At 62.3% G+C, this 57,671-nt stretch carries 50 protein-coding genes, 1 tRNA gene and 1 pseudogene (1 of these 52 running past the window's edge); 16 read left to right on the top strand and 36 right to left on the bottom strand.

What is annotated here, in order from left to right:
* The 3 genes from AWB82_RS00255 to AWB82_RS00245 form a co-directional block, all read right to left on the bottom strand.
* On the bottom strand, positions 1-1,724 hold the 5' portion of the coding sequence (locus tag AWB82_RS00255) for an acetate--CoA ligase family protein (RefSeq protein WP_235023112.1). The gene continues 484 nt to the left of window position 1, outside the view; 1,724 of the gene's 2,208 nt are visible here — the first part of the coding sequence; it begins with the start codon at positions 1,722-1,724; its stop codon lies off the left edge, out of view.
* 81 nt (positions 1,725-1,805) lie between these two features.
* Positions 1,806-3,068 carry a formyl-CoA transferase gene (frc, locus tag AWB82_RS00250; protein WP_086964658.1) on the bottom strand — a complete coding sequence of 421 codons (1,263 nt, stop codon included), beginning with the start codon at positions 3,066-3,068 and terminating at the stop codon, positions 1,806-1,808.
* A 41-nt stretch (positions 3,069-3,109) separates the two neighbouring features.
* Positions 3,110-4,876: a thiamine pyrophosphate-binding protein gene (locus AWB82_RS00245; RefSeq protein WP_086964656.1), complete on the bottom strand. Its 1,767-nt coding sequence runs from the start codon at positions 4,874-4,876 to the stop codon at positions 3,110-3,112.
* A 365-nt stretch (positions 4,877-5,241) separates the two neighbouring features.
* Here AWB82_RS00245 and sucC point away from each other — a divergent pair, with 365 nt between their 5' ends.
* Together sucC and sucD are read left to right on the top strand one after the other, a co-directional pair.
* Positions 5,242-6,444, top strand: coding sequence for an ADP-forming succinate--CoA ligase subunit beta (gene sucC / locus AWB82_RS00240; RefSeq protein WP_086964654.1), 1,203 nt, complete (start codon positions 5,242-5,244; stop codon positions 6,442-6,444).
* Positions 6,441-7,313, top strand: coding sequence for a succinate--CoA ligase subunit alpha (gene sucD / locus AWB82_RS00235; RefSeq protein WP_086964653.1), 873 nt, complete (start codon positions 6,441-6,443; stop codon positions 7,311-7,313). The genes sucC and sucD overlap by 4 nt, the downstream gene beginning before the upstream one ends.
* 85 nt (positions 7,314-7,398) lie before the next feature.
* Here the strand turns inward: sucD and AWB82_RS37525 are convergent, their stop codons facing one another.
* The 6 genes from AWB82_RS37525 to oxlT all read right to left on the bottom strand — a co-directional run bounded on the left by AWB82_RS37525 (position 7,399) and on the right by oxlT (position 12,100).
* A complete protein-coding gene (locus AWB82_RS37525) occupies positions 7,399-7,560 on the bottom strand; it encodes a hypothetical protein (protein ID WP_159462543.1) in 162 nt (53 codons plus the stop codon).
* Positions 7,561-7,578: 18 nt separating this feature from the next.
* Positions 7,579-8,322 (bottom strand): GntR family transcriptional regulator, encoded by a 744-nt coding sequence (locus AWB82_RS00230; RefSeq protein WP_086964652.1) that lies wholly within the window; start codon positions 8,320-8,322, stop codon positions 7,579-7,581.
* On the bottom strand, positions 8,312-8,533 hold the full coding sequence (locus AWB82_RS00225) for a hypothetical protein (protein WP_086964650.1): 222 nt from the start codon (positions 8,531-8,533) through the stop codon (positions 8,312-8,314). Before AWB82_RS00225 ends, AWB82_RS00230 begins: the two co-directional genes overlap by 11 nt.
* Positions 8,534-8,647: 114 nt before the next feature.
* The gene (locus tag AWB82_RS00220) at positions 8,648-9,661 is read right to left on the bottom strand and encodes a 2-dehydropantoate 2-reductase (RefSeq protein ID WP_086964648.1); all 1,014 of its coding nucleotides are present in this window, start codon (positions 9,659-9,661) and stop codon (positions 8,648-8,650) included.
* A 157-nt stretch (positions 9,662-9,818) separates the two neighbouring features.
* The gene (locus AWB82_RS00215) at positions 9,819-10,733 is read right to left on the bottom strand and encodes a LysR family transcriptional regulator (protein WP_235023111.1); all 915 of its coding nucleotides are present in this window, start codon (positions 10,731-10,733) and stop codon (positions 9,819-9,821) included.
* Positions 10,734-10,753: 20 nt separating this feature from the next.
* Positions 10,754-12,100 carry an oxalate/formate MFS antiporter gene (gene oxlT / locus AWB82_RS00210; RefSeq protein ID WP_086964644.1) on the bottom strand — a complete coding sequence of 449 codons (1,347 nt, stop codon included), beginning with the start codon at positions 12,098-12,100 and terminating at the stop codon, positions 10,754-10,756.
* 479 nt (positions 12,101-12,579) lie between these two features.
* On the opposite strand from oxlT, the gene AWB82_RS00205 reads away from it, so the two are divergent.
* Complete coding sequence (locus AWB82_RS00205; RefSeq protein WP_086965137.1) at positions 12,580-13,524, top strand: LysR family transcriptional regulator; 945 nt, start codon at positions 12,580-12,582, stop codon at positions 13,522-13,524.
* A 97-nt stretch (positions 13,525-13,621) separates the two neighbouring features.
* A complete protein-coding gene (locus AWB82_RS00200; protein ID WP_086964642.1) occupies positions 13,622-13,960 on the top strand; it encodes a hypothetical protein in 339 nt (112 codons plus the stop codon).
* A gap of 101 nt (positions 13,961-14,061) precedes the next feature.
* On the opposite strand, the gene AWB82_RS00195 is transcribed toward AWB82_RS00200, so the two are convergent.
* Complete coding sequence (locus AWB82_RS00195; RefSeq protein WP_086964640.1) at positions 14,062-15,513, bottom strand: aldehyde dehydrogenase family protein; 1,452 nt, start codon at positions 15,511-15,513, stop codon at positions 14,062-14,064.
* Positions 15,514-16,020: 507 nt separating this feature from the next.
* Here AWB82_RS00195 and AWB82_RS00190 point away from each other — a divergent pair.
* Complete coding sequence (locus AWB82_RS00190) at positions 16,021-16,362, top strand: zinc ribbon domain-containing protein YjdM (RefSeq protein ID WP_086964639.1); 342 nt, start codon at positions 16,021-16,023, stop codon at positions 16,360-16,362.
* A 71-nt stretch (positions 16,363-16,433) separates the two neighbouring features.
* Here the strand turns inward: AWB82_RS00190 and AWB82_RS00185 are convergent, their stop codons facing one another.
* The 9 genes and pseudogenes from AWB82_RS00185 to AWB82_RS00145 form a co-directional block, all read right to left on the bottom strand.
* Positions 16,434-17,312: a metal-dependent hydrolase gene (locus AWB82_RS00185; protein WP_086964637.1), complete on the bottom strand. Its 879-nt coding sequence runs from the start codon at positions 17,310-17,312 to the stop codon at positions 16,434-16,436.
* Entirely contained in the window at positions 17,309-18,406 is a 1,098-nt protein-coding gene (locus tag AWB82_RS00180; RefSeq protein WP_235023128.1) for a sterol desaturase family protein, read from the bottom strand. The genes AWB82_RS00185 and AWB82_RS00180 overlap by 4 nt, the downstream gene beginning before the upstream one ends.
* Positions 18,407-18,411: 5 nt before the next feature.
* The gene (locus AWB82_RS00175; RefSeq protein WP_235023127.1) at positions 18,412-19,083 is read right to left on the bottom strand and encodes a phosphatase PAP2 family protein; all 672 of its coding nucleotides are present in this window, start codon (positions 19,081-19,083) and stop codon (positions 18,412-18,414) included.
* Between the two features lie 2 nt (positions 19,084-19,085).
* Positions 19,086-20,375: a F390 synthetase-related protein gene (locus tag AWB82_RS00170; protein WP_086965134.1), complete on the bottom strand. Its 1,290-nt coding sequence runs from the start codon at positions 20,373-20,375 to the stop codon at positions 19,086-19,088.
* Positions 20,375-21,130, bottom strand: coding sequence for an MBL fold metallo-hydrolase (locus tag AWB82_RS00165; RefSeq protein ID WP_235023126.1), 756 nt, complete (start codon positions 21,128-21,130; stop codon positions 20,375-20,377). Before AWB82_RS00165 ends, AWB82_RS00170 begins: the two co-directional genes overlap by 1 nt.
* Positions 21,131-21,158: 28 nt before the next feature.
* Entirely contained in the window at positions 21,159-22,172 is a 1,014-nt protein-coding gene (locus AWB82_RS00160) for an NAD-dependent epimerase/dehydratase family protein (protein WP_086964631.1), read from the bottom strand.
* Positions 22,169-23,113, bottom strand: coding sequence for a 3-oxoacyl-[acyl-carrier-protein] synthase III C-terminal domain-containing protein (locus AWB82_RS00155; protein WP_327343724.1), 945 nt, complete (start codon positions 23,111-23,113; stop codon positions 22,169-22,171). Before AWB82_RS00155 ends, AWB82_RS00160 begins: the two co-directional genes overlap by 4 nt.
* A gap of 39 nt (positions 23,114-23,152) precedes the next feature.
* Entirely contained in the window at positions 23,153-24,304 is a 1,152-nt protein-coding gene (locus AWB82_RS00150; protein WP_235023110.1) for a fatty acid desaturase family protein, read from the bottom strand.
* A 595-nt stretch (positions 24,305-24,899) separates the two neighbouring features.
* Positions 24,900-25,257 (bottom strand): annotated as a pseudogene (locus tag AWB82_RS00145) (transposase); the annotation flags it as partial.
* A 1,361-nt stretch (positions 25,258-26,618) separates the two neighbouring features.
* Here AWB82_RS00145 and AWB82_RS00140 point away from each other — a divergent pair.
* Positions 26,619-27,575, top strand: coding sequence for a M23 family metallopeptidase (locus AWB82_RS00140; RefSeq protein ID WP_235023109.1), 957 nt, complete (start codon positions 26,619-26,621; stop codon positions 27,573-27,575).
* A gap of 222 nt (positions 27,576-27,797) precedes the next feature.
* On the opposite strand, the gene AWB82_RS00135 is transcribed toward AWB82_RS00140, so the two are convergent.
* The 5 genes from AWB82_RS00135 to AWB82_RS00115 all read right to left on the bottom strand — a co-directional run bounded on the left by AWB82_RS00135 (position 27,798) and on the right by AWB82_RS00115 (position 34,319).
* A tRNA-Ile gene (locus AWB82_RS00135) sits at positions 27,798-27,874 on the bottom strand.
* Between the two features lie 124 nt (positions 27,875-27,998).
* Positions 27,999-30,056 carry an RNA polymerase sigma factor RpoD gene (gene rpoD / locus AWB82_RS00130; protein WP_086964625.1) on the bottom strand — a complete coding sequence of 686 codons (2,058 nt, stop codon included), beginning with the start codon at positions 30,054-30,056 and terminating at the stop codon, positions 27,999-28,001.
* 427 nt (positions 30,057-30,483) lie between these two features.
* Positions 30,484-32,367 (bottom strand): DNA primase, encoded by a 1,884-nt coding sequence (gene dnaG / locus AWB82_RS00125; protein ID WP_086964623.1) that lies wholly within the window; start codon positions 32,365-32,367, stop codon positions 30,484-30,486.
* 19 nt (positions 32,368-32,386) lie between these two features.
* A complete protein-coding gene (locus tag AWB82_RS00120; RefSeq protein ID WP_086964620.1) occupies positions 32,387-32,833 on the bottom strand; it encodes a GatB/YqeY domain-containing protein in 447 nt (148 codons plus the stop codon).
* 259 nt (positions 32,834-33,092) lie between these two features.
* Positions 33,093-34,319, bottom strand: coding sequence for a BaiN/RdsA family NAD(P)/FAD-dependent oxidoreductase (locus AWB82_RS00115; protein WP_086964618.1), 1,227 nt, complete (start codon positions 34,317-34,319; stop codon positions 33,093-33,095).
* A 100-nt stretch (positions 34,320-34,419) separates the two neighbouring features.
* Here AWB82_RS00115 and tsaD point away from each other — a divergent pair, with 100 nt between their 5' ends.
* Complete coding sequence (gene tsaD, locus AWB82_RS00110; RefSeq protein WP_086964617.1) at positions 34,420-35,448, top strand: tRNA (adenosine(37)-N6)-threonylcarbamoyltransferase complex transferase subunit TsaD; 1,029 nt, start codon at positions 34,420-34,422, stop codon at positions 35,446-35,448.
* 6 nt (positions 35,449-35,454) lie between these two features.
* Here the strand turns inward: tsaD and AWB82_RS00105 are convergent, their stop codons facing one another.
* The gene (locus tag AWB82_RS00105) at positions 35,455-36,081 is read right to left on the bottom strand and encodes a glutathione S-transferase family protein (protein WP_086964615.1); all 627 of its coding nucleotides are present in this window, start codon (positions 36,079-36,081) and stop codon (positions 35,455-35,457) included.
* A gap of 39 nt (positions 36,082-36,120) precedes the next feature.
* Positions 36,121-37,350 carry an MFS transporter gene (locus AWB82_RS00100; RefSeq protein WP_086965130.1) on the bottom strand — a complete coding sequence of 410 codons (1,230 nt, stop codon included), beginning with the start codon at positions 37,348-37,350 and terminating at the stop codon, positions 36,121-36,123.
* Positions 37,351-37,455: 105 nt separating this feature from the next.
* Between AWB82_RS00100 and AWB82_RS00095 the strand changes: the two genes are divergently transcribed.
* Positions 37,456-38,373 (top strand): LysR substrate-binding domain-containing protein, encoded by a 918-nt coding sequence (locus AWB82_RS00095; protein ID WP_086965128.1) that lies wholly within the window; start codon positions 37,456-37,458, stop codon positions 38,371-38,373.
* A gap of 40 nt (positions 38,374-38,413) precedes the next feature.
* Here AWB82_RS00095 and folE2 read toward each other — a convergent pair whose 3' ends face one another.
* From folE2 to AWB82_RS00075, 4 genes are all read right to left on the bottom strand, one after another.
* Complete coding sequence (folE2, locus tag AWB82_RS00090; RefSeq protein ID WP_086964613.1) at positions 38,414-39,220, bottom strand: GTP cyclohydrolase FolE2; 807 nt, start codon at positions 39,218-39,220, stop codon at positions 38,414-38,416.
* A gap of 146 nt (positions 39,221-39,366) precedes the next feature.
* On the bottom strand, positions 39,367-41,283 hold the full coding sequence (dxs, locus tag AWB82_RS00085; RefSeq protein WP_086964611.1) for a 1-deoxy-D-xylulose-5-phosphate synthase: 1,917 nt from the start codon (positions 41,281-41,283) through the stop codon (positions 39,367-39,369).
* Between the two features lie 95 nt (positions 41,284-41,378).
* On the bottom strand, positions 41,379-42,266 hold the full coding sequence (locus AWB82_RS00080) for a polyprenyl synthetase family protein (RefSeq protein WP_086964609.1): 888 nt from the start codon (positions 42,264-42,266) through the stop codon (positions 41,379-41,381).
* Complete coding sequence (locus AWB82_RS00075; protein WP_086964607.1) at positions 42,263-42,598, bottom strand: exodeoxyribonuclease VII small subunit; 336 nt, start codon at positions 42,596-42,598, stop codon at positions 42,263-42,265. The genes AWB82_RS00080 and AWB82_RS00075 overlap by 4 nt, the downstream gene beginning before the upstream one ends.
* Positions 42,599-42,909: 311 nt before the next feature.
* Between AWB82_RS00075 and AWB82_RS00070 the strand changes: the two genes are divergently transcribed.
* Positions 42,910-44,016 (top strand): aromatic ring-hydroxylating oxygenase subunit alpha, encoded by a 1,107-nt coding sequence (locus tag AWB82_RS00070; protein WP_086964605.1) that lies wholly within the window; start codon positions 42,910-42,912, stop codon positions 44,014-44,016.
* 112 nt (positions 44,017-44,128) lie between these two features.
* Positions 44,129-44,998: a sulfurtransferase gene (locus AWB82_RS00065; protein ID WP_086964603.1), complete on the top strand. Its 870-nt coding sequence runs from the start codon at positions 44,129-44,131 to the stop codon at positions 44,996-44,998.
* 6 nt (positions 44,999-45,004) lie between these two features.
* Here AWB82_RS00065 and AWB82_RS00060 read toward each other — a convergent pair whose 3' ends face one another.
* The 3 genes from AWB82_RS00060 to polA form a co-directional block, all read right to left on the bottom strand.
* Positions 45,005-45,880, bottom strand: coding sequence for a dienelactone hydrolase family protein (locus tag AWB82_RS00060; RefSeq protein ID WP_086965126.1), 876 nt, complete (start codon positions 45,878-45,880; stop codon positions 45,005-45,007).
* Between the two features lie 205 nt (positions 45,881-46,085).
* The gene (locus AWB82_RS00055) at positions 46,086-47,450 is read right to left on the bottom strand and encodes an NAD(P)/FAD-dependent oxidoreductase (RefSeq protein WP_086964601.1); all 1,365 of its coding nucleotides are present in this window, start codon (positions 47,448-47,450) and stop codon (positions 46,086-46,088) included.
* A 161-nt stretch (positions 47,451-47,611) separates the two neighbouring features.
* Complete coding sequence (gene polA / locus AWB82_RS00050; protein WP_086964599.1) at positions 47,612-50,350, bottom strand: DNA polymerase I; 2,739 nt, start codon at positions 50,348-50,350, stop codon at positions 47,612-47,614.
* A gap of 1 nt (position 50,351) precedes the next feature.
* Between polA and AWB82_RS00045 the strand changes: the two genes are divergently transcribed.
* Complete coding sequence (locus AWB82_RS00045) at positions 50,352-51,101, top strand: LOG family protein (protein WP_086964597.1); 750 nt, start codon at positions 50,352-50,354, stop codon at positions 51,099-51,101.
* A 57-nt stretch (positions 51,102-51,158) separates the two neighbouring features.
* Here AWB82_RS00045 and AWB82_RS00040 read toward each other — a convergent pair whose 3' ends face one another.
* Positions 51,159-52,685, bottom strand: coding sequence for an AMP nucleosidase (locus tag AWB82_RS00040; RefSeq protein WP_086965124.1), 1,527 nt, complete (start codon positions 52,683-52,685; stop codon positions 51,159-51,161).
* Between the two features lie 231 nt (positions 52,686-52,916).
* Here AWB82_RS00040 and AWB82_RS00035 point away from each other — a divergent pair, with 231 nt between their 5' ends.
* From AWB82_RS00035 to AWB82_RS00015, 5 genes are all read left to right on the top strand, one after another.
* Positions 52,917-53,327, top strand: coding sequence for a hypothetical protein (locus tag AWB82_RS00035; RefSeq protein ID WP_086964595.1), 411 nt, complete (start codon positions 52,917-52,919; stop codon positions 53,325-53,327).
* A gap of 120 nt (positions 53,328-53,447) precedes the next feature.
* Positions 53,448-54,416, top strand: a complete 969-nt coding sequence (locus AWB82_RS00030; protein WP_086964593.1) for a homoserine kinase — start codon at positions 53,448-53,450, stop codon at positions 54,414-54,416.
* 8 nt (positions 54,417-54,424) lie between these two features.
* Positions 54,425-55,246 (top strand): BPSS1780 family membrane protein, encoded by an 822-nt coding sequence (locus AWB82_RS00025; RefSeq protein WP_086964590.1) that lies wholly within the window; start codon positions 54,425-54,427, stop codon positions 55,244-55,246.
* A 105-nt stretch (positions 55,247-55,351) separates the two neighbouring features.
* Positions 55,352-55,813: a MarR family winged helix-turn-helix transcriptional regulator gene (locus tag AWB82_RS00020; RefSeq protein WP_086964588.1), complete on the top strand. Its 462-nt coding sequence runs from the start codon at positions 55,352-55,354 to the stop codon at positions 55,811-55,813.
* Between the two features lie 132 nt (positions 55,814-55,945).
* Entirely contained in the window at positions 55,946-56,365 is a 420-nt protein-coding gene (locus AWB82_RS00015) for an organic hydroperoxide resistance protein (RefSeq protein ID WP_086965123.1), read from the top strand.
* A 102-nt stretch (positions 56,366-56,467) separates the two neighbouring features.
* On the opposite strand, the gene AWB82_RS00010 is transcribed toward AWB82_RS00015, so the two are convergent.
* On the bottom strand, positions 56,468-56,641 hold the full coding sequence (locus AWB82_RS00010; RefSeq protein WP_086964586.1) for a DUF3563 family protein: 174 nt from the start codon (positions 56,639-56,641) through the stop codon (positions 56,468-56,470).
* Positions 56,642-56,780: 139 nt separating this feature from the next.
* The coding region (locus tag AWB82_RS00005) for an extracellular catalytic domain type 1 short-chain-length polyhydroxyalkanoate depolymerase (RefSeq protein WP_086964582.1) at positions 56,781-57,671 on the bottom strand (891 nt) is incomplete at its 5' end.

Here is a 57,671-nt window from a genome sequence, read left to right as displayed (position 1 = left end):
GTGTTCTCGCCCTTGGGCGTCGGCAGCTTCGGAATGCCGCGCGCGAATTCGAGCAGATCGCGCAGCGAGCGCGCGCGGATCACGCCGCATTGCTGGAAGACGTCCTCGTAGATCTTGTCGTTGCCCGCGAGCGCGCCCGTGTGCGAACTCGCCGCGCGCGCGCCGAGGCTCGTGCGTCCCGCCTTCAGCACGACGACAGGCTTCTTCTTCGATACGCGCTTCGCAGCTTCGGCGAACGCGCGGCCGTCCTTCAGATCCTCGCAGTGCTGGGCGATGATCTCGGTGTTGTCGTCCTGCTCGAAGAACGTGAGCAGATCGTCTTCATCGATATCGCTCTTGTTGCCGAGGCCCACGATCGCGGAAACGCCCATCTTCGCCGAACGCGAAAACCCGATGATCGCCATGCCGATGCCGCCCGACTGCGACGACAGCGCCGCCTTGCCTTTCACGTCGTAGGGCGTGCAGAACGTCGCGCAGAGGTTCTTCGGCGTGTAGTAGAAGCCGTAGATGTTCGGGCCCATCATGCGGATGTCGTACTGTCGCGCGATCTTGACGATCTCTTCCTGGCCTTCGTGATTGCCCGTTTCCGCGAAGCCTGACGGAATCAGCACCGCGCCCGGAATCTTCTTTTCCCCGACTTCGACGAGCGCCTGAGCCACGAACTTCGCCGGAATCGCGAACACGGCGACGTCGATCACGCCGGGCACGTCCTTCACGCTGCGGTACGCCTTGCGGCCCATGATCTCGTCGGCTTTCGGGTGGATCGGATAGATCGCGCCCTGATAGCCGCCGTTGATGAGGTTCTTCATCACCGAATTGCCGATCTTGCCGTCCTCGTTCGACGCGCCGATCACCGCGACCGCATCCGGCTTCATGATGCGGTTCATCTGCGCGACGATCTGCTCTTGCGTCGGGCGATAACGCGGCGCGGCCGGCTCGAAGTCCATCACGATGCGCACGTCCGCCGCGACCGCGCCGTTCGGGCTCGCGAACACCGGATTCAGGTCCATTTCCGAGATTTGCGGGAAATCGTCGACGAGACGCGACACGCGCTCGATCAGCGTGATCAGCGCTTCGCGATTCACCGGCTGCGCTCCGCGCACGCCGCGCAGCACTTCGGCGGCCTGGATGCCGTCGAGCATCGATGCGGCTTCCTCGCGCGTCACGGGCGCCAGGCGGAACGTCACGTCCTTTAGCACTTCGACGAGCACGCCGCCGAGACCGAACGCGATCAGCTTGCCGAACGACGGATCGGTAACGGCGCCGATGATCACTTCCTGTCCCGCGCCGACCATCTGCTGGACCTGCACGCCAATGAGCGTCGCGTTCGGGTCGTAGTTCTTCGCGTTCGAGATGATCGTGTCGAAGCCCGCGCGGACCTCGGCTTCGTTCTTCACGCCGACGAGCACGCCGCCCGCCTCGGTCTTATGCAGGATTTCGGGCGAAACGATCTTCAGCACCACCGGAAAGCCGATGAACGACGCGAGCTTCGCGGCATCGTCCGCCGACTTCGCTACGCCTTCCTGCGGCACCGCGATACCGTATGCATCGCAGACGAGCTTGCCTTCGGGCGCGGTGAGCGACGCGCGGCCTTCCGCCTTCACGCGGTCGAACACTTCCGCGACGCGGCGTTTCGCGTCGGGCGCATGCAGCGGCACGACCGGCGCCGCTTGCGTGGATGAATTGGCTGCTTCGCTGCGTTCCTGGACAACCGTGCTGTTCATTTGGTGCGTCTCCGATTATTGGGCGTGCAGGGGCCTGCGCCGCCTTCTCTCGAAGGCGGACGTCAGTGCATGGCAAAGTTCTTAGATCGCGCCGAGGCTGCGCAACGTGGCGATCTGGTCGGGCGAGTAGCCGAGTTCGGCCATGACTTCGTCGGTGTGTTCGCCGAGCAGCGGCGAGCGCACGACTTCGGTCGGACTGTCGGACAATTTGATCGGATTGCCGACCGTGAGGTACTTGCCGCGCACCGGATGATCCACTTCGACGACCGTACCGGTTTTGCGCAGCGACGGCTCTTCGGCAATCTCCTTCATCGAGAGAATCGGGCCGCACGGAATGTCGTGCTTGTTGAGGATTTCCATCGCCTGGAACTTGGTCTTCGACATCGTCCAGCGCTCGATCTCCGCGAAGATGTCTTTCAGATGCGGCAGGCGCGCGTTCGGCGTCTTGTAGTCCGGATGGTCGATCCATTCCTCCTTGCCGATCACCTTGCAGATCTCGCCCCACACCGGCGCCTGCGTGATGAAGTAGATGTACGCGTTCGGGTCGGTTTCCCAGCCCTTGCACTTGAGAATCCAGCCCGGCTGGCCGCCGCCCGATGCGTTGCCGGCGCGCGGCACCGCTTCGCCGAACGTGCCGTTCGGGTATTGCGGATACTCCTTCATCACGCCGGTGCGTTCGAGCCGCTGCTGATCGCGCAGCTTCACGCGGCAGAGGTTGAGCACGCCATCCTGCATCGCGGCGAGCACCTTCTGGCCACGTCCGCTCGTGTTGCGCTGATACAGCGCCGCGACGATGCCGAGCGCGAGATGCAAGCCGGTGCCGGAATCACCAATCTGCGCGCCGGTCACTGTCGGCGGACCGTCGTCGAAACCAGTCGTGGACGCCGCGCCGCCCGCGCACTGCGCGACGTTTTCGTAGACCTTGCAGTCTTCATACGGTCCCGGCCCGAAGCCTTTCACCGACGCGACGATCATCCGCGGATTCAGCTCCTGGATGCGCTCCCACGTGAAGCCCATGCGATCGAGCGCGCCCGGCGCGAAGTTCTCGACGAGCACGTCGCACTTCTTCACGAGCGTTTCGAGCACCTTCTTGCCTTCGGGATTCTTGGTGTCGATCGTGATCGAGCGCTTGTTATGGTTGAGCATCGTGAAGTAGAGGCTGTCGGCGTCGGGAATATCGCGCAACTGCTCACGCGTGATGTCGCCCGCGCCCGCGCGCTCAACCTTGATGACGTCGGCGCCGAACCACGCGAGCAACTGCGTGCAGGTCGGCCCCGACTGGACGTGCGTGAAGTCCAGGATACGCACGCCGTCCAGCGCCTTGCCAGAAGTGTTCACCGTCATGGCTTGTCTCCCAATCTCTTACGACGTTTATAGGTTCACGTTTATTTGTACATCGTCTGCGCCATCGTGCCCGGCGCGTAGACCGTCGGATCGACCCAGATGTTGATGACCGCGCTCTTGCCCGTCTTCGCGACCGATTCGCGCGCGCGTTGCAGCGCACCCGCGATCTTCGACGCCTCGCGCACTTCCTCGCCGTAGCCGCCGAGCATTTCGGCGAAGCGGCCATAAGGCACATCCGACAGAAGATTGCCGACGTTGCCGCGCTCTTCGCCATATTTCGCGAGCTGGCCGTAGCGGATCTGGTTCATCGCGGAGTTGTTGCCGATCACCGCGATGTACGGCACGCCGAAGCGATTCGCGGTTTCCATGTCGAAGGAGGTCATGGAGAATGCGCCGTCGCCGTAGTAACAGAGTACTTCCTTCTCGGGATTGGCGAGGCCCGCCGCGATCGCGAAGCCCGTGCCGACGCCGAGCGATCCGAGCGCGCCCGGGTCCATCCACTGGCCGGGGCGGCGCGGGCGCACGGCCTGCGCGGAAATCGTCACGACGTCGCCGCCGTCGCCGATGTAGATCGTGTCATCCGAAAGGAACTGGTTGATCTCGTGCGCGACGCGATACGGATGAATCGGGCTCGCATCGGACGTGAAGAGCGGCATCAGCTTGGCGGTCGCGGTTTCTTCGAGCGCCGCGAGTTCGCGCATCCACGCCTGACGCGCCTGGCGCTTGTCGTTCTTGAGGCGTCCGGTCGAAGCTTGCAGCACCGCGCCGAGAATCGCGCCCGGATCGCCGACGAGACCGAGATCGATATCGCGATTCTTGCCGACCGTACGGTAATCCATGTCGATCTGCACCAGCTTGAGATCGCGGCTGATGCGCTTGCCGTAACCCATGCGGAAATCGAACGGCGTGCCGACGATCACGATCAGATCCGCCTTCGCGAAAGCCTGCGAGCGCGTGCGGTCGAAGTGATGCGGATCGCCCGGCGGCAGCAGGCCGCGACTCGCGCCGTTGAAATAGCCGGGCACATCGAGGCCGCGCAGCAGCGCGATCGCTTCTTCGTGGCCGCGCGCCGTCCACACTTGCTGACCGAAGAGAATTGCCGGGCGCTCGGAATTGACGAGCAGATCGGCGAGTTGTTCGATCGACTGCGGATCGCCGACCGATTTCGTCGACGCGCGATAGCGGCCCGGCTGCGGAATGACCGCGCGGGTCACGTCGATTTCACGGTCGAGCACGTCGCGCGGAATTTCCAGATACGCCGGGCCGGGCGCGCCGTTGAAGGCTTCGCGCGCGGCCATCGAGATCATGTCGGCGACGCGCTCGGTGCTCGGCACGGTTGCGGCGAACTTGGTGATCGGCGCCATCATGTCGACGTGCGGCAGATCCTGCAGCGAACCCATCTTGTGCTGCGTCAACGCGCCCTGCCCGCCAATATGAATGATCGGGCTTTCCGAGCGAAACGCCGTGGCGACGCCCGTCACCGCGTTGGTGCAGCCGGGGCCGGCCGTCGTGACGACGCAGCCGAGCTTGCCTGTCTGACGCGCGTAGCCGTCGGCGGCGTGGGCGGCGACCTGCTCGTGACGCACGTCGATGATGCGAATGCCTTCATCGACGCAGCCGTCGTAAATATCGATGATGTGGCCGCCGCACAGCGTGAAGATCGTATCGACGCCTTCGTTCTTCAAAGCACGAGCGACCAGATGGCCGCCCGAAACGACGCCTGCGCCGCGGGACTTCTGCTTCAGCGTGTCATCGGCGGTGGTGGTGGCTGGAGCGACTTCGGGGCGGCTGCTGACGACTTCGGACATTGTTGTCTCCTCCTCGATGGGGGTTGTGTGTGCGATCCCGGCACGTCGCGCTGCGTGTCGGTTACTGTGATATACAATATTCCACACACAGTATTAGTCAACTGTAGTCCGATCGATGAAAACCCTGTGATGCAGTGCATGAAGCTCGGATTACCTTGTCTGCATTGATTCGGCAAATTCTGATTCCGCGCTGCATCAATCGCTGTACTCCTCGTAAGTTCAGATAAAACCCCCGCTTAACTAGTGAAACGCCTCCGCGCAAAAGTTTTTTGACCGCCGTGAAATCTGATATACAGTATTTCAGCGCGCCATTGACGATGCTTTTCTCGGCTCGCTCATTCCCATCAGAGGACACAGGAGACGCAATGAACATCCACGAATATCAGGCGAAGGCGCTGCTACGAGAGTACGGCGTCGCGGTTCCGGAGGGCCGCGTCGCCTTTTCCGCGCAGGAAGCCGCCGACGCGGCGCGCGCGCTGCCCGGACCCGTCTGGGTCGTGAAGTCGCAGATTCACGCGGGCGGCCGCGGCGCGGGGCGCTTTTCCAACGATCCGGACGGAAAAGGCGGCGTGCGGGTCGTGAAGTCGGTGGACGACGTGCGCGAAAACGCGCAGAAGATGCTCGCGTCGGTGCTCGTGACCAAGCAGACCGGGCCGGCGGGCAAGGAAGTGAAGCGTCTCTACATCGAGGAAGGCTGCGATATCGCGCGCGAGTTGTATCTGGGCATGCTCGTCGATCGCGCCACGTCGCGCATCACGATCATGGCCTCGACGGAAGGCGGCATGGAAATCGAGGAAGTCGCGCATCGCACGCCGGAGAAAATCCTCAAGGTCGCGATCGATCCGGCGACCGGGCTTCAGCCCTTTCACACGCGCCAGATCGCTTTCGGACTCGGTCTGAGCGGCAAGCAGGTCGGCGCGGCATCGAAGTTCATTACCGCGCTGTATCGGGCGTTCGTCGATCTGGATGCGTCGATCGTCGAAGTGAATCCGCTCGTCGTGACCGGCTCGGGCGACGTGATCGCGCTCGACGCCAAGCTCAATTTCGACGACAACGCGCTCTATCGCCATCCCGACATCGAAAAGCTGCGCGACGAGGAAGAGGAAGATCCCGCCGAAATCGAAGCCGCGAAGCACGGCCTGAATTACGTGAAGCTCGACGGCAACATCGGCTGCATGGTGAACGGCGCGGGCCTCGCGATGGCCACGATGGACATCATCAAGCTCTACGGCGGCGAGCCGGCGAACTTTCTCGACGTCGGCGGCGGCGCGACCCAGGAACGCGTCGCGACCGCGTTCAAGCTGATCCTGCGCGATCCAAAAGTGCGCGGCATTCTCGTCAACATCTTCGGCGGCATCATGCGCTGCGACGTGATCGCGCAAGGCGTCGTCGCGGCGGCGCGGGAGGTCGATCTGCGCGTGCCGCTCGTCGTGCGCCTCGCGGGCACGAATGTGGACGCGGGCCGCGAGATTCTGCGCACGTCCGGTCTCACCATCATCCCCGCTGAAAATCTCGCCGATGCCGCCGACAAGATCGTCAGCGCCGTCGCTCAAGGAGTGGCCAAATGAGCGTTCTCATCAATAAAGATACCAAGGTCATCTGCCAGGGCTTCACCGGCGCGCAAGGCACGTTTCATTCGGAGCAGGCTATCGCCTACGGCACGCGCATGGTCGGCGGCGTGACGCCGGGCAAAGGCGGCACGATGCATCTGGACTTGCCCGTGTTCGACACCGTCGCCGACGCGGTCGCGAAAACCGGCGCCGACGCATCCGTGATCTACGTGCCGCCGCCCTTCGCCGCCGATGCGATTCTCGAAGCCATCGATGCGCACGTGCCGTTCATCGTCTGCATCACGGAAGGCATCCCGGTGCTCGACATGCTGCGCGTCAAACGTGCGCTTTCCGGCTCGGCGAGCCGGCTCGTCGGGCCGAACTGTCCGGGCGTCATCACGCCTGGACAATGCAAGATCGGCATTATGCCGGGGCATATTCATCGGCCGGGGAAGATCGGCGTCGTGTCGCGTTCGGGCACGCTGACCTACGAGGCCGTCGCGCAGACGACCGCAGCCGGGCTCGGGCAGACGACGTGCATCGGCATTGGCGGCGATCCGGTGAACGGGACGAACTTCATCGATTGCCTTTCGCTCTTCCTGGAGGACGATGCGACCGAGGGCATCATCATGATCGGCGAGATCGGCGGATCGGCGGAGGAGGAAGCGGCTCAATTCCTCAAGGACGCGAAAACCAGAAAGCCGGTGGTCGGTTTCATCGCCGGAACGACCGCGCCGCCGGGACGCCGCATGGGTCACGCGGGCGCGATCATTTCGGGCGGCTCGGGCACCGCGAGCGCGAAGATCGACGCGATGAAGTCGGCGGGCATCCATGTCGCGGATTCGCCGGCCGCGCTCGGCGAAACGATGATGCGCGCAATGCGCTAGGCGTCGCCGGATGCGACGCGCGCCAACGTGTCGCATCTTTTTTTACAATTCGATTACGAAGGCGGCTTATAATAATGGGTTAGTTTCAACCTCGTTCGACGGAGCCGCCATGATCCGCCTGTTTTACACTGCCGTCGCCGCGCTTATGCTTTCGATGTCGATCGAGCAGGCGCTGGCCATTATTTGAATCTTCCGTAATCGGAACGCAAAAAAGCCGCACGGCAACAACGCCGCGCGGCTTTTTCATTTCAAACTCAAACCGGCATTAGTCCAGAAAGTCGCAATTCGCCTCGACGAACGCCGCCAGATCGAGCGAATGCTGCTTCACGAGCCGCTCGACCAGCTCCGTGTCGCGCTTCTCAAGCGCCTCGATGATCCGCATATGATCGACGATCGAGCGCGACGCGCGGTCGCTCTGCGAAATCGTCATCTTACGAATGGCGCGCACGTGCACGAAAATGTTCTTGATCGTGTCGAAGATGATTTCCGACTTCGCCAGCCGCACGATCGCCGAATGGAAGGCAATATTCGCTTCCGAATACTCGTCGATATGCTCGGCGGGCGTCGAGTCGCGGAAGTTGTCGAACATGTGGCGCAGATGGGCGATTTCCGCATCCGTCGCACGCTGCGTGGCGAGGCGCGCCGCCATGCTCTCCAGCGCCGCCCACATATGGATCATCTCGACGATCTCACGCTTGGTCTTGCGCAAGATATAGACGCCGCGGCGCGGCACGGTGCGCAGAAAACCTTCCTGCTCAAGCAGCGTCATGGCTTCGCGAATGGGCGTTCGCGACACGCCGAGCGCTTCGGTCAATTCTTTCTCATCGAGACGGATTTCTTCCCGCGAGCGATAGATGTCCGCCTCGGCGATCGCCTGCCGCAGCTTCGCGTACGCCTGATCGCGCAGCGAAACCGTGGCGTTGATCGGCTCCAGCGAGAGCGTCAGCCCCGACGGACGGACATCCGGGCGAACTTCCGGCCTATCTACAGATTGAGTATCAGATGGCATTGATGGCTTGATTTCCCAAGTGCGGACGGCCAGCGTCGACACGCTTGCCCGAACCGCCGTTCTGGTCATCCGCCGCGAGACCGGCGAAGCGACCGTGATCCTGTGCGCGCTGCAGCATGCTCTGCGGCACCGCCGACGCAATCATAAACGTAACACCCACACCCACGGCAACCAGCGCGAATCCGACAACAATCAACAGGGCGATGCTCATCTCAGGCTCCGGTTAAATCACTCAAGAGCCCTCAGTATATGTTGCATTGCAACAGCACGCAACATATTTTGCATCTTGTATATCAGAAACAACGCTGGTGCCTTCGTCTGCAGTTTAGGCGGCTTTTTGGGATTTCGGGAGCGGCAATGGCTTCGCCGTGCCCTGGGTTACGCCTTCGCGCAGCTTGATCAATGCGAGAACGGCATCAAGCATGGGCGTCTCGACGTGCACCAGACGGCCGATTTCCTGCACGACGGTCATCAGCGGATCGATTTCCATCGGGCGTCCGGCTTCGCAGTCCATCAGCATCGACGTCTTGTGCGCGCCAACCGCGCCCGCGCCGTTGATGCGCCGCTCCACGTCGACGCGGAAATTCACGCCGATCTTGTCGCCGATGGCCTTGGCCTCCAGCATCATCGCCTTCGAGAGCGCGCGCGTGCCGGGATCGCTCGTGAGCACGTCGAGCGTCGCGCCGGTGAGCGCGCTGATCGGGTTGAAACACAGGTTGCCCCAAAGCTTCAGCCAGATTTCGTCTCGAATGTTGTCGCGCATCGGCGCTTCCATGTCCGCCTTCGCCATCATGTCGTGCAGCGCCTGCAGACGCGGCGTGATCTCGCCGCTCGGCTCGCCGATGGGAAATTTCTTGCCGTAGTGATGCTCGATCACGCCCGGCTCCGCGATCTCCGCTGCCGGCAGCAGCACGCAGCCGATCGCGCGTTCCGGACCGAACACGTCCCACTGGCGGCCGCCCGGATCGACGCTCTGCAACTTCGTGCCCTCAAGCTCGCCGCCGTGCTTGTAGAAGTACCAGTAAGGAAGACCGTTGACGGCCGTGACGATCGCCGTCTCGGGGCCGAGCAGCGGCGGAATCAGATCGACGACGCCGGGAATCGAATGCGCCTTGAGCGCGATGATCACGTAATCCTGCGGGCCAAGCTCGGCCGGGTCGTTCGTGCAGCGCACCTTGACGACGTGTTCCTCACCGTCGATCCGAAGCTTGACGCCGTTCGCCTGCATCGCCGCGAGATGCGGCCCACGCGCGACGAAACTGACGTCCGCACCCGCGCGCGCCAGTTGCGCACCCATATAGCCGCCGATCGCTCCGGCGCCGTACACGCAGATTTTCATGGTTCGTCTCCTGAGGGTTGTAGCTTTCTGTGTCTCTGATATACCAGATACTACATTCCGTGTGCAGCGAGAACAAGACGAATCGCACGCTCGCGGACGAGCGAAAACCCGCATGCGCGCGGCGCGCTGCGGGCTCGACGTGAAAGGAAAGTTGTAGTCAGGCCTCGACGGCCTGACCTGCAATCAGAGTATGCGACGACGATGCGACGATGTGTGACCACACGTTCGCCGCGCTCGCGCGCAGTGCGCGGCTCTTGCGCCGCACGAGCATGATCGTGCGCGAAGTGTCCGGCACGAGCGGGATGATGCGCCCCTGCACGCTGTCGCACGCGGCGCGCGCGTGCATCGGCAGGATGCCGACGCCGAGGCCGGCCTCGGCCATGCGCGCAACCGCGGCCGCTTGCGTGAGCTTCTGGCGGACCGCGCCCGTTACGCCGTGTAGCGCGAGCGCGGCCTCGATGACGCCGACGCTGCCGGTGTCGTCGTCGAGAAGAAGCATCGGCGTGCCGCGCAACTGCTGCCAGTCGATACGCGGCGCCGCGCTCAGACGATGCGACGCGCTGACCACCGCCGCGAGGCCATCGGCGGCTAGAGGCTCCGCGGCGAGTTCGTCGAGATTGTCGGGCGCGATCACGACGCCCAACTCCGCCTCGCCCGAGCGCACGAGTTGCAGCACGGCGTTTTGCGGCCGGTCCATCACGACGACGGTGATATCCGGCAGACGTTCGCGACACGATGCAAGCATCGCGGGCAACACGCTCGCGGTGAGACCGCAACTGCTCGCGAGATTGACGACGCCCGGCTCACCGCCCTCTTGCGCGCGCGGCCGCAAGACCGCTTCCAGTTCCTCGACGAGCGGCGCAATGCGCGCGAGCAGTTTGCGGCCGGTATCGGTGAGCGCGACCTGGCGCGTGGTGCGATCGAAGAGCCGCAGCGCGATTTCGTCTTCGAGTTCTCGAATGCTGCGGCTGACCGCCGATTGCGTGATGCCGAAGTCGTCGCCCGCGCGCGTGAAGCTGCGATGCCGCGCGAGGGTGACGAACAGTCTCAGTTGATGCAGCGATACGCTCAACGATGGCGCGCCGTCTTTCATCACTGCACGGTATTACGCGACGCGTCCCAGCCCGCCTGGAACGACGCGTTGATCGACGAATCGGGAGACGCTTCCGTGTGCGTGTTTTCGATCCAGCGCTTGCGCATCGGCGCCAGGACGAACTTCGCGCACAGTCCCGCCGCGATCGACGTCACGGCCGCCGTGATGAAGACCGCGTTCCACGAGCCGAACGACGCGAGCACCGAGGCGAGCGGCACCAGCATCGACGCCGTGCCTTTCGCCGTGTAGAGCGTGCCCGCGTTGGCGGCGGCGTATTTGCTGCCGAAGGTGTCGGCGCAGGTCGCAGGGAAGATCGAGAAAATCTCGCCCCAGCACAGGAACGTCAGCGCCGCGAACAGCATGAAGAGATACGGATTGTGGCCGAATTCCATCAGCCCGAGCAGCGCGATGCCTTCACCCAGGAAGATGATGAACATCGTGTTTTCGCGGCCGATCTTGTCCGAGATGAAGCCGCACAGCGGCCTCGTGAAGCCGTTGCACAGGTTGTCGATGGACAGCGTCATCGCGAGCAGCGGCAGCGTTACGCCCAAGAGGTTCACCGGCATCTTGGCGAAACCGTATTCCTTCGCGATCGGCCCAAACTGCGCGGTCGCGATCACGCCGCCCGCCGCGACGAACACGAACATCAGATAGAGCACCCAGAAGAGCGGCGAGCGCACCATCTGCCCTGTCGTGTAGTCGATCTTCGTCGATACGATGCGCTTGGCCGGCACGATGCCCTTGGGCGGATTCGGGCGCACCAGCATCAGCGCCAGCGCGAAGATGCATACGCCCTGGAAGATGCCGAAGAACATGAACGCGTGCTCGTAGCCGGAGCTCTGGATCATGTTGGAGATTGGAATCACGGTGACGGCCGCGCCCGCGCCGAAGCCCGCCGCGGTCATGCCCGCTGCAAGACCGCGCTTGTCCGGGAACCACTTGAGCGCCGTGCCGACACAGGTGCCGTACACGCAACCGGCGCCCACGCCCGCGACCACCGCGCCGATGTACAGATGGATGAGACTGGTCGCGTGCGCGTCGATGATCCAGCCGAGCGCCGCGCAGATCGAACCGCCGATGACGACCGGCCGCGGCCCGAACTTGTCCACGAGCCAGCCTTCGACGGGCACGAGCCACGTTTCAGTGACGATGAAAATGGTGAAAGCCGTCTGGATCGCCGCTTGACCCCAATGGTGCTTGGCATCCATTGGAACGACGAAGAGGGTCCATGCGTACTGCAGGTTCGCGACCAGCCCCATGCATAGGATGCCGATCACCAGCTGGAACCATCTGTTTTGGTGACGCCCGTGCGATTGCCCGGACACAACCGTGTCTGCGCTTGCCATGTCTGTCTCCGATATATGTCTTAGCGCTCGTGCGGCGCTTGGTGTGCTGCGGGAACCGGCGCGGTGCGTCGGCGGCGAGCGGTCGGTCAGGGGAAATGCTCGCTCCAGGCGGCGTGGGCGTGAGGCCGCCGGTCGCGGGTATTGCGCATGTCGCGCGTTTTGAAGTGGGCGATCGATTCGCACATCTGGCAAACATCCGCTTCAGGCGATCGAAGAATCATTTTCAAGCGATTCCCAATAAAGTCCGGATGGTTGATGCGGCCTTTGCAGGCTTCATGTGCTGCGAGAGTCGTGCTCGTGATGCTGCGCGGAACGCCGACGATGCTCGGGGTATAGCATGGCCGTTCGTGCCATCCGCGACCGTCCGCCTTACAACTTTTGGGGACGTGAAAGCATCGTGGGGGAGAAAAACGATAAAGGAAAGTTAAAAAAAATTATTGTATAAATTAGCAATCGTTAATGGATGAGGGATTGCTGTGCTGCGCAACGCCACCCTGCGTCAATTGAAGATTTTCGAAACCGTCGCCCGTCGATTGAGCTTTTCTCGCGCCGCCGAGGAGCTCTACCTTACTCAGCCGGCGGTTTCCACGCAGGTGAAGCAACTGGAAGAGCATGCCGGCTTGCCGCTTTTCGAACAGTTGGGCAAGAAAATCTACCTCACGCCAGCCGGAAACGAAATGCTTTACTACAGCCGCGCGATTCTGGAGCAGTTTCGCGAAGCCGACGACGCGATGGCGCGGCTAAAAGGCGTTGCGGGCGGAACGCTCAACGTCGCGGTGATCAGCGCGGGCGATTACTTTTTTCCCCGGCTGCTCGCCGCATTCACGCGGCGCAATACCGACGTGAGGCTCAATCTCGCGGTGCACAATCGAGAGGAACTGCTGCATCAGCTTTCCGACAATCTCACCGACCTCGCGGTGATGGTGCGTCCGCCGCGCGATATGGACACGGTGAATGTCTCTTTCGCACCCCATCCGTACGTGATCGTCGCGCCGCCGGATCATCCGCTCGTCGGACGCAGGAACATGCCGCTCGAAGCGCTGGCCGATGAGCCGTTCATCGTCCGCGAGCGCGGCTCGGACACCTGGAATTCGATGGAGGAAGGATTCGGCGGACGGCTTCCGAACCTGCACGTCGCGATGGAAATCACCAGCACGGAGACGATCAAACAGGCAGTGATCGCCGGCATGGGTTTGAGCTTTCTGTCCGCGCATACGATCAGCATGGAGTTGCAGGTCGGCAAGCTGGCGGTGCTCGATATCGAGGGTTTTCCCGTGATGCTCAACTGGTTCGTCGTGCATCGGAACAATAAACGCCTGCCGCCGGTGGCGCTCGCGTTCAAGAAATTTCTGATCGAAGAAGGCGCGGCGCAGATTGAAGCGATCACCCAGATCGTCGCAAAGACCGGAAAACCGAATTCATAACATTTACTGAATAGATAAGCGAAAAAAGTTTAACTGTCGTATATGGATCAGTTTTCCTATCCTGCATTCATGCCCCACGGCCATACAGGAGACGATCATGATCCATGCAACGTACGACGATGACCGCGAAGTTCAGGCGCAAGTCTGCGCGTTCAACACCGCTTTCGAAGAACTCGACCTGATGTTCCGCTGGGACGCGCAGACGTATCGCGCGCTCGCATCGGCGTATAGCGATTACGGGAAGATCGCGCAGTACATCGGAACCCATTCTCCGCATCTTTTGAAAGCGTATAGCGCGGAGTTTCTCTGCCAGGCGATCGTCGAGCGCAAGAATTCCACCATCGAAGCGTGCCGGCAAAACACGGTTCAGTATGAAGACAGTACGCAGCGGGCGCGGCTTTGGCGGGCGCGCAACGAGGAAACGGCGCGCGTCTGACCTATCTCCGATGCTCAAACGCAAACGGGCGGTCCGGGCAATCCGGACCGCCCGTTTGCGTTCGGGCGATGCGCCGCGGTTGCCCGCGGCGACTGCGTGACTCAGGGCGTCAAGGCGACCCAGACCGCCTTCGGCTCGGTGAAATTCTCGATGGCGACGTCACCGTGTTCGCGGCCGAAACCCGAATCGCCGCCGCCGCCCCACGGCAGACGCACGTCTGTAAAACCGTAGGTATTGATCCAGACCGTGCCCGCTTTCAGTTCCGCGGCCATGCGATGCACGCGGCCGATATCCGCGCTCCAGACGCCTGCGGCAAGACTGTAGGCGGTGCCGTTGGCGATGCGTAGCGCGTCGGCTTCGTCGTCGAAGGGAATCACGCTCGCGACCGGACCGAAGATTTCCTCCTGCGAGATGCGCATCTCGTGCTCGACGTTCGCGAACACCGTTGGCTCCACGAAATAGCCGCGCTCGCCCGAACGCTTTCCGCCTGCCACGAGCGACGCGCCCTCGCCTCTGCCGATGTCGACGTAGTCCAGCACGCTCTTCATCTGCTTGGCGGAGATGAGCGGACCCATGTTGGTTTCGCGTTTTGACGGCTCGCCGAGCTTGATGGTCTGCGCGCGCTGGGCGAGGCGCTCGACGACTTCGTCATAGACGGCGCGCTGGGCGAGGATGCGCGAGCCCGCCGAGCAGACTTGTCCGGCGTTGAAGAAGATGCCGGAGGCCGCCGCACGCACGGCGCCGTCGATGTTCGCGTCCGCGAAAATCACGTTGGCGGACTTGCCGCCCAGTTCGAGCGTGACGCGCTTGAAGTTGCCCGCCGCGCCCTGCAGGATGCCGCGCCCGACGGACGGCGAACCGGTGAACGTCACCTTGTCGACGCCCGGATGCGCGACGAGCGAATCGCCGACGACCGAGCCCTTGCCGGTCACGATGTTGAGCACGCCCGGCGGCACGCCTGCTTCCAGCGCGAGCCGTCCGACCATCAGCGCGGAGAGCGGCGTGATTTCGGCGGGCTTCACGATCAGCGTGCAGCCGCAGGCGAGCGCGGGCGCGATCTTCCACATGCCGATCATCAGCGGAAAATTCCACGGGACGATTGCGGCGACTACGCCGACCGGCTCGCGCACGGTGTAGGTCAGCGCGTCGGGGCGCGCGGGCACGACCTGGCCGTTGATCTTGTCGCACCAGCCGGCGTAGTACGCGAGGGTATCGATGGCGGCGGGCACGTCCTGGCGCTGCACGCCGGAGATCGGCTTGCCTGCATCGAGACTTTCGAGCGCCGCGAGTTCTTCCTGGTTTTCGCGCAGCAGGTCGGCGAGCTTCATCAGGATGCGGCCGCGCTCCGCGGCGCGTATCGCGTTCCACGGTTTGAGCGCGGCGCGGGCCGCCTGCACTGCGCGGTCGACATCGGCGGACGTGCCCTGCGCCACGCGGGCGATGGGGTTTTCGGTCGATGGATCGAGATTCGTCGAGTAGTCGCCTCCGCTTGGCGGGACGAACTCGCCGTTGATCAGCAATTCGTAGCGCTTCAAGTCCGCAGTGCTTTCCATGTCTCGCTCCATGTGCTTTTAAGAATCACTTCATGTTGCGGGAGAAAAACCATCTACGAAAGCAAAACATTTTTATTGTTTGTATAGGGCGGAATGTATGGACGGATATAGCGCGAGGTTGCGAGGGTCGTGGTCCAGTGCTTTGAGCATTCGCGGGATGCGTGCTCGTGCCCTACCTGTTCATCCAGACTCAATGCCTCGCCTTCCGGAATCTCGCTGCCGAGGCACGGACAGACGAACGGGCACCAATTCGCGCGAACGATTTGCTGAAATGATCTGGTCAAGGCTGTGGATCGAAGCTGCACTTATCGACGAGTCTTTCGGATCGATTCATCCAAAAACATTCTTGTGCCAGATAAGCCCTTGCCTGATTGCGAGAACTACACCGTGCCTTAAGGGTGGACTATTTCCGCGGCCCCGCATGCGATCGACTCGTTGCATCGGCCTACTCTCAGACAGCGATATACTCCCGCCATCGAAATCGCCGCAAGGCATCAAGGAATACGTATGAGCGCACTACCTCCCTGCCCCAAATGTCAATCGGCATTCACTTATGAAGACGCGGGCATGTATATCTGTCCCGAATGCGCGCACGAATGGTCCGCGCAGACGAGCATTGACTCCGAACCGGCAACGAAGGTCTATCGCGATTCCGCCGGGAACATTCTTCACGATGGCGACACAGTCACCGTCATCAAAGATCTAAAGCTCAAGGGCGGCGGTGGAGTTGTCAAGATGGGCACAAAAGTCAAAAACATCCGACTCGTCGACGCCGATCACGACATCGATTGCAAGATCGACGGTTTCGGAGCGATGAGCCTCAAGACGGAATTTGTCAAAAAGGCTTGATGCATTTCACGTCGGGGCCGGAAGTCGTCCTTCATGATGAAACAATCCGGCCAGCCGTACCCTGCTCGTAATCATTCGCCACTATCGCGATTCGACCCGGCCTTCGCCATCGCGTCGAAACGAGGCCTGTACTTTCTGATCAAGTCCCGATTATCGTGCTGCCACGGATGAAATCCTGGTGCGAACCACGCAAACCATCGCGGCGTCATACGCGTCAACGTACCCGGCGAGATCAACTGGTCACGCAAGAGTCGCATCCACCCTCTCAGGTCGCGAACCCGCCCGTCGCAACGGACCAATGAAAACGTCATGCGCCACAGCGGCGTGGAAAAAATGAGCGTCACGGCGAGCATCGCGGTGCAACGCATCACGTAGCGACGGAACGATCCAGGAACTGCCGCCGCGAATACATCGAAGGCGACCGCCTTGTGCTCGATTTCCTCTAAAGCGTGCCATCGCCAGAGGTCGGCCACTCCGTCGCAGGCATCGACAAACACGTCGGGACTGCGCAGGAGTTGATCGGCAAACATGGCCGTGAAGTGTTCGAGACACGCTGTGATGGCGAGGCGGACACTTGGCGGCAGAAAGCGGCGAGCGAAGGCCTGTTGCGCCGCCACTCGCGCTTCCAGCGCCCGAACCGGCAGGCCTTGCGCCGCGAGTTGAGCGTTATAGCGAAGATGTTCGCGGGTGTGCAGCGCTTCCTGCGCCACGAATTCCGCCGCCTCGCGCTGCAGTTCGGGATTGTCCCGAATCTTCTCGCGATGCAGTTGCACCGCTTCGATGAAAGCGCGCTCGCCCTCGGGAAACATAAGCGACATCGCATCATAAAAGCGGGTTCGATGGCAATCACTCGCCAGCCAGAAGCGTGGCATAGGCCCAAGCAGACGGAAATCGATGTCACGCCGTTCGAACGGCTCAGCGTTGTGTGCGCCGTTGTTCGTCCGTGTCATTTATTCGTATGCCCTTGGGCCAGTCCGCCGGCCGCTGTGACGATGCCATGCAACGGAAAGGCAGCTAGCGCGAACAGGCCGACAGGATCTCGCAAACCGAACGCCAATGGCAAAAGCAATGCCGCAGTAACGCCGATTCCGATCCAGCAAGGCAGTCCCCATGCGCGCCCATCAGACATGCCGCCAAGCGCGAGTGTTCCGAGGAAGATCAAGGTAAAAAGCACCCACTGCGTTTGACCCGGCCACGTACCGTCTCGATGAATGTAGTAAGCGACAAGACCGAACAACACCAGGCCGCCCATGCCGATCAAGAACGGCGAAACGACCGACTTGCCTTCTGCGAGCGCGGGAGTAGGCATGCCGACGAGACGCAGCAATGGCGCGATATTCGCCCAGAACGGATTGGTCGATTTGATCGGCTTCGCAATGCCAAGCTTCACCGGAATTGTCGGCAACTGCGCCTGAAACGAGCCGAACAGCTTGTCCCAGAGAAGGAAGGTTCCACCGAAATTGCGATCGCGATATTCCGGGTTGTGCCCATGGTGCACACGATGATGCGCCGGTGTGACGAACACGTGTTCGAGCCAGCCCGAGTTCTTCACGACGCCGTTGTGATTGTAGAACTGCACCGTGTAATGCAACGTCGAGACGGCGACAAACACTTCGACAGACACGCCCGCCAGCGCCAGCGGGATCGTGGTGAACGGGAGCGTCGTCAGCGACGAGAGCCAGCCATTGCGAATGCCAAGCGACAAATTGAAATGCTCGCCCTCGTGATGAACGACGTGAACCGCCCACAGCGCGCTAAACACATGATGAAGCCGGTGCATCCAGTAAAAACCAAGGTCCCAGGCAAGCAAGGCGAAGACCCATACGACGGCCGGATGCCAACCATCGACCCAATGTAGATTCACGTGCTGCAAGACCCAGGCGAATACCGCGATCTCGAAGCCCCGCAGCAGCCACATAAGAATGTGCCCGGAGTCGAGGTTGAATATGACATCGCGCCACGGAATCTCGCGGCCTTTGCGATGATGCGTGAAGTACAACTCGGCAAGCACGCAGGCCACCATACCGAGCAAAGGGAGCGCCATGGCGTTCAAGATCGAGGCTCCATGTTTGAATCAATTTCGGACGACGCTGCCGTGCCGCCGGGCAGGAAACCGGATGAAGTGGATCGCTTGCCGACGCACGCGACCGCGTACGCGCAAAACAGGCCAAGCGCTGCGCCCGACGCGAGATCGATCGCCAGATGCCGGCGTGTCTGCAAAACCGACCACATGATGCCGGCAGCCCAGATCAACGAAAACGCGGTGCGCATCGGACGATGTCGATTCCACAGCGCCACCATACCGAGCGTCGTCAACGCTCCGTGCAGTGAGGGCAGGCAGTTTTGCGGCGAGTCGTTCGCGGAAAGCAGGCGCAAAGCCGTCGCGCTCATCGTGTTCGATGCATCGACGGGATAGACGAGCGTCGTGGGCCAGGTCACGAACACAATTGCGGCGAGCACGCCACTCAGTTGCATCCCGAACATCAGCTTTTGGACGCGACGCACATCGGCGCAAAGGTACGAGATCGGCACGAACGCGAAAAACGAGAGATACAACCAAACCGCCGATACGTCGAACGGAATAAGGCGATCCAGCACGCTCTCGCTCAGCAGATGCGCTTGACCCGAAGCGTGCCGCCCGATCGAATAGCACACTCCGACGGTGCCCCATCCAGCGAGCATCATTAGCAGGCGCGCGAGAACCGGAAACCGCTGATACATACTCAACCCAATCCTCCCGTCTGCCGAATGATGCGTCTGCGTTTCGCGCCGAGATTTATCGGTGGCAAGAGATGACTCAAGCGCCATTCGAGCTTTGCAATGTCGATACCCTGTTGCTCCAGATGACGATCCAGGCGTTCACGGCATGCCGATATTTCGTCATACGAAGTATCGGCGTAAAGTTCCAGCCGTGCCTCGCCCACTTGAATCAGCCGATAGTCCGCGTGCAGCGATAAGCTCTGCGCGATGGCGCGCGAGAGTCCATCGGCAAATACCGAGACAATCGAACCATCGCGCGCAGGTAGTTTCAGCAGATCGTCGCACCGTCCTTCGATTCCATCCAACGCCATTTCAGGGCTCCCGCACGGGCATATTTCCGTACGCCTGATAAGAATGTCGTCGAGGCGATATCGCACGATCGGTTGCGTGTGCCGGGAGAAATCGGTGATGACGGGAAGGAACCGTTGTTCGTCGAGCCACTGAGGCTCAACGTGGATATGCGCCTCATTGAGATGCAGCGTGCCGTGTGCACAGGTCGCCCCGAGAAAACCCTCGGTCGCCTGATACACCTCGCCGACCTCTCCGAACGCCTTGGAAAGCAATATTCGATCGAACGATTCCAGCACTTCCGCGCCCGATATGACCTTTCGCGGATGTAACGTAAGCTGGCCACCGAGCTTCGCGTCGGCAAGCATGCACAATACTTGCGCCGGCGCCACGACGATGGTCGGCGCGTAGCGCTCAAGGCGTTCAATCTGCTCGTCAAGCGACTCCATCAGGTCGAAGAATTCGAAGGAGAGCCACGGACTCCGCACCGTCGCATATAGATTGCTGTTCGCGCGCAGAAACAGCGCTACGCGTTCGCCGGCGAAAAGTCCGCGAGGTAAAAGACGCGCAAGCAAGGCGCCCGCCCACGCGGCCTGCTCCTTCGGACTCACGACGAACACGCCGCGCGAGCCGGACGTTCCCGAAGACAGGCCCACGCTGTAGCCATCGACTCCGGGCGTGAAATCGCGCGATTGCTCTGCACGTCGTGCGCAATCGAGCACATCGTCGAGCTTGAGTCCGGCAGTGTTTATCGTGTCGAAGTGGGCCATCATCGCCGGCTTGGACATGATTGGCCACGTGTCCAAAGGCTGCGTGCGATACGGCGAGAAATACGGACTGTGAGCAAGCGGCCCGGCGATGAACTTGCGCAACATCGTGCGTTGATGTCGTTCGAGGTCTTCACGTCGTTCGAATCGCAAGCGGCGTGTGCGATGGTATGACCAGAGAATTCGCGCCAGCCGCATCATACTGCGCCCTCATGCGTGAGAAGAATTCGCGCTTGGCCGTTCCGATACAGCGAGTTCAGCTTACCGAGCGTCTCGCGATATTGATGAGAATCTTCCATGATGATGTTCGCCAACCTCGACGGTCCGACCAGACTCCGATAGCTCTCCGGCGACCACGCCGAATCGGAGGCCAGCAATACCCAGCCGTCATCGGTCGCAACGAATGCGCCGATGTGCCCCGCCGCGTGGCCGGGCAACTCGACAATCAGAAATTCGCCCTTCGAACCCGGGACGGCATAGGCTTGCGTGAAGGGAGATAGTGCCTGTGGCAACGCCACACGATCGAACGTTTCGATCTCGGTGATCGACGTTTCGAAGTCGCCCGGAATCAAGCCAGGAACGAAACCTCTGGTCAGCGCGCCAACTCCGCGCAGAGCGCGCGTAGCTGCCCAGCCTGATCCGGAAAGCCACGTTGGCGTGCCTTCGAAGTCCCGCAAACCTGCGATGTGATCGCCGTGAAAATGCGACAAGATCACGGCGTCGAGGTCGCGCGGATGAATGCCGCGCGCACGCAACTGACGTACGACCGATTCGCTCTCGTCAAAGAAGACCGGCGTCACGCGTCGATACCATGCGAACAGACCACTTCGCGTGCAGTCGATGAAATGCGACGCATAGCCGGTATCCCACAACCAACAGCCGTTCGCGGATTCAATCAGATATGCGCGCGAGGGAAAGCAGCGCGTGGACAAACCCGCTCCTTTTAGCGCCATGCAACCCATGTGCGTGCAATAGCCAGCTTCAAGGACCGTAATCGTCGCCATGTGCTCGAATCCATTTCCGTGTCTTCTCGATTGCTTGTTCGAGCGACACGATCGGGTGATAGCCCAAGATGCTTTCTGCCTTCGATATGTCGAGCGTCATGTCGTATCGAAGCACGCCGATGCTGTATCGCGTGAACAACGGCTCGCGTCCGCTGAGTCCGGACGCCATCTGCATGAAGCGTGCGGCGCCGTCGAGCAATGGATACGGCATCGAAACGATGCGATAGGCCATGCCCAGTGCGGGAAGCAGCGCGTCGAGCATGCCGCGCAAAGTCGAGGGCTCGCCGTTGGTAATGTTGAACACGTCGCCCGAAGCAAGCCCCTCGCATGAAGTGGCGAGTTGCATGGCGTGCACGACGTTTTCCGCGTACGTGAGGTCCAGCAGCGCGGCTCCGCCGCGCGGAAGCGGCAAACAGCCGTGACGCTCACGCAAGAGTCTTACGATGCGTGGCAGTAGAACGGCATCGTGCGGACCGAAAATGCCGCGTGGCCGAAGCATCGCGAATGTCGTTTTGGGGCTGCGCGATGCAATCTTCTTGATGACGTCTTCCGCTTGCGCCTTGGTTCGCGCGTAATGGTTCGCATACCGAGCCGGACGAAACGTCTCCGGCACGGCGATGCGATCGCGGTAGTCGAAATAGAGCGACGGCGTCGAGATGTGAATGAAGCGCCGCACGCCGTTTTGGACTGCGGCCTGCGCGAGACGCTCGGTCGCGCCGACGTTGATCGCATGAAAGTCCTGCGCGCGTCCCCACGGCGAAGACAGCGCCGCGCAATGCCAGACTGTAGTCACGCCAGCAAGCAGGCGATCGATTTCATCGGTGCGCGCCGTGGCAACGTCCGCGCGGATGAACTCGACGCCCTGTGCGCGCAGTGCCGCGCCTGCCACCGTGTTTCGCCCTGTAGCGCGGACCGAGACGCCCTGTCTCTTGAGAAAATCCACGGCATTGCGTCCGAGCCCGCTCGTCGCGCCGGTCACGAGAACAGTCATAACCTGATGATCATCCCGCCTACCGTGAGACCGGCAGCCGTACCCACCAGCATCACCCTCTGACCGGCTTGTGCGCGTCCTGTCAAGAACGCTTCGTGCAGCGCGGTCGGAATGGAAGCGGCGACTTGATTGCCATGTGTCGCGTAGATGTCGACGACGCGCTCGGGCGCGACTTTCAATCGTGCCGCAACGTGCTGCATGCCCAGATGACTCGCTTGATGCGGGACGATCGTGTCGATGTCGTCGAGCGTGACGTGTGCGTCGTCGAGCAACCCGGCCAGCAGACCATCGAGCACGCTCGCACTGAGCTTGAATACGCGCTTACCGTGCATGCGAAAGAGGAAATCGGCGGCGTCGACCCCGACACGCGGATTGCGGCGCGTGCCGCCCGCGCGAATCTCGCAATAGGCTTTGCCTTCCGGGAACGTCTGCAGCCGGTAGCTCTCTATGCCGCGCGTGCCATCGCCGCGCTCGACGACGACCGCAGCCGCGCCATCGCCAAAGATCAGCGACGCTTCCGGGCAACCCCAATCGATACCTCGGGACGCCAGATCGGACGCCACGATCGCGATGCGTCGATGTGCGCCGGCGTTCAGTAGTCCAGCCGCCACCTCCAGCGCGACCAGGAAACTGACGCAGCTGGCGCTGATGTCGAAACCCGGTGTACCCGGCCGCAAGCCTGCAAGATCCAGAATCCGGCACGCTGTCGAGGGAAGCGCCTGCTCCTGAACGCCAGCGGCAGACAGGAGCAAATCGATCGAACTCGCGTCGATGCCGCCTCGCGCCAACGCATCGTCAAGGGCGCGCGCCGCGAGCGCCGACTGACTTTCGTCCGGACCGGCATGGTAGCGATATCGAATGCCCGAACGCTTCTCGACGTAGCCCGAAGGTTTCGCGAGCGTGATATCGAGTTCGGCAGAAGTTACCCGGTGCGCAGGCAAAGCTTTGCCTGACGACAATATGCTGAGCGGAAGCATTGCTTATTGGTCCCGTCGGGCGTTCGCGACTGCGGGACGCTGTCCCATCGACTTCAGAAAACGCTGTTGTGCGCTGAACAGTTCGGCGTAGGAAAGGCGGCGATAAGGTAGTCCGTGATTTTGCGCGGCCTCCTCGACGATATCGGCAAGCGCCGCGTAATGGCGATGGCCGTACGAAGGAAAAAGGTGGTGCGTAAGGTGCAAGTGGAGTCCGCCCAGCAATCCCTGCAGAATGCGCGATGGAGGCGTCCAGTCGCAGCAAGTGAGGAATGCATGTTCATCACGCGTGTGCGGCAGCGCCTCGCCGTCGCTCACATCGAAGAACTGCGTGTCGGCCCAATGCGTTCCAAGGAGCAGCATCAGGAGCAGGCTGGATGCCGTAAAAACCCCCAGCACGTAGCCGCCCAAGACGACGCCATAACCGACCTTCGGTCCGACAACCCAGAGCGGCGCGACCACGAACGTCGTAATATGCAGCGCCTTCGATGCGAGAAAGACGCACCAGCCGCGTACGCCTGGAAGCAAGCGATCCGTCTTGAGCGGCGTGAGCCCCAAACGGTCGGTCCAATCGTAGACGATCGCGATGTACGGCATGGAAAGGCCTGCGATCAAGGGCCAATAGAGATGCTGGAAGCGAAACTGCGAATACCAGGGCTGATATGGCGTCTGGCGGAGGAACCGGTTTGCTTCCGTATCGAGGTCATGGTGCTCGATGTTCGCATTCGGATGGTGGTAACGGACATGCCGCACCTGCCAATACGTGGGGTCGATTCCGAGGGGAAGGCTAACCAGCCGCATCACGATTGTGTTGGCCAGCCGCGAGTGAAGCAAGGCACCATGCGATGCATCGTGCATGGTGTTCACCGAGAGAAGCACTGCAGCGATGTACATCGCCACGTACAGCCCGACGAAGGCGAAAGGGCTACTCGCCTTCATCGAATAGATATACAAAAGCACTGCAGCCGTCAGCAGAAGCAGTGCCTTGACGGCGGTCTTCGCATTTCCGTACCGATGATCGCAATCGAGATCAAGGTAAGCTCGGGCGGCGACGCGGATCTCGCTGGAAAATCCATCGGGATGGGTTGACCGAAATCGCGGGCGTTCCGAATGCAAAACGGAAGCGGAGGTGTTGTGACGATGGCCCGCTGCGCTCAATGGTTGCACCGATGTTATTGACGACCGATCATTATTTCAGAGTGCGAATTAATCGGAATGGTGCTTATTGTAATTTTTGATGCTTGAGGAGGACGAACTGCGATACCAGAGGATTGAAAATCGGTTTGCGGCATCTTGGACGGTCGAGTCATTTCCTTCCAGCGAACCGCTTGCATCGATCCGGAGAGCGGTAGGGGCCTTTGCTTCGGTTGGTTCCTGTTCGAGGGACAGCCATACTATTTCGACACGCGGATCAGCTGATCTCAGTGGGCGTGCAAGCGACTGCGAAAACGCCGAGTACCAGATCGCCGTCTTCGTTCGCGGCGGCGTTGTTTGCCCGGCCACGCAGTGGATGAACGGGCGCGAGGAAGCCGAAGGCTTGGGCGGGGAATTCGCGAGCCTTGACCGCCGGGACGCGGTGGAACTCGTCGAGCGCATGTTACGGAGGTGGGTCCGCGATTCGAGACCTGGCGTCACGCTGAGTTCTAGCGCTCGCGATTCGCGCTCTGTTTCCGAATAGGGTCACAGTCCGCACCGTCGCTCACGAAGTGCTCGAATTCACGCCTCGACATTGCGCCTGCCGATGTACGTGTGGCCCGTCGGCGCTTGCACGGCGAGCCCGGCACATCGAGCGCAGACGGTGCTCGTCGATATGGGCCCGCATGAACGCTACTTTGCCGCTACCCCTTTGCAAAGTACGCGGCGGCCTTTTTTTGAATGTCGCGCTCCTCGGTCACCCGCTTGAGTTCGGCCTTCAGTCGCCGCACCTCGGCGCTCTGGTCTAGTTCCGCCTGCCGCACGACGTCCGGCTTATCCAACCTCGCCCGCTACGCATACAGGCTGTGCGTCGTAATGCCCAAACGCTGGGCCACATCTGCCACCGAATAACCGCGCTCGGCTAATTGCCTGACGGCTTCGATCTTGAATTCGTCCGTATACCGCTTGCCGCTCATACTGACCTCCGGAAGAGATGAGGAAATGCATGGCAAGGCCCTTCATCGATATCGCCGTTGCGCTGCGGACCATTTGAACGTACGTCGCCATTTTCCGCCGGCTTTCTCCCGCAGTTGAAGATCGTGATAGCCGCCGGTCATGGAGGGAAGAACGTAAGCGCATTCGCTGCGTCGGATACATCGTGGCTTCGCGTGCCATCCTTGGCCACTCGCCCGCGATCATTTTGTCGAAAGCCATCGGCTCGGCGAAGACTACGCGCAGCGCCTGCCCGTCGATCACGAAAAGATACAACGCTTCAAAATCCGCACCGCCTCCAGCGTAACCCTCACTCCATCCAGCACGCACGCCGAACGCAGGTTCGCCTGCGCGGATCTCATACGCAGCGAGATCGAAGCGAGACCAACTGGACGGCAGGGCCTCGGATGCGTCTCCTGCGTTGCTCGCATCGACCCCGACCGGCGGATCGATGTTCGTGTGGCTCCAGTCGGTCGGCGTGGCGACAGGTGCCTCAGTTCGCGCCACGAGCCGCGGTGCGCCGCCTTCCGCGCTTTCAAAAACACCGAACCAAACATGCCGCGGGTCTGCGTCGCCACTGCGGAAGCTGTTACACGATGCAGGTGCGTACTTCAGTGCGGACGCGGCAAGTTCCGGACTGTCCGCAAGACAGACCATAGCCACGTAGCTATTCGGCCGCAGCGGCCAAGGTTTCGCACCCGACAGTACGACGCTACGCGCGTCCCGACCTGGAGCCAGTTGTTTGACGAGGAATGCGGTGGTGAAGCCAGCGGGCAGCTTTGTACCGAAGCCATCGGGCTTTGGTGCATTGCTCATCGAATGGTCGAACATCTTCTGAGCGTCAGTGGTTCGCATGGCGCTTCGTACGCCAGAGAGTGAATGCACTGTCGTGTCCGCGTGTACAGCGGACAAATTCAAAACGAATGCGAGAACAGCGAGGCCGAATGAGCGATGAAGCGATACATGATGTGTCATGGGAATAGCACAGGTTTAAATTGCAAACGACGGTATTCTTTCTTGACAGGCCAGCGCTGCCACACCGTCGATATGTTCCTGCGCACCTATGCGAAGTGGATCGATGGCAGTCGGAACGACCTGGAGATGACGCGGCTGGAGGATGCGCTCACGAATCCGGAAAGTCGCTCAAAAGCGTCAGCGGGAAACAGGCTTTTGACGAGTGGTGATGGTGCCACAGCAGACCGTCGGTGTCGGCTGGTCTGTTTGTCGCTGTGCATGTTCGGCTCCGTCTCACACTTATCCTAAATTTATCTGATTTGTCCGATAGGTTGCGATCTGACGTGCTCTTACCATCTCGTAATTCGCACTTGGTTGCAGAGAGGTAAGGGTGGCTTCAGTCGTCTCGCGCTCGAAAAACGATGTATACATGGTGATACGGCGCGGCGCGCTGCGCGCCATCATTGGCAGCGCGTGCGCGGCGGCCGCGCTCGCACTAGCTATCGGCCTTGCGCTTGGGCACCACAACGCCCAGCCGCTGCGTGCGCGCCAGGAGCCGGCGAGATCTTCTACTGTCCGCCCCACCGCATTCCCCTCCCCTTACTCGGCAGCCGAGTTCGCGCGCCTGCGGGCTGAGAACGCCTCGCTGGATGCGCGCGCCGAGCGGCTCGCCGCGCAGCTCGACACCCTTAGCGCGTTTGACCAGCGCCTGCGCGCACCGTCGCCGCGTTCGACCGCCAGCCGCGCGGTGGCGGCGACCTCGGCACGCGCGCCCGATAGCAACGCCGCAGGCGGCCCCGAGCTGCCGCCCCGGCCTTGCCACGCCGCCGGAGCGCCCCTAGATCCGCAAGTCCCTCGCGGCGAACTCGACTGCCTGGCGTCGACGCTTGGCGCGCTCGAACAGGGCGTGGCGCGGCACGAAGCGGCGTGGGAGGCCTTCCCGGGACGCCGTCCGCTCGCGCTCGGACGCAACGGTTCAACGTTTGGCAACCGCCTCGATCCCTTCACGCGGCAACTGCGTTTTCATCCAGGTATGGACCTGGTCGCCCCGACGGGCACCCCCGTCCTCGCTGCCGGCGCCGGCCGCGTGATCCACGCCGGACCGATGCCGGGCTATGGCAACACCGTTGAGATCGATCACGGCAACGGCTTTATCACGCGCTACGCTCACGCCTCGAAGATCGAGGTGCGCGTCGGGCAGCAAGTGCAACCGCGCGAGCCAATCGCCGAAGTCGGTTCGACCGGTCGCTCGACGGGCCCGCACTTGCATTTCGAGGTACGCGTGGGAGGACAACCGGTCAACCCGGCCGACTATCTTGCGCTCTTTGCGAGCGCCTCCAGTGGGTGACGCCGGAGGGCTTGTTGCGAGGCCGATTTATTCTGGGGAAGGGAAACACCCGAGCCTAGACGTCGGCCGAACGGGAACGGATGGGGGATGACACGGCGCAAACGCAGGATGGGCAAAACAGCACGGTGCGAGGCCGAGTGGGTCACGTCGCCCACATCGTCCCTGAAAGCCGCTCGCCAGGGACGAAAAAACACTAACCCTTTGATTTCACAACGAAACACATGGTGGGCCGGGTGGGACTCGAACCCACTATCGGTCGATTATGAGTCGACAGCTTATACCAATTAAGCTTCCGGCCCTTTGCAGGCAGAGCGGCAAAAAGAAAGCGCCGCAAACGGCGCTTTCTGTCACTTCCGAACATTGCGCGAGGCGACTACGAAGGGTAGCGAGTTTGCCTCACAACGCCTCTCAAAACAAGTCCCGTCAGTTTCCTTCCAGGAACGACTTCAGCTTGTCAGATCGGCTCGGATGCCGGAGCTTGCGCAGCGCCTTCGCCTCGATCTGGCGAATCCGCTCGCGCGTCACGTCGAATTGCTTGCCGACTTCTTCCAGCGTGTGATCCGTGCTCATCTCGATGCCAAACCGCATGCGCAGCACCTTCGCCTCGCGCGGCGTCAGCGAGTCGAGCACGTCCTTCACGACGTCGCGCATCGATGCATGCAGCGCGGCGTCGGAAGGCGCCACCGTGTTGGTATCCTCGATGAAATCGCCGAGATGCGAATCGTCGTCGTCGCCAATCGGCGTTTCCATGGAGATCGGCTCCTTCGCGATCTTCATGATTTTGCGGATCTTGTCCTCCGGCATTTCCATCTTCTCGGCAAGCGTCGCCGGATCCGGCTCCAACCCGGTTTCCTGCAAGATCTGCCGCGAGATGCGATTCATCTTGTTGATCGTCTCGATCATATGAACCGGAATCCGGATCGTGCGCGCCTGGTCCGCGATCGAACGCGTGATCGCCTGACGAATCCACCACGTCGCGTACGTCGAGAACTTGTAGCCGCGACGATATTCGAACTTGTCGACCGCCTTCATCAGGCCGATGTTGCCTTCCTGAATCAGATCGAGGAACTGCAGGCCACGGTTCGTGTACTTCTTCGCGATGGAAATCACGAGACGCAGATTCGCCTCCGTCATTTCGCGCTTCGCCTGACGCGCCTTCAGTTCGCCCGCCGCCATCTGCCGGTTGGTTTCCTTCAGGTCCTTCAGCGGCAACACGACGCGCGCCTGCAGATCCAGCAGACGCTGCTGCTGCTCGCGAATCGCCGGAATATTGCGCTCCAGCACCGCGCTGTACTCATGACCCTCGGCGACGACCTTGTCGGACCATTCGAGATCCGTCTCGCTGCCCGGGAAACGCGTGATGAATTCGGCGCGCGGCATGCCGCATTTGTCGACGACGGTATGCAGAATCTGCCGCTCGACCTGGCGCACTTCGTCCACTTGCGCGCGCAGCGTATCGCACAGGCGCTCGACGGTGCGCGCCGTGAAGCGAATGTTCATCAGCTCCGTCTGGATCGCTTCCTGCGCCTTCAGATACGCCTTCGACTTGTAGCCTTCCTTCTCGTAGGCGCGGCGCATCTTGTCGAACCATTCGCTGATAAGCGCAAACTTCTCCAGCGACTGAAGCTTGAGCAATTCGAGTTGCGCGGCGTTGGCGTTGGCTTGCGCGCTGCCGTCGTCCTCTTCTTCCTCTTCCGCGTCGCCTTCTTCCTCGGCTTCTACCTCTTCCGCTTCGATCGCTTCCGCTTCCTGCTCGGAGAAGCCATCGGTGTCCTGCGCGTTCGGATCGATCAGACCATCGACGAGTTCGTCGACACGGACTTCCTCGTTCTGCACGCGTTCGGCCATCGCGAGAATGTCGGCGATGGTCGTCGGGCAGGCGGAGATCGCCATGACCATGTGCTTGAGGCCGTCCTCGATGCGCTTCGCGATCTCGATTTCGCCTTCGCGCGTAAGCAGTTCGACCGTGCCCATCTCGCGCATGTACATGCGGACCGGGTCGGTCGTGCGGCCGAATTCGGAATCGACCGTGGAGAGCGCGACTTCGGCCTCTTCCTCGACTTCGTCGTCCGACGACGCATTCGGCGCGTTGTCGTTCAGCAGCAGCGTTTCGGCGTCGGGCGCTTGTTCATACACCGCCACGCCCATGTCATTGAACGTGCTGATGATGCCTTCGATCGCCTCGGTTTCCGTGAAGTTGTCCGGAAGGTGATCGTTGATCTCGCCATAGGTGAGAAAACCGCGCTCCTTGCCGAGCTTGATGAGCGCGCGCAACTTGCCGCGGCGCTCTTCCAGTTCCTCGACGGTGCCGGGCGCGCTCGACGAGAACGCGTCCTTCAGGAGCGCCTTTTCCTTCGCGCGGCGATCGCGGGCCTTGGCCTTTTCGACCTTCGCCGCAGGAGCGGCGCCAGACTCTGCGTTTTGCATTGCGTCGTCTTCGACGGATACATCGTTCAGCTTTTTCGTCATGGAGTTCGCCATACCGGCTTTAGTCTCGACTCGCGGCTGCTGGACAACAGCCGATGGAACCGTGAATACCCAATACGCGCACGCTGCTTCGTCCTGCGTGCCCTGCCCGGGGCTCCACCGCGGTTCGAACGAGTGTGAATCGTCTCCTCGCCCTACCCTCGATAGCAGCCGCTTCCCTTAAGCCCGTCTGTACGTCGGCGTGCTTATCGGCCCGTTTCGTGCGACTTATGCGGCGTATGCCACCTACAACCACGGCACGCCGCATTCCGGACAGCCGATTCAGCCAGCGCCTTCCTGCTTTCCTTCCCTATGCGAACAACGTCAAATGCCCTTTGCCAACTACTCGACCGCTACCGTTCACACACCGTAAAAAAGCGTCTAAAGCGCCTTGAACAGTTGACAAAAAGCAATTCGGTTTGAACTTTTTATTATAGCATTCTCATCTTGCGCCATCCGGGCTCGCGCCCCGCCCAGCCTTGATCTGGGCCACTCTCGCCGAGAGTTCCGAGAACTCCGCCACCTCTTCCGCCGACAGGCTGGATTGCCGCGCAAGTTGATCCAGCCGCGCCCGGTAGCTGTCGTGCCTCAACTTCAACACCGTGGCCTGCAATTCTTCCGCGAGCAGGCGCTTTTGCTCCTCGACTCGCTGCGCCGCGTCCTCGTCGGACGGATCGCGCATCAGCAAATCGCGAACGTTTTCATCATAGGCGAGAATTTCCTGGAAGATATCGTCGTACGTTGGCGCGTTTGCTGCATTTCTCAAGATCTCCGAGAGCAGTTGGAATTGCGCCGCAGTGCCGAGTTCTCGCGCGTGCGAGATCACTTCGCTGAACAGTTCGCCGTGCTCGGTCATCGTCACGAGGGTGCGCTCGGCGTCCTGATCGAGCGAAACGGCGATGCCGGGGTACATCACCAGATTGCGTAGCGCGCGTTGTTCCTGCCCGGTCACGCGGCGGCGCTCGCTTTTCGGCACGTTCGCGCGTGCGACGGCCGCGGCGCGCGAATCGATGTCGCACAGCGCGGCGATCTCGGTGAACGGCGTGTCGAGCCGGTCCGCCAGCATATGCAGGATCTGCACCCGCAGCGCGTTCGCGGGCAACGCCTGAAGCAGCGGTTTCGCGTCGAAGAGCGCTTTGGCGCGGCCTTCGGGCTGCTCCAGTTCCTTGTCGTTCAGCACCTCGTTCAGGAGGAACTGCGACAGCGGCATGGCGCGATCGACCTGCTCGCCGAATCCGTCCGTGCCGAACTCGCGCACGTAGCTGTCGGGATCGTGTTCTTTCGGCAGGAAGAGGAATTTGACCGTCCGGTTGTCCGCGGCGTGCGGCAACGCCGCTTCCAGCGCGCGACGCGCGGCGCGCCGGCCGGCCGCGTCGCCGTCGAAACTGAACACGACCGCATCTGTCTGACGAAACAACTTCTGCACGTGAACCGGCGTGCAGGCCGTGCCGAGCGTCGCCACGGCGTTCGCAAAACCCAGTTGTGCGAGCGCGACGACGTCCATATACCCTTCGACGACGAGCACGTAACCCAGTTCACGAATCGCGAGGCGCGCTTCGAACAGCCCGTACAGCTCGCTGCCTTTGCTGAACAGCGGCGTCTCCGGCGAGTTCAGATATTTGGGCTCGCCGCCGTCGAGCACGCGACCGCCGAAACCGATCACGTTGCCCTTCACGTTGCGGATCGGGAACATCACGCGTTCGCGGAAACGATCGTAGCGTCGCGCCTGCCCTTGAGAATCGGTTTTTTCGCTGACGATCACGAGGCCCGACTCGACCAGATTTTCATCCCGATAATCGGGAAATGCCGATTCGAGGTTCTGCCAGCCATCCGGCGCGTAGCCGAGTCCGAAGCGCGCGGCGACTTCGCCCGTCAGCCCACGCTTTTTCAAGTAGTCGATGGCGTTGGACGCCCCGCGTAATTGCTTGCGATAAAAATCGCACGCGGTCTGCATGACTTCCGTCAGCGCAACGCTGGCCGCCTTGCTCGGCGCGCTCTCGGCGCCGCCAACTCCACCACGGAACGAGTTGGAAGGCTCCTGTGGAACCGTCAAGCCCGCGCCTTGCGCCAGGTCTTTCACGGCCTCGGGAAATGTGAGGCCGGTGTGCTCCATCAGAAAGCCGATCGCGGTGCCATGCGCGCCACAGCCGAAGCAGTGATAGAACTGTTTGGTCGGACTGACCGTGAACGACGGGCTCTTTTCGTTATGAAACGGGCAGAGGCCCATAAAGTTCGCACCGCCCTTTTTCAACTGGACGTAGCGGCCCACCACGTCGACGATATCGACGCGGTTGAGCAAATCTTGCAGGAAAGCGTGCGGAATCACCGAATCAGAATCGCGGACGTTACTTGGCGAGTGCGGCTTTCACCTGCGCGGAGACGGCGGTCATGTCGGCTTTGCCGGCAAGCTTCGGCTTCAGTACGCCCATCACTTTGCCCATGTCCTGCGGGCCGGCGGCGCCCGTCGCGGCGACAGCGGCCTGAACTTCGGCGGCGATCGCATCGGGGGAAAGCTGTTCGGGCATATACGCCGCCAGCACCGCCAGTTCCGCCTTTTCCTTGTCGGCGAGATCGGTGCGGGCCGCAGCCTCGAACTGGCTGATCGAATCCTTGCGTTGCTTGATCATCTTGTCGATGACGGCGGTGATGGCCGCATCGTCGAGCGTGACGCGATCGTCGACTTCGCGCTGCTTGATTGCCGCGAGCAGCAGGCGAATCGTGCCGAGACGCTCGGTTTCTTTCGCGCGCATGGCAGTCTTCATGTCGTCGCTGATCTGGTCTTTGAGGCTCATCGTTCACCCGGTGCAATTACGAAAGTTGGATTCCGGCCGGCGCTTGGGTTATCCCGCGAAAGCAAAAACCCGCTTGGGAACGCCTCCTCAAGCGGGATTGTTAGCGGGCCGTTCTGAGATGCAGCGAAGGGACGCGGCGACACGTGCCGCGAAACCCGTTTCAGCGCCAGCCAGCGCGGAGAGAATCCTCCGATGACCGTCTGAGTATAGCAAACGGGTTCGCGTTTCGAGACTCGCCAAAACCCCCGGACGGATGCGCTCAGGCGGCCGTCGCCGCGTCTCTCGAATACTCGGCGGCGGCCTTGCCCGCCGCGACGCCCGAGGCCCACGCCCACTGGAAGTTGTAGCCGCCGAGCCAGCCGGTGACATCGACCGCCTCGCCGATGAAATAGAGTCCGGCGACGCGTTCGCTCATCATCGTCGCGGACGAAAGCTCGCGCGTGTCGACGCCGCCGCGCGTCACCTCCGCCTTGCGATAGCCTTCAGTGCCGCTCGGCGTGAGCGCCCAGTCCGACAGCGATGCGCCGATCGCCTTCAACGTGCGATCGGGCAGATCGGCGAGGCGCGCGTCGAGCGGAACGCGTCGCGCTTCGAGCCACGCGTGCGCGAGACGCGCGGGCACATGTTCGGCCAGAAAATTGCCGATCTGTTTCTTCGAGCCCGCTTTGGCTTCGATGAGCATTCCGGTGGCGTCGATATCGGGAAGCAGATCGACGTGAATCGGCTCCGACGTGTTCCAGTAGCTCGATATCTGCAGTACGCCCGGCCCGGACACGCCGCGATGTGTGAGCAGCAGATCTTCATCGAATTCGCCGCGCGTCTTGCCCGTCCCCGCGCTGATGCGCACCGGCAGCGAAAGCCCCGACAACTCGGCGAACGGCGCCCAGTCGGCGGACGTGAACGTGAGCGGCACGAGCGCCGGACGCGTATCGATGAGCTTGTGGCCGAACTGCTTCGCGACGCGATAGCCGAAATCCGTCGCGCCGATCTTCGGAATCGACAGGCCGCCCGTCGCGATCACGATCGCCCCCGCGTTGATGGCGCCCGCGGTCGTGTCGAGCGAGAAGCGCGCGCCGTCGTGACGAATCTCATGCACGGCGACCGGACGCCGCCACGCGACGCGGCCCGCATCGCACTCGCTTTTCAGCACGTCGATGATGGTCTCGCTGGAGTCGTCGCAGAAGAGCTGGCCCTTGTGCTTCTCATGCCACTTCACGCGGTATTGCTTGAGCAGCGCGAGAAAATCGCGCGGTGTGTAGCGTGCGAGCGCAGAGCGGCAGAAATGCGGATTCGCCGACAAAAAATTTGCCGGCTGCGCGTTGATGTTCGTGAAGTTGCAGCGCCCGCCGCCGGAGATGCGGATTTTCTCGGCGAGACGCTCGGCGTGGTCGATGAGCACGACGCGGCGCCCGGATTGAGCGGCCACCGCCGCGCACATCATGCCGGCCGCGCCCGCGCCGATGACAGCGATATCGAAGGATTCCATGGCGCGCATTTTAACCGCTGCGCGGCGGGCGTTCCGAACCGCAAAACGCTAAAGGTGCGCCGCTGCTATACTTTTTTGTTCCCTCCAAAGCGTCACTCCCATGCTCGTTCTCGGCATCGAAAGCTCCTGCGACGAAACCGGCCTCGCCCTCTACGACACCGAGCGCGGTCTGCTTTCGCACGCCCTTCACTCGCAGATCGCGATGCATCGCGATTACGGCGGCGTCGTGCCGGAGCTGGCTTCGCGCGATCACATCCGGCGCGCGCTGCCGCTTCTGGAGGAAGTGCTCGACGAGTCCGGCGCGCAACGCGGCGACATCGACGCCATCGCGTTCACGCAAGGGCCGGGACTCGCGGGCGCGCTGCTCGTCGGCGCGAGCATCGCGAATGCGCTAGCAATGGCGTGGGACAAGCCGACCGTCGGCATCCATCATCTGGAAGGGCATCTGCTGTCGCCGTTGCTGGTCGACGCGCCGCCGCCGTTCCCGTTCGTCGCGCTGCTCGTGTCGGGCGGGCACACGCAACTGATGCGCGTGACCGACGTCGGCGTCTACGAGACGCTCGGCGAAACGCTGGACGATGCCGCCGGCGAAGCCTTCGACAAGACGGCGAAACTGCTCGGACTAGGCTATCCGGGCGGACCGGAAGTCTCGCGTCTCGCGGAATTCGGTACGCCGGGCGCGGTCGCGCTGCCGCGTCCGATGCTCCATTCCGGCGATCTCGATTTCAGCTTCAGCGGCCTGAAAACGGCCGTGCTCACGCAAAGCCGCAAGCTCGGCAACAACGTCTGCGAGCAGGCGAAAGCCGATCTCGCGCGCGGTTTCGTCGATGCGGCCGTGGATGTGCTCGTCGCCAAATCGCTCGCCGCGTTGAAAAAGACGGGACTGAAGCGGCTCGTCGTGGCGGGCGGCGTCGGCGCGAACCGGCAGCTGCGCGAGGCGCTGTCGGCGGCGGCGAAAAAGCGTCGTTTCGACGTCCATTATCCCGACCTGTCGCTGTGCACCGACAACGGCGCAATGATCGCGCTGGCGGGTGCGCTTCGGTTGTCGCGCTGGCCGGAGCAGGCCGTGCGCGACTACGCGTTCACCGTGAAGCCGCGCTGGGATCTCACGTCGCTCGCGCGCGCCTGAATCTTTTTATCGCGGCGGGTTGAACGGCTGCACGATCGCCTTGAAGACGGGCAGCGTCTCGCAGCGATCGCTATGGCCGATGAGCGTCGGCCAGCGCGTCGAAGTGAAAATTTCCGGATGCGCCTCGCGCGCGAAACGCAGTGCGCAGGCCACGGCGATATCCGCGTGGCCGATCGCATCGCCGAACCAGTAAGGCGTCGCGCGCGCGGCGCGGTCCGCCTCCAGCGCGTTCAATACGCGCTCGACCTGTCCCGTGCAGCGATCGAGCCACGTCTGCGATTTATGCTTGTGCAGCACGCGTTCGTAGACGAGCGCGACGGCCTTGTCGGCGAGGCCCGTCGCAAGCGCGCAGATCTTCAACGCCTGACGGCGCTCCGGTCCGCCCGATGGAACCATCGCGCGCGCGTCGCCCGCCTCTTCGTCGAGATAGTCGAGAATCATCGCGCTCTCGATGAGCGTATCGCCCGAATCGAGCACGAGCGTCGGCACGCGGCACAGCGGGTTGTAGGGCGCGATCTTGTCGGCGTCGCTGAATGTCGACCACGGACGATGTTCATACTCCATGTCGTAAAGCCTCAGCGCGATGGCCACGCGCCGCACGAACGGGGAATCGTATTGGCCGATGAGAATCACGATGCGCTCCGCATGGTCGAGATGGCGTGGACGGCCAGTTTAAGCGCGCGCGGGCCTCGGAAACAACGGCCACGCGAGCGACGCGCACACGCCCGCGACGAGCCAGACCATCGGCCAGGAACCGATCGCGAGCACATGCGGGATGGCGAGCGGCGTCACGAAAAAGCGGACGAAGACGGCCGTGTTCGCCATGCCGAGAGCGGTGCCGGCGCGCGCGGTGCCCGCGAGCGTCGCCAGTTCCGTGTACGCGACGCCGTGCCACGCCGACACGCACACACCCGCGAAAATCAGCATCGCCGCAAGCAGCACGGGCCAATGGACCGCGCCGAAAGCCGTCGCGATTCCGAGCGCGACGAACGACGCGCACGCCACGATAGTCGAAACGCGCAGATACGCGCGGCGATTGCCGTGCCGGTCCGTGTGGCGGCCGCTCCAGACGCGCATCGCGATCGCGCCGATCTGGAGCGTGGCCATCGTCGCGCTGATCGCCGTCAGGCCGAAGCGCGCGGCGTCGTGCATGAATATCGTCGCGAAGCTCAGCACCGCGAATTGCGGCACGCACAATATGCCGATGCCCAGCACGACCCGCCAGACCAGCCCGTTTTTCAGCGGCGCGGCGCTGTCGCTCGGAATCGCCCGATGGCTCGCTTCGGGCGGTTCATGCAGCCAGCGCCAGGCGAACACGCCGGATAGCGCGCACATCGCCGCCAGCGCGCCGAACACGGCCCCGAAACCATGCGACGACGCGAGCCACGGCAGCAACGCCGCGCCGATGCCGCCGCCCAGCGGCACCGCCGTCTGGCGAATGCTCATCGCGAGACCGCGCTCGCCTTCCCCGAACCACGCCATCACCGCGCGCCCGCTCGATCCGTTGACGCTGCCGCCGAGCAGACCGAGCGCGCACATCGCGAAGACGAGCCAGCCGAAGCTCGCCGTGGCGGGCGTCGCGAAGAGGGTCATCGCGACGAGCATCGCGGCCGTCGAAAATAGCCCGGTCAGCAGGACGGGACGATCGCCCCACTTGTCGGTCAGAACGCCCCACGGCAATTCGGACAGCGCGACGCCCAGCCCCAGCGCGCCCAGCACGACGCCCAGATGCCCGTCGCTCAGATGGTAGGCGCTGCGCACCCAGACGGCGGTCGTCGGAAAGCCTGTCGCGGCGGCGGACACGCTCGCGTTCGCCGCGACACCGACGCCCAGCACTTTCCACCGATGCCCACCACCGAGCGCGGATGTTTTCGTCGAATTCAGTACGAGAGAAGTCGCCATGTCGCAGTCCATCGAAAATTTGACTGCGACCAGTTTGGAGGTTTAGCATCATCCTGAAAATCGCAAAGTTTGCGATGAATCGCTCATCAAATCAGGATGATCACCATGACCCAGACGACCTTCGATCTCGCGGTGCTGCGCAGCTTCGTCGCTGGCGTGGATCTCGGCAGCTTCGCGAAGGCGGCGGATCGTGTCGGGCGTTCGACGTCCGCCGTGAGCGCCCAGATTCACAAGCTGGAAGAACAGGCGGGCACGCCGCTGTTTCGCAAATCGGGGCGCGGGCTCGCGCTCACCGATGCGGGCGAAGTCATGCTCAACTACGCGCGGCGTCTCGTCGAGTTGAACGACGAAGCGGCGGTCGCGGTGCGCGGCGTCGATCTGGAAGGCTGGATCCGGCTCGGCTTGCAGGAAGATTTCGGCGAAGTCGTGCTCCCGGACGTGCTCGGCCGCTTCGCGCGGGCGCATCCGAAGGTGCGTATCGAGGCGCGGGTCGCGCGCAATACCGAGCTGCTTGAGCGTATCGGCGGCGGCCAGCTCGATCTCGCGCTCGTGTGGGGCGCGGCGGGCGTGCCGGACGAAAGCCAGGCGTCGAATCTGCCCGAACCGATCGCCGCGCCGTCGATGCGCTGGATCGCGTCATCGGCCGTGCCCTGGCATTTCGACGCCGACGAGCCCTTGCCGCTCATCGCCTTCGATCGTCCGTGTCTCTTTCACAGCGCGGCCGCGGCGGCGCTCGACCGCGCGGGCATCAAGTGGCGTGTGGCGTTCACGAGCCCGAGCCTGTCAGGACTGTGGGCGGCGGCGGCGGCAGGGCTCGGCGTCACCGTGCGAACGAGCTACGGCCTGCCGTCGACCGTCCGCCCGCTCGATACCGGCGAAGGCGGCCTGCCCGCGCTGCCATCGATTCCGCTCGCGCTGCATCGCGCGTCGGGAAAGGCATCGCCGCTGGTCGAACGGCTCGCGTCGCTCGTGGTGGAATCGGTGCGGGAAGCGCACGTTTCCTCGGAAACGGCGCTCGCATAGAAAAAAGAGCTGGTTCGACGACCGGCTCTCGATCCGACGCTCAGGCGTCGCAGCGCTTGTCGCGCTCGATCACCGCATACGCGCTGTGATTGTGAATCGACTCGAAATTCTCCGCTTCGAGCGTATAAGCGACGATGCGTTCGTCGGCGTTCAGACGCGTGGCGACATCGCGCACGAGGTCTTCGACGAACTTAGGATTTTCATACGCGCGCTCGGTCACGAACTTCTCGTCGGGGCGCTTCAGCAGGCCCCACAGCTCGCACGACGCCTCTTCCTCCGCGATGCGGATCAGATCCTCGACGGCGATCTCGTCCGCCAGTTCCGCCGCGATCGTGACGTGCGAGCGCTGGTTGTGCGCGCCATACTGCGAAATCTGCTTCGAACACGGACACAGGCTCGTGACCGGCACGAGCACTTTGATCGACATGCGCGTGTCGCCGTCGCGCCGCTCGGCGATGAACGTCACTTCGTAGTCCAGCAGGCTTTTCACGCCCGAGACAGGCGCGGTCTTCATCACGAAGTACGGCATCGTCACTTCGATGCAGCCCGAATGTGCTTCGAGTTTCGCCAGCATCAGGGCTAGCAGCCCGCGCAGCGCGTGCTGATCGACGGGCAGCCGATTCTCCTCCAGCAACGCGACGAAACGCGACATGTGCGTGCCCTTCTGCTCGGCAGGCAGATGAACGTCGAGATTCCAGACGCCGACGGTCGGCTTGAGCCCGTGTTCCGTCAACACCGTCAGCGGATAGCGCACGCCCTTTACGCCGACACGCTGAATCGCGATCTGGCGCGTGTCGGGCGTGCTCTGAACGTCGGGCATGACGAAGGCGGGATTCATCTGATTCATTTGTTTTGTCCTTATGCGCTGCGCGCCGCGCGAGACGCGAGCGGTTCGAAACGTTTAAGCGCACACGGCGCGGGTCGATGCCCGCGCCGTGTGCCAAAGCGTTGATGCACGGCGCGCCCCGAGCGCGCCGTTCGAGCCAAGCGTCGTCAGGCGACGCGCTTGGTCAGCTTGCCTGCGTTGGCGCTTTCGATTGCGTTGATGAAGCGCTCGCGAATCGATTTAACGATGCCGGCCGCGTCCAGTCCGACGCTCGACAGCAGCTTGGCCGGATCGCCGTGATCGATGAAAGCGTCGGGCAGGCCGAGCTGCAGCACGGGCTTCACGACGGAACTGGCCAGCAGCGCTTCGACGCACGCCGAACCTGCGCCGCCCATGATCGCGCCTTCTTCGATCGTCACGATGGCGTCGTGCGTGGCGGCGAGTTCGCGCAGCAGATCGGCGTCGACCGGCTTCACGAAGCGCATGTTGGCGACGGTCAGATCCAGCTCTTCGGCGGCGGCGAGCGACGGCGCGACCATCGTGCCGAACGCGCAGATCGCGATGCGCTTGCCCGAGCCCAGCTTTTGCGACGACTCGCGGCGAATCTCGCCACGGCCGACGGGAATCGCGGTCATTTGCTTGACGGTCGCCACACCCGTGCCCGCGCCGCGCGGATAGCGCACGGCCGTCGGATTCGGCTGCTGCAGCGCCGTGTAGAGCATCTGGCGGCACTCGTTTTCGTCCGATGCCGCCATCACCGTCATATTCGGAATGCAGCGCAGGAACGCGAGATCGTAGTTGCCCGCGTGCGTCGCGCCGTCCGCGCCGACGAGACCCGCGCGGTCGATGGCGAACACCACCGGCAAGTTCTGCAGCGCGACATCGTGGATGAGCTGGTCATACCCGCGTTGCAGGAAGGTCGAATAGATAGCGACGACCGGCTTCATGCCGTCCGCGGCCAGCCCGCCCGCGAACGTCACGGCGTGCTGCTCGGCGATGCCGACATCGAAATAACGCTCCGGGAAACGCTTCTCGAACTCGACCATGCCGGAGCCTTCTCGCATCGCCGGCGTGATGCCGACCACGCGCGAATCTTGGGCGGCGGCGTCGCACAGCCATTCGCCGAACACCTGCGTGTAAGTCTTCTTCGAAGGCGCCGTCGATGGCTTGATGCCTTCAGCCGGATTGAATTTGCCAGGGCCGTGATAGAGCACCGGATCGGCTTCGGCGAGCTTGTAGCCCTGCCCTTTCTTCGTGACGACGTGCAGGAATTGCGGACCGCGCAGTTCCTTGATGTTCTGCAGCGTCGGGACGAGCGAATCGAGATCGTGACCGTCGATCGGCCCGATGTAGTTGAAGCCGAACTCTTCGAACAGCGTAGCCGGCACGATCATGCCCTTCGCGTGCTCTTCGAGCTTGCGCGCGAGGTCGAGCACCGGCGGCGCATGGCGCAACACGCGCTCGACGCCCGCGCGCGCGGCGGCGTAGAAGCGGCCCGACATCAGACGCGCGAGATGGCGATTGAGCGCGCCGACCGGCGGCGAGATCGACATGTCGTTGTCGTTCAGGATGACGAGCAGCGGCACGTCGTCGGCGACGCCTGCGTTGTTCATCGCCTCGAAGGCCATGCCCGCAGTCATCGCGCCGTCGCCGATCACGGCGATCGAATAGCGGTTGTCGCCTTGCAGCTTGTTGGCGATAGCCATGCCGAGCGCCGCCGAAATCGACGTGCTGGAATGCGCGGTGCCGAAGGTGTCGTATTCGGACTCGGCGCGGCGCGGAAAGCCGGAAATGCCGCCGAACTGGCGCAGCCCGGGCATCTGATCGCGTCGGCCGGTCAGGATCTTGTGCGGATACGTCTGATGACCGACGTCCCAGACGATTCGGTCATTAGGCGTATCGAACACATAGTGCAACGCGATCGTCAGCTCGACCGTGCCCAGATTGGACGACAGATGGCCGCCCGTCTGGGACACGCTGTCGAGCACGTAGGCTCGCAGCTCGTCGGCCAGCGGTTGCAGTTGGCGGCGATCCAGGGCGCGCAAATCGGCCGGATCGTCGATGGTTTTCAGCAAGTCGTACATCGTCGTCCCATTTTAGGAAAACTGGCGTGATTCGTTCGGCGCGATTGTTTCGGATTTGGCCGGTCGCGCCGTGGGGTTCGTCACGCGTTCAACAATCAATTCACCCGGTTCACAACCAGATCGGCAAGCTCGGCCAGACGCTGGCCACGCGCGCCGAACGGCTGGATCGCGGCGTGCGCGTCGCGGCCGAGCCGCGTGGCGAGCTCACGCGACGCATCGAGCCCGATGATCGACACATAAGTGGGCTTGTCGTGCTGCGCGTCCTTGCCGGCGGTTTTGCCGAGCGTGGCGGAATCGGCGGTGACGTCCAGGATGTCGTCGACGACCTGGAAGGCGAGGCCGATCGCGGCCGCATACTGGTCCAGCGACGTCAAGGCGTCCGCGCCGGGATGCGTGCCCGCGAGCGCGCCCATGCGCACCGACGCGCGCAACAGCGCACCGGTTTTCTTGCGATGCATTGTCTCAAGTTCAGGGCGCGACAGCTTGCGGCCGACGCTTTCCAGATCGATCGCCTGCCCGCCGGCCATGCCGAGCGAGCCGCTCGCAACCGCCAGTTCGCGCACGAGCGCGGCTTGCTGGGCATCGTTCAGACCATTGCCTTCGGTCGTCAGCGCGACGAACGCCTGCGATTGCAGCGCGTCACCGACGAGCAGTGCCGTCGCTTCGTCATATTGGATGTGTACGGTAGGCTTGCCGCGACGTAATGCGTCGTCATCCATGGCAGGCATGTCGTCATGCACCAACGAATAGACGTGAATCATTTCGAGCGCGGCGCTCGCCGCTTCGGCGGCGTGCGCGCTCGCGCCGGTCAGTTCGCCCGCCGCGTGGACGAGCAGCGGCCGCACGCGCTTGCCGCCGCCCAGCACCGCATAGCGCATGGCCTCGTGCAGGCGCGCCGGCGCGATGTCCGTGCCCGGCAGATAGTGTTCGAGCGCCGTCTCGACGCGATCGAGCGTCGCGCGCATCCATTGATCGAAGGTCATAGGTCGTCGTCCCCGTTGTCGTTAGTCGCTCCGGCACCCTGGGTGGCGCGCTGTACCTCGGCGGGCAACGGCTTAAGCGTCTCGCCATCGAGAACGCGTACCTGCTGCTCGACCTTTTCAAGTTGTTGTTGGCAAAAGCCGACAAGCGCTGCGCCGCGGCGGTATGCCGCAAGCGATTCTTCGAGGCTCAGCGCGCCTTCTTCCATGCGCGCGACGAGCGATTCGAGTTCTGCCAGCGCTGCCTCGTAGTTCTCCGGAAGCTGCGCGGCGTCCGCGCTCTGCGCGCTCGTGCCGGTTTGCTCGCCTGTTTCCTGGACAGCGGTCTTCGCCATGAATCGTGGATGTTCAATTGAATATTTGGAACCAAGTCGCACATTCTACGGCAAAAGCCAATATTTCGACCCGCATCCCGTCCAGGCGGAACCGCTAAGGCTGCTTTCCGGCATTGTCCGCCAAACGCCGCAGCGCGTGCGATCCGCGCACTTTGACGCGGCGATTGTGCGGAACTCTCGCGACAATTTATACCCAAATCAACACCTTAAGCACCCCAAAAATGGGGATTTCGGTATAATCGCGGGCTCCCTAAATCGAATCTTCGATGGTTGGGTTGTTCACTGCTTTCACGTTTTCATCGGGAGTGGGAATGTCCAATCTGAGCAATGCATTGCAGCTGAATGCCATTCACAGTCAGTTGCCGGTCACGGCTTATTTTGACGAAGCGCTTCTTACGCGCGAACTCGACACACTTTTCAAGCAAGGTCCACGCTACGTCGGGCACGAACTCATGGTTCCCGACGCGGGAAACTATTTCGCGCTTCCGGGCGAAGGCGAAGGGCGCGTGCTCGTCCGTAATCGGCAGAACAGTATCGAACTGCTGTCGAACGTATGCCGCCATCGCCAGGCGATCATGCTCAATGGCCGCGGCAGCGCGGACAACATCGTCTGTCCGCTGCATCGCTGGACCTACGATCTCGACGGTCAACTGCTCGGCGCGCCGCATTTCGCGGACAAACCCTGCCTGAACCTCGGCAAGACTTCGCTGCAGAACTGGCAAGGCCTGCTCTTCGAATCGGAGGGCCGCAACGTCGCCGCGGATCTCGCGAGACTTGGCACGGCAAGGCATTTCGATTTTTCGGGCTTCATGTTCGATCACGTCGAAGTGCACGAGTGCAACTACAACTGGAAGACCTTCATCGAGGTTTATCTGGAGGACTATCACGTCGCGCCGTTCCATCCGGGACTCGGCAGCTTCGTGTCGTGCGACAACCTCGAATGGGAATTCGGCGACTGGTACAGCGTGCAGACCGTCGGCGTGCACAAGAATCTGGAAAAGCCGGGCAGCCCGACCTATCGCAAGTGGCACGACGAAGTCCTGCGTTTTCGCAACGGCGCGCCGCCCGAATTCGGCGCGATCTGGATGGTCTATTACCCGGGCCTGATGATCGAGTGGTATCCGCACGTGCTGGTCGTGTCGTGGCTCATTCCGCAAGGCACGCAAAAGACGACGAACATCGTCGAGTTCTATTACCCCGAGGAAATCGCGCTCTTCGAGCGTGAGTTCATCGAGGCGGAACGCGCCGCGTATATGGAAACCGCGCTCGAAGACGACGAAATCGCCGAACGCATGGACGCCGGCCGCCGCGCGCTGATGTCGCGCGGCGAAAATCAGGTCGGGCCGTATCAGAGTCCGATGGAATCCGGCATGCAGCATTTCCACGAGTTCTTGCGGCATCAACTCGGGGCTATCTGAACGCGCTTGCGGGTTTGCCTTCGGACATAGGAAAAGACGGGCTTTCGGGCCCGTTTTTTCTTTTAGACTATTGGCTCATCCCCGCATTGCAAGCGCCGCTTCAGGAGCCGTCATGCCGCACACTCACTACACCACGCTCATTTCGGCGACCAATCTCGCCGAACGGCTCGCCGCCGCGCCCGGCAGCGTGCTCGTCTTCGATTGCCGCTTCGATCTCGCCGCGCCCGAATCGGGCGAAACGGCCTATGCGCAAGGGCATATTCCCGGCGCGCACTATCTCCATCTGGATCGAGATCTGTCCGGCGTCAAGACCGGCACGAACGGGCGTCATCCTTTGCCGGAGCGCGCCGCCCTCGTCGCCAAGCTGGCGAGCTTTGGTCTGAACGAAGGCCAGCAAGTGGTCGCCTACGATGCGCACGGCGGCATGTACGCCGCGCGTCTATGGTGGCTTCTGCGCTGGCTCGGACACGATTCCGTCGCGCTGCTCGATGGCGGCCTGCAGGCTTGGGAAGCCGCGGGCAGTTCGCTCGACACCGCCGTGCCGCCGAAAACACAGGGCACATTCAAGGCCGGCGCGCCGCTTCAGGTGACGATCGATGCCCAGGCAATCGAGCGCAGCATCGGCACGCGCGATCATCTGCTCATCGATGCGCGCGCCGCCGACCGCTATCGCGGCGAGAACGAGACGATCGATCCCGTCGGCGGGCACATTCCCGGCGCGCTGAATCATTTCTTCAAGAACAATCTGACGGCGGAAGGCCGCTTCAAGACCGCGCACGAACTGCGCGAGACGTTCAGCTCGCTCGTCGGCACGACGCCGGCGGACCGCATCGTCCTGCAATGCGGCTCGGGCGTAACGGCATGCCACAACGTGCTCGCGATGGAGATCGCCGGCCTGCACGGCGCGGCGCTCTATCCCGGCTCGTGGAGCGAGTGGAGCGCCGATCCGGGCCGGCCGGTTGCGACCGGCGCGAACCCTTAAGCGTCGTTATTTGACGCCGTGCTCGCGGAACCACGCGAGCGCGCGCTTCCAGCCGTCCTCGGCATCGGCCTTGCGATAGCTCGGCCGATAATCCGCGAAGAACGCATGCGGCGCGTTGTCGTACACGACGAACTGCGAGTTACTCGCGGGCGGCGGGTCGTTGGCGAGCGCCTGAGCCATCTGCTCGATCGTGTCCTGCGGAATGCTCTGATCCTGCCGGCCATAGAGCCCGAGCACCGGCACCTTGATCTGGCTCGCGAGGTCGATCGGATTGGTCGGCGTGTTCTCGGTCTTGTTGCCAGCGAGCCGCCCGTACCACGCCACCGCGGCCTTCAAGTTGGGATTGTGCTCGGCATAGAGCCACGCGATGCGTCCGCCCCAGCAGAACCCCGTTATGCCCACGCGCTTCGGATCGCCGCCGTGCTCGCCCGCCCATTTGACCGTCTGATCGATGTCGGAGATCACCTGCGAATCGGGCACTTTCGACACGAGTTGCTCGTTGAGTTGCTGCATCGACTTGTAGGCCGATGCATCGCCCTGACGCGTGTAGAGATCGGGCGCGATGGCGAGATAACCCAGCTTCGCGAAGCGCCGGCACACGTCTGCAATATGCTCGTGGACGCCGAAAATCTCGTGAATCACGATGATGACCGGCAGATGCGTCTTGCCCTTCGGTTGCGCGCGGTACGCGGGCACGAGCGTGCCGTCCGCGCCGCGTATGCCGATGGCGCCGGCTTCCAGCCCGTTACTGTCGGTATGAATGGTTTGCGCGGACACCGGCAGCACGGCGGCCGCGAAGCCGGTGCCGAAGGTCGCCTTGATGAAATTGCGCCGGTTGAACGGGACGTGCGGAATGAGGCTGTCGACTTCTGGGTCTAGCATACGAAGCTCCCGCGGCAAGGCCGTCGCCGCGTGTGCTGGATCGCGCGACGGCGTGGATCGTTGAAATCCGCGCGACGTGTTCGAGGCGTCACGACGCGCGGTGCTGCCCGACGGCGAAAGGGCAAGCGAACGAAATGCGTCGCCTTCTCGCGCGCCGCCCATTCTAAACAGCTTTCAACGAACGACGCAGGCGTTCTATTCCGTGTCAGTGCAGCTTGACGCGCGGCGCGGTGGAGCGGCGCAGCCAGTGCGCGACGGTATCGAGCACCATGCGCGCATAGCCGTGCAGCGCGGCCACGTGCAGGCGATACAGCGACATGTACATGAAGCGCGCGAAGAGCCCTTCGATCAGCATGTTGCCGCCGATCAGCCCACCCATCAGACTGCCGACCGCGCTGTAATGGCCGAGCGACACCAGCGAGCCGAAATCGCGATACGTGTACTCGCGCAGCGGCTTGCCCTGCAGCATCCGCTCGAACGACTTGAACAAAAAACTCGCCTGCTGATGCGCGGCCTGCGCGCGCGGCGGCACGTTGCGCTCGTTGCCGGGCCACGGACACGCGGCGCAATCGCCGAGTGCGAAGACGTTATCGTCGGCTTCGGTTTGCAGCGTGCGGCGCACGACGAGCTGGCCGAGACGATTGGTGGGAAGACCGTCGAGATTGTCGAGGATCGCGGGCGCCTTGATGCCCGCCGCCCAGACCGTGAGATCCGCGCGAATCGTCTTGCCGCTCGCCGTGTGGATCGTATCGCGCGATACCTGCGCGACCGTTTCGCCCGTCATCAGCTTCACGCCGAGCTTGGTCAGCAGTTCCGCCGTCGCGCTGGACACGCGCTCCTGCAACGCGGGCAGAATGCGCGGCCCGGCCTCGATCAGCACGATGCCGATATCGTGCTTCGGATCGAGCTTGTGCAATCCGTATGCGGAAAGCACTTGCGCGGTGTTGCGCAATTCCGCCGACAATTCGACGCCTGTTGCGCCCGCGCCGACGATCGCCACCTGAATGCGCGGCACGGGATCGACGCCCGGATCTTCCTCGACTTCGTCCACGCCCGCCGCGACAGGCTCCGGCGCGAAGTGTTCCGCGCGCATGCAGGCAGCGATCAGGCGCTTGCGGAAGAGTTCCGCCTGCCCGACCGTATCGAGCGCAATCGAGTTCTGCTGCGCGCCTTCGACGCCGAAGAAATGCGTCGTGCTGCCGATCGCGATGACGAGCGTGTCGTACTCCAGCTCGCGTTCGGGCAGAAGTTCGCCTGCTTCTTCATCGCGCAACGCACCGATCGTGATGCGCCTCGTCGCACGATTCAGTCCGACGAGTTCGCCCTGCTGAAATTCGAAGCCGTGCCACAAGGCTTGCGCCGCGTATTCGAGCTCTTGCGTGAACGGGTCCATGCTGCCCGCTGCGACCTCATGCAGGAGCGGCTTCCAGATATGCGTCGGATTGCGGTCGACGAGCGTGACTTGCGCTTTCGGCGGCGCTTTGCCATCCGTCGAGCCGAAGCGGTCGCCGAGACGAGTTGCGAGTTCGAGGCCGCCAGCGCCTCCGCCGATGATGATGAAGCGATGCATGGAACTCTCCCTGTGTTTTTATATTCGATCGGCCTTCGTGCTTATCTTCCTCGATTGAACATTGTGCGGAGCTTCGATGACAGTCACAAGCGCGTCACCGAGATGTCGGACATATGCGACATGTGCCGCATATGTCTTGCGCAAAGAATTTCAGTGCGCCTTCAGTGCGCTTCTTCCCAGTTATTGCCGACGCCGACTTCCGCAACGAGCGGCACCTTCAGCTTCGCGACGCCGCACATCAGTTCAGGTAAGCGCTTCCTGACCTCGGGCAGCGCCTCCTCGGGCACTTCGAGCACGAGTTCATCGTGTACCTGCATGATCATTTTCGCGCCCATGCCCGACGCTTCGAGCCAGTCCTGCACGGCGATCATGGAGAGCTTGATGAGATCGGCGGCCGTGCCCTGCATCGGCGCGTTGATCGCGGCGCGTTCCGCCGCCTGCCGACGCGGCCCGCTGCCGCCATTGATCTCGGGTAGCCAGAGCCGCCGGCCGAACACGGTCTCGACGAAGCCATTCGCCTTCGCGATCACGCGCGTGTTCTCCATGTACGCGGCAACGCCGGGATAACGCGCGAAATAGCGGTCGATATAGAGCTTCGCCGCATCGCGCGTGATGCCGAGATTCGACGCGAGTCCGAACGAACTCATGCCATAGATCAGGCCGAAATTGATGACCTTCGCGATGCGGCGCTGATCGTGATCGACTTCGAGCGGCGTCACGCCGAACACTTCCGAAGCCGTCGCGCGATGCACGTCTTCGCCTTCCTTGAAAGCGCGCATCAGCGATCCGTCGCCGGAGATATGCGCCATGATGCGCAGTTCGATCTGCGAATAATCAGCCGATACGATCTTGCAGCCGGGCGATGCAATGAACGCTTCGCGAATGCGCCGCCCTTCGCCCGTGCGCACCGGAATGTTCTGCAGGTTCGGCTCGTTCGACGACAAACGCCCCGTCACCGCGACGGCCTGCGCATAGTTCGTATGCACGCGTCCCGTCGATGCGTTGACCATGCGCGGCAGCTTGTCCGTGTAGGTGGACTTGAGCTTGGACAGCCCGCGATGTTCGAGCAGCACCTTCGGCAGCGGATAGTCATCCGCGAGCTTCTGCAGCACTTCTTCATCGGTGGAAGGCGCGCCGCTCGGCGTTTTCTTCACGACCGGCAGTTGCAGCTTCTCGAAGAAGATCTGGCCGATCTGTTTCGGCGAGCCGAGATTGAACTCGCCGCCCGCGAGTTCGTAAGCCTGCGCCTGCAAATCGATGAGACGCTTGCCGATCTCGTTGCTCTGCGTTTCGAGCCGCGCGCGATCGATCAGGACTCCGTTGCGTTCCATCTTGCGCAGCACGCGCGAAGTCGGCATTTCGATGTCGCGATACACGCGCAACAAGCCTTCCTCCTGAGCCACTTGCGGATAGAGCGCAAGATGCAGACGCAGCGTGATATCGGCGTCTTCGGCAGCATAAGCCGAGGCCTGGTCGAGCGGCACTTCATCGAAACCGATCTGCGATGCGCCCTTGCCGGCGACGTCTTCGTACTTGATCGTCTTCACGCCGAGATGGCGCAACGCGAGGTTGTCCATATCGTGCGGACGATGCGATTCGAGCACGTACGATTGCAGCAGCGTGTCGTGCTCGACGCCGCGCATCTCGATGCCGTAATTGGCGAGCACCTGCTCGTCGTACTTCAGATGTTGACCGACCTTTTTCTTCGATGCATCTTCGAGCCACGGCTTGAGCTTCGCGAGCACTTCGTCGCGCGGCAACTGCTCGGGCGCGTCCGGCCCGCGATGCGCGACCGGAATATAAGCCGCATGCCCCGGCTCGATCGAGAACGACATGCCGACGATCTGCGCGGTCATCGGATCGAGTGACGTGGTCTCGCTATCGAAGGACGTGATCTGCGCCTCGTCTATGCGCTTGAGCCACGCATCGAACTGCTCCCACGTCTGCACGGTCTCGTAGTGATGCACGATTTCGGTGACTTCGGCGGGCGGCGTATCGGTCGGGCCTTCGACGGCATCGGCGATTTCGATTTCGCGCAGCCATGTCTTGAAGCCATGACGCATGAACACGTCGCGCAGTTCGTCACGCGATTCGGGACGCGTGACGAGCGTATCGTCGATGGACTCGATCTGCGAAGCGAGGTCGCATTCGGTGTGCACGGTAACGAGCTTTCTCGCCATCGGCAGGAAGTCCAGAGCCTTGCGCAGATTGTCTCCTACCGCACCCTTGATCTCGCTCGCATGTTCTACGATGCCATCAAGGGTGTCGTATTGCGTGAGCCACTTGAGCGCTGTCTTCGGACCGCATTTTTCGACGCCCGGCACGTTATCGACGGTATCGCCGATGAGCGACAAATAGTCGACGATACGCTCCGGCGGCACACCGAACTTCGTGAGCACGCCGGCGCGGTCGAGCGTTTCGTTGGTCATCGTATTGATGAGGGTGACATGATCCGTCACGAGCTGAGCCAGATCCTTGTCGCCCGTCGACACGATCACCTTCATGCCGCGCTTCTCGGCTGCGACCGCGAGCGTGCCGATGACGTCGTCCGCTTCGACGCCTTCGATCATCACGAGCGGCCAGCCGAGCGCGCGCACGGCGACGTGAATCGGTTCGATCTGGCGGGAGAGGTCTTCCGGCATCGAGGGGCGGTTGGCCTTGTATTCGGCGTACCAGTCGTCGCGAAAAGTCTTGCCTTTGGCATCAAATACGCACGCGCTATACTCTGCATTGATTTCGCGCCGCAAGCGCCGCAGCATGTTGATCATTCCATACAGAGCGCCGGTGGGCCCGCCGTCGGGGCCTCGTAAGTCCGGCATTGCATGATAGGCCCGGTACAAGTAACTAGAACCGTCGACCAATAGCAGGGTCTTACCTTCAAGACTTAGTTCTTCAGGCATTATGAACAAGAGAAAAGTGATTCCGAGTCTGCGATCGCTCGCAGATCAAGAGCGCGCGACGGCCAAGAAGGCTCGCGCATCGTGGCAGATGTTCACGATTATGGCAGAGTTTATCGAGGCGACCGAGTACCTCTCGGAGATCCGCCCTGCCATCAGCATCTATGGTTCGGCGCGTCTGAAACCGGAGTCGCCGTACTATCAGCGCACGATCGAAATCGCGCAGAAATTCTCCGACGCGGGCTTCGCCGTCATTTCGGGCGGCGGGCCGGGCATCATGGAAGCGGCGAACAAGGGCGCGCACGCGGGCAAATCGCCTTCGGTGGGCTTGAATATCGAGCTGCCGCACGAGCAATCGGGCAACCAGTGGCAGGATATCTCGCTGCGCTTCCGTCACTTCTTCACGCGCAAGGTCACGTTCGTGAAGAACTCGGACGCGGTCGTGGTGATGCCAGGCGGCTTCGGCACGCTGGATGAACTCGCCGAAGTGCTCACGCTCATTCAGACGAAGAAGTCGCGTCACGTGCCTATCGTGCTCGTCGGCGCGGAGTTCTGGGCCGGGCTGCTCGACTGGTTCAAGAACACGCTCCTGACCAACGGCGTGATCAGCCCGAAGGATCTGGATCTGATGCAGGTGATCGACGATCCGGATCAGGTGCTGGAGGCCGTGCTTCGCTTCTATGAAGATCGTGAGGAATCGGTCGAGCAGCCGGCGGAAAGCAAGTCGGACGAAGACCGGATGTTCTATCTGTGATCGAGATACGGTGCGAGCGGTTTCGCGAACCGCTCGCACCGTATCAAGCTGAAGGCATCACTGGAACGCGACTTCCGCGAAGCTGCGCAACTTCCGGCTATGCAGCCTCGACAAGCCGTTCTCTCGCAGCAACTCCATCGCCTTGACCCCGATCTGCAAATGCTGGTCCACTTGCGCACGATAAAACTGATCGGCCATTCCGGGCAGCTTCAACTCGCCATGCAGCGGTTTGTCGGAGACGCATAGCAACGTCCCGTAGGGCACGCGGAAACGGAAGCCATTCGCGGCAATGGTTGCGCTTTCCATATCGAGCGCCACCGCGCGGCTTTGCGACAACCGCCGCACCGGCTCGCGATGATCGCGCAATTCCCAGTTACGGTTGTCGACGCTCGCAACGGTACCCGTGCGCATCACGCGCTTCAGTTCGACGCCTTCGAGTTGCGTCACCTGCGCGACCGCGCGCTCCAGCGCGACCTGCACTTCCGCGAGCGCGGGCACCGGCACCCACAGCGGCAAATCGTCGTCGAGCACGTGATCTTCGCGCACATAACCATGCGCGAGCACGTAGTCGCCCAAACGCTGCGTATTGCGCAAGCCCGCGCAGTGCCCGAGCATGATCCACGCATGTGGGCGCAGCACCGCGATGTGATCCGTGATCGTCTTCGCGTTCGACGGCCCCACGCCGATGTTCACCATCGTGATACCGCTGCCGTCCGCGCGTTTCAGGTGATACGCGGGCATCTGCGGCAGACGGGCGGCTTGCGAGCCTTCTTCCGGCTGCTCGCCGAGATTCGCGTTATACGTGATGACATCGCCCGGTTCGACGAACGACGAATACTCGCTGCGATACGCGCGCGTTTCCTCGTCGTCGGCGCGCGACATCATCGTGCGGCCGAGCTTCACGAACTCGTCGATATAGAACTGGTAGTTCGTATACAGCACGTAGTTCTGAAAATGCGTGGGCGACGTCGCCGTGTAGTGCCTCAACCGATGCAGCGAGAAATCGACGCGCGCCGCCGTGAAGAGCGCGAGCGGATGCGGCTCGCCCGGACCCGGCTCATACGTGCCGTTGACGATGCGATCGTCGAGCAGCGCGAGGTCGGGCGTATCGAAGATGTTGCGCATCGCGAGCAGCCGGTCGCGGTCGAGATCGCCTTCGAGATGAATGCCTTCGGCGAACGCGAAGTGAATCGGAATGGGATGCGCGGACACGCCGACTTCAAGGCCCACGTGATGGTTTTTCGTCAGCAGTCGCAACTGCTCGCGATAGTAGTCGCCGAAAAGATCGGGACGTGTCAGCGTCGTTTCGTAGATGCCCGGCCCCGCCACGAAGCCATATGAGCGCCGCGAATCGATCTGCGAGTTGAGCTCGGTGCGCACGCGCACGAACGGATAGCAGGCGCGCACGCGATGCGTGAACTGCTCGTTGCGACGATAGCGCGCGAACGCATCGCGCAGAAATGCGGTATTCGCTTCATAGATAGCCGACAGACGCGCCACGGCCGCGGCGGGATCTTCGAAGGATTCGGTTGGAAAATCGTTGGCGGGTGTGCCCTGCGTGCTTTGAGTCCGGTCGTTTGTCATGATCTTGTGTCTTTCTACAATGCCCTCGTAATGAATCGACATTAACACGGAAGAATGCGCGATCCATGAAGTCCCTCTTTGTGTGAGTGCGTGCGAACACGCCTCGCAACACCTTTTTGTCTTTCGAAGTCAAAATCAGCGAAAGCGGCGCAAAATAAGGCGTTGGCTCCGCGCTCGCCGCTCAGTCAGCAATCGTTTTGTTAGAATCCGGCCATCGCCTGGAGAATCATCATGAAGCCGCACCTTTGCGCCGCCGTCGCGGCAGTCCTCGCCGCAGCAAGCGTCGCCGCATTCGCGCAGCCGGCGCAGCAGGCCGCCAACGCAGCACCTCAACCGGCCGCGCAGAAGATGTCGCCGGAAGAAGCCGCGGGCCTGCCCGATCTGAAAGCCATCAACCGTCCGCCCGCGAACGTCAGCTCGAAAGTCGAGATTTCGCCGCCGCGCACCCCGAGCTATCACGAACTGAGCACCAACGGCACCGAAATCACCGAGTTTCGCGACAAGGGCAAGCCCGTCGAAATCGACGTGCGTTCGAATTTCGGCACGCGCTATCAGATGAGCGCACCGGCCGACACATCGCCGCAAGTGCGCGACAACGGCAAGGCAAGTACGCGCCTGCCGTCGATCAACCTGCATTATTGATCTCGTAAAAATGGCTTCGGACCCGCTCCTTCCGGGCGGGTCGCGGCGCTGTGGCTGCATGCCCGGCGCCACTCTTCACAGGCCCGCTTCTGGCCGTCCAACCTGACCGACGTTTCCCGCATGGCCGTCTTTACTCCCGTCACCAACGCCGATCTCGGCGACTGGCTGCAAGACTTCGATCTCGGCGATGTCGTCGAATTTCGCGGCATTCAGTCGGGCATCGAGAACAGCAATTTCTTTCTCACGACGACGCACGGCGAGTACGTGCTCACGATCTTCGAGAATCTCACGGCGACGCAACTGCCGTTTTATCTCGATCTGATGCGCCATCTCGCGTCGCATCGCGTGCCCGTGCCCGATCCGATGCCGCGCCGCGACGGCTCGCTCTTCGGCCTGCTGCACGGCAAGCCCGCGTCGATCGTGACGAAACTAGAGGGCGCGCCCGAACTCGCGCCGACGCCCGCGCATTGCATCGAAGTGGGGCAAATGCTCGCGCGCCTGCACCTCGCCGGACGCGACTTCTCGCAGCATCAGCCGAATCTGCGCAGCCTTTCGTGGTGGCAGCAAAAGGCGCCGTCGATCGTCGAATTTCTGAGCCGCGAGCAGCGCGAATTATTCGACGATGAACTCGCGCATCAGGCTGCATTCTTCGGCTCGGCGGATTACGCGTCGCTGCCAGAAGGCCCGTGCCATTGCGATCTGTTCCGCGACAATGTGCTGTTCGCGCACGGCCGCGAGCACGCGCGCCTCGGCGGCTTCTTCGATTTCTACTTCGCGGGCATCGACAAGTGGCTTTTCGATGTCGCCGTGACGGTGAACGACTGGTGCATCGACCTCGCCACCGGCGTGCTCGATCCCGCGCGCGTCGATGCGATGCTGCGCGCCTATCAGACGGTGCGTCCGTTCACGCCCGCCGAAGAGCGTCACTGGAACGACATGCTGCGCGCCGGCGCCATGCGCTTCTGGGTCTCGCGCCTTTTCGACTTTCATCGTCCGCGCGAAGCGCAGATGCTCAAAGCCCACGATCCCGGCCATTTCGAACGCATTCTGCACGAACGCGTCAAAGCCGCTTCTCCCGACAATCGATAACCAGCGACATGCAACTGATCGAAGTTCCAGCCAAGACCGGCTACGTGTGGTTCCGTCAAGGCATCTGGCTGTTCCGCCGCAACCCGTTTGCTTTTCTCACGGTGTTCTTCGCGTACCTGTTCGTGATGACGCTGATTTCGCGCGTGCCGCTCGTCGGCCCGTTGTTGCCGCTGCTCTTCATTCCGGGCATCGCCGTCGGCTTCATGGCGGCGTGCCGCAACACGATCGCGGGCAAGCCCGTCTGGCCGACCGTTCTCGTCGACGGATTCCGTTCTTACGGCAGCGTCGTCGCGCGCAGACTGCTCGCGCTGGGCGCGCTGTACATCGTCGCGATGATGCTGATCTTCGCGGCGTCGGCGCTTGTGGACGGAGGCACGCTGCTCAACATCATGATGGGCGACGGTCCCGCCGGCGATCCGGAGACCGTCGCCGCGAGCTTCAGCCCGCTCGCGGTGCTCGTCGCGATGGCGTGCTATCTGCCGGTCGCGATGCTGTTCTGGTTCGCGCCGGTTCTCGTCGCATGGCACGACGTGCCGCCCGCGAAGGCGCTGTTCTTCAGCCTCGTCTCGTGCTGGCGCAACCGCGGCGCGTTCATTTTTTACGGCGTGCTGTGGATCGCCATCGCGCTCGCGGTTTCGTTCGGCCTCACGGCGCTGATGCAGGCGCTCGGCGCGGGGCAGGAAGTGGCGCTCGCGGTGCTGATGCCGGCATCGATCATCGTCACGACCGCGCTGTATTGCTCGTTCTACGCAACCTATCGCGGGTGTTTTGGCGTGCAGTCTCCCGACACGCCGGACATTCCCGACGTGACCGACACGCCCAGCGCCTGACCGGATGTCGCGCTCCATGAACGGGCGCGACAATAGTTCGTGCGCGAAGCATTGCACGTACACTAGCGAGATCGGCCGTTCCGGCCCATCCGCCGCGCCTTTGTCATGACTTCGTCAAACGCTTTGCCCGAGTTTCCGCTCGAACTCGATCAGCAGTTGTGCTTCGCGCTCTATTCGACCTCGCTCGCGATGACGAAGGCGTACAAGCCACTGCTGGAGAAGCTCGCGCTGACGTATCCGCAATACCTGACGATGCTCGTGCTCTGGGAAGCCGACGACCTCACGGTGAAGGAAATCGCCGCGCGGCTCTCGCTCGACTCCGCGACGATGACGCCGTTGCTCAAGCGCCTGGAAGCGCAGGGTTATGTCGAGCGCGTGCGCGGCGTCGAGGACGAGCGTCAGGTTCATATCCGCTTGACGAACGCCGGCAGCGCGCTCAAACAATCCGCGCGCGCGATTCCGAACGAAATCTACTGCGCCTCGGGTTCCGACGTCGACGCGATGCTGCGCCTGCGCGGCGATCTGGTGCGGCTACGCGCATCCCTCACCGAATATCTCGGCCACTGACTCGCATTGATAGCGACGCCCTAACAGCGGGATCGTTATATTTTAATTTGTACACTAATTATTATCGCGATATATTTAGCGCCGTGGTGAACGCAACATCGATCTGACAACCGCAACACACGGAGAGAAATGATGAGCATCCTGTACAAGGCAACGGCGACGAGCACCGGCGGGCGCGACGGCCGCGCGATTTCCTCGGACGAGCAACTGAACGTGAAACTGAGCGCCCCGAAGGAACTGGGTGGGTCCGGCGCGGCCGGCACGAATCCAGAGCAATTGTTCGCCGCGGGCTATTCGGCGTGCTTCCTTTCAGCGATGAAGTTCGTCGCGGGCCAGCAAAAGTTCGCAGTTCCGGCCGATACAACCGTGACAGCCGACGTAGGCGTCGGACCTATCGATGCAGGCGGCTTCAAGCTGGATATCGAATTGCGCGTTTCGCTGCCGGGGCTCGACGCGACGGAAGCTCAGTCGCTGGTCGATGCCGCGCACAAGGTTTGTCCGTACTCGAACGCAACGCGCAACAACGTGGATGTGCGCGTGAAGGTCATCTAACGCAAAGCGAGCGGAAACGAAAATGCCGGCCTTAGCCGGCATTTTCAACTTTGCGTCGTGGGGAAAACACCGGTAATCGACTGGCGTTTAACCTTCAAAAGCTTAGTTCGACATCCACGACGGATGACGACCCGCCGCACGCTGATCCAGCCTCTTCATACGATATTCGAGATCGTAGATGTCAGTTGCTTCGGCAAGATAAGCGTCGTCGCGAGCGCGATCGCGCTGGTCGGCGGACTTGGTCAGGAACAGGAAAAGGCGGCTGATCAGAAACATGGTGGACCTCGCTTGAATACTAGGGTTACTACCTATGAGACAGATTATAGGGTAATCCCTGATCAAACACCAGCCCTAAACGCTAGAACGCTGATACTAAAGACTAAATTACAACACTCGAAACGCCGGACGTCGGACTTCAGGCGACGTATGCGTTGCGCGCCGCCTCGGCCGGACGCCGTTGGTGCTTGAAGAACTCCCACATCACCGCCGACGAGTCGGGGCCCTTCGACGAGTGAAACGCCACGGTATCGTCGCCGCCCGCCCACGAATGGCCGAGGCCGCGCACGATCGACGTCTTCACGACGCGCCGGCCACTCTTGAAATAATCCGTGACGACACCGTCCGAATGCGCTTCCTCACGCGTCTCGCCCGCGCGACGGTTGCCCGCCGCGTCGATGAAGCCGTTCAGCCGCAGAAACTGCTTGGCAAGCTGCTCGGCGTTCGCGGCTGTCACCACCGAATCCAGTTCTCCGTGCGTGATGATCGCCGGCATGCCCGGATAGTTACGAACGTCGACGGCCGCGTCGATCAGCGCGACAGGATCGCCACGGGCGCCGCGGCGCATAACGTCCATCGCGCCAATGGCCGAACGCGCCTCGCCGAAGACCACGCCCGAATGCAGGCCGACGGCCGCGAACACATGCGGATAACGCACGGCGAGCAGCGCCGCGAGTCCCGCGCCGGCGGACATGCCCGCGAGGTAGACGCGCTCCGGATCGAGATCGTGCTCCTCGACCATCGCGCTCACGAGCGACACGACAGACGCGGCCTCGCCGCCGCCTCCGCTGCCGGAATCGTCATACCAGCGCCAACAGCGATGCGGGTGATCGTGCTTCGACTGTTCGGGATAGAGCACCGCGAATCCGTACCGGTCGGCAAGCAGATTGATGCGTGTGCCTTGCGCGAATTCGTCCGCGTTCTGCTTGCAACCGTGCAGCATCACGACAAGCGGCATCGGCTCGCCGCTGGTTTTCGGCGGCATATAGAGCGCGTACGACATGTGATTGATGATGCGGCCGGTCGTCGG

The sequence above is a fragment of the Caballeronia glebae genome, assembly GCF_001545035.1.
Classification (GTDB): domain Bacteria; phylum Pseudomonadota; class Gammaproteobacteria; order Burkholderiales; family Burkholderiaceae; genus Caballeronia; species Caballeronia glebae.
This window is presented reverse-complemented; position numbering and strand designations above follow the sequence as displayed.

Excerpts from the sequence above, each read along its gene's own strand:
- frc (WP_086964658.1), bottom strand. The coding sequence starts at position 3,068 with ATGACGGTGAACACTTCTGGCAAGGCGCTGGACGGCGTGCGTATCCTG.
- AWB82_RS00245 (WP_086964656.1), bottom strand. The coding sequence starts at position 4,876 with ATGTCCGAAGTCGTCAGCAGCCGCCCCGAAGTCGCTCCAGCCACCACC.
- sucC (WP_086964654.1), top strand. The coding sequence starts at position 5,242 with ATGAACATCCACGAATATCAGGCGAAGGCGCTGCTACGAGAGTACGGC.
- sucD (WP_086964653.1), top strand. The coding sequence starts at position 6,441 with ATGAGCGTTCTCATCAATAAAGATACCAAGGTCATCTGCCAGGGCTTC.
- AWB82_RS37525 (WP_159462543.1), bottom strand. The coding sequence starts at position 7,560 with ATGAAAAAGCCGCGCGGCGTTGTTGCCGTGCGGCTTTTTTGCGTTCCG.
- AWB82_RS00230 (WP_086964652.1), bottom strand. The coding sequence starts at position 8,322 with ATGCCATCTGATACTCAATCTGTAGATAGGCCGGAAGTTCGCCCGGAT.
- AWB82_RS00225 (WP_086964650.1), bottom strand. The coding sequence starts at position 8,533 with ATGAGCATCGCCCTGTTGATTGTTGTCGGATTCGCGCTGGTTGCCGTG.
- AWB82_RS00220 (WP_086964648.1), bottom strand. The coding sequence starts at position 9,661 with ATGAAAATCTGCGTGTACGGCGCCGGAGCGATCGGCGGCTATATGGGT.
- oxlT (WP_086964644.1), bottom strand. The coding sequence starts at position 12,100 with ATGGCAAGCGCAGACACGGTTGTGTCCGGGCAATCGCACGGGCGTCAC.
- AWB82_RS00200 (WP_086964642.1), top strand. The coding sequence starts at position 13,622 with ATGATCCATGCAACGTACGACGATGACCGCGAAGTTCAGGCGCAAGTC.
- AWB82_RS00195 (WP_086964640.1), bottom strand. The coding sequence starts at position 15,513 with ATGGAAAGCACTGCGGACTTGAAGCGCTACGAATTGCTGATCAACGGC.
- AWB82_RS00190 (WP_086964639.1), top strand. The coding sequence starts at position 16,021 with ATGAGCGCACTACCTCCCTGCCCCAAATGTCAATCGGCATTCACTTAT.
- AWB82_RS00185 (WP_086964637.1), bottom strand. The coding sequence starts at position 17,312 with ATGACACGGACGAACAACGGCGCACACAACGCTGAGCCGTTCGAACGG.
- AWB82_RS00180 (WP_235023128.1), bottom strand. The coding sequence starts at position 18,406 with ATGGCGCTCCCTTTGCTCGGTATGGTGGCCTGCGTGCTTGCCGAGTTG.
- AWB82_RS00175 (WP_235023127.1), bottom strand. The coding sequence starts at position 19,083 with ATGTATCAGCGGTTTCCGGTTCTCGCGCGCCTGCTAATGATGCTCGCT.
- AWB82_RS00170 (WP_086965134.1), bottom strand. The coding sequence starts at position 20,375 with ATGCGGCTGGCGCGAATTCTCTGGTCATACCATCGCACACGCCGCTTG.
- AWB82_RS00165 (WP_235023126.1), bottom strand. The coding sequence starts at position 21,130 with ATGGCGCTAAAAGGAGCGGGTTTGTCCACGCGCTGCTTTCCCTCGCGC.
- AWB82_RS00160 (WP_086964631.1), bottom strand. The coding sequence starts at position 22,172 with ATGACTGTTCTCGTGACCGGCGCGACGAGCGGGCTCGGACGCAATGCC.
- rpoD (WP_086964625.1), bottom strand. The coding sequence starts at position 30,056 with ATGGCGAACTCCATGACGAAAAAGCTGAACGATGTATCCGTCGAAGAC.
- AWB82_RS00120 (WP_086964620.1), bottom strand. The coding sequence starts at position 32,833 with ATGAGCCTCAAAGACCAGATCAGCGACGACATGAAGACTGCCATGCGC.
- AWB82_RS00115 (WP_086964618.1), bottom strand. The coding sequence starts at position 34,319 with ATGGAATCCTTCGATATCGCTGTCATCGGCGCGGGCGCGGCCGGCATG.
- tsaD (WP_086964617.1), top strand. The coding sequence starts at position 34,420 with ATGCTCGTTCTCGGCATCGAAAGCTCCTGCGACGAAACCGGCCTCGCC.
- AWB82_RS00100 (WP_086965130.1), bottom strand. The coding sequence starts at position 37,350 with ATGGCGACTTCTCTCGTACTGAATTCGACGAAAACATCCGCGCTCGGT.
- AWB82_RS00095 (WP_086965128.1), top strand. The coding sequence starts at position 37,456 with ATGACCCAGACGACCTTCGATCTCGCGGTGCTGCGCAGCTTCGTCGCT.
- folE2 (WP_086964613.1), bottom strand. The coding sequence starts at position 39,220 with ATGAATCAGATGAATCCCGCCTTCGTCATGCCCGACGTTCAGAGCACG.
- dxs (WP_086964611.1), bottom strand. The coding sequence starts at position 41,283 with ATGTACGACTTGCTGAAAACCATCGACGATCCGGCCGATTTGCGCGCC.
- AWB82_RS00080 (WP_086964609.1), bottom strand. The coding sequence starts at position 42,266 with ATGACCTTCGATCAATGGATGCGCGCGACGCTCGATCGCGTCGAGACG.
- AWB82_RS00075 (WP_086964607.1), bottom strand. The coding sequence starts at position 42,598 with ATGGCGAAGACCGCTGTCCAGGAAACAGGCGAGCAAACCGGCACGAGC.
- AWB82_RS00070 (WP_086964605.1), top strand. The coding sequence starts at position 42,910 with ATGTCCAATCTGAGCAATGCATTGCAGCTGAATGCCATTCACAGTCAG.
- AWB82_RS00065 (WP_086964603.1), top strand. The coding sequence starts at position 44,129 with ATGCCGCACACTCACTACACCACGCTCATTTCGGCGACCAATCTCGCC.
- AWB82_RS00060 (WP_086965126.1), bottom strand. The coding sequence starts at position 45,880 with ATGCTAGACCCAGAAGTCGACAGCCTCATTCCGCACGTCCCGTTCAAC.
- AWB82_RS00055 (WP_086964601.1), bottom strand. The coding sequence starts at position 47,450 with ATGCATCGCTTCATCATCATCGGCGGAGGCGCTGGCGGCCTCGAACTC.
- polA (WP_086964599.1), bottom strand. The coding sequence starts at position 50,350 with ATGCCTGAAGAACTAAGTCTTGAAGGTAAGACCCTGCTATTGGTCGAC.
- AWB82_RS00045 (WP_086964597.1), top strand. The coding sequence starts at position 50,352 with ATGAACAAGAGAAAAGTGATTCCGAGTCTGCGATCGCTCGCAGATCAA.
- AWB82_RS00040 (WP_086965124.1), bottom strand. The coding sequence starts at position 52,685 with ATGACAAACGACCGGACTCAAAGCACGCAGGGCACACCCGCCAACGAT.
- AWB82_RS00035 (WP_086964595.1), top strand. The coding sequence starts at position 52,917 with ATGAAGCCGCACCTTTGCGCCGCCGTCGCGGCAGTCCTCGCCGCAGCA.
- AWB82_RS00030 (WP_086964593.1), top strand. The coding sequence starts at position 53,448 with ATGGCCGTCTTTACTCCCGTCACCAACGCCGATCTCGGCGACTGGCTG.
- AWB82_RS00025 (WP_086964590.1), top strand. The coding sequence starts at position 54,425 with ATGCAACTGATCGAAGTTCCAGCCAAGACCGGCTACGTGTGGTTCCGT.
- AWB82_RS00020 (WP_086964588.1), top strand. The coding sequence starts at position 55,352 with ATGACTTCGTCAAACGCTTTGCCCGAGTTTCCGCTCGAACTCGATCAG.
- AWB82_RS00015 (WP_086965123.1), top strand. The coding sequence starts at position 55,946 with ATGAGCATCCTGTACAAGGCAACGGCGACGAGCACCGGCGGGCGCGAC.
- AWB82_RS00010 (WP_086964586.1), bottom strand. The coding sequence starts at position 56,641 with ATGTTTCTGATCAGCCGCCTTTTCCTGTTCCTGACCAAGTCCGCCGAC.